Below are 57,671 nucleotides of genomic sequence, written 5' to 3'. Positions count from 1 at the left end.
CTTTTTTCAAATCTGTGAATGGAGTTTCTCTGGAATTAAGTAACCTCTCTTTTACTTATTCTGCCACATCTGAAATTTTATCCAGTGTATCATTTAAGCTGGAACCTGGTGAAACATTATTAGTTTCCGGTAAATCGGGCTGTGGTAAAAGTACTCTGGTAAAAATAATTCTTGGCCTGTTACCGCCATCCGGAGGACGTATTATCTGTAATAATATGAATATTACGAAACATACTATTCAATCTTTCAGAAAAATCACTGGTACAGTTTTACAGGGAGATACACTCCTTAGTGGTTCTCTGCTTTATAATATTGCCTTTGATAATACAGTTCCTCTTGATGATGTTGTTCACATTACAAAAGGGCTGGGAATACATGACGTAATAAATAGCTTACCTATGGGTTATTATTCCCAAGTAACTGATATTAATGCATTTTTGTCCGTTGGTCAGATTCAGCGTATATTACTTGCCAGGGCTATATACAGAAAACCAGCTTTGCTAATCCTTGATGAAGCAACGAGTAATCTTGACCGTGAATCTGAAATGCAAGTTATTGACTACATTGCTACCCTTCCATGCACAAAAATTATCATAAGCCATAAGGGCGAGGCACTATGCATTGCAGATAAGATTTTGTCACTCGATAGATCAGAGTCATATTGCAAGTACAATATGTACAAAAAAAATTGTTCATAACTATAGCTTAGCTATGTATGAGTATGTAGCAAGGAACAAAAGAATGGAGAACATGAACAATACGGCCGGAACTTCCATGAGGGGCCGGAAGTGACTGAACCGTCTGCTGCTCTGGTCACCCTGTCAGCGGGATGTCATCAAAAGCGTGGCAGTGGTGCTGATGGTACTGGACCACATCAATCTGATATTCCAGCTTAAGCAGGACTGGATATTTCTGGCCGGGCGGGGCGCGTTTCCGCTGTTTGCCCTCGTATGGAGGCTGAATCTGTCCCGCCATGAATATATCCGACAGTCCGCCGTTAACCGGTTGTGGGGCTGGGCGGTGATTGCCCAGTTCGCGTATTACGTGGCCGGTTTACCGTGGTATCAGAGCAATATCCTGTTTGCCTTTGCCGTGGCGGCCCAGGTGCTCAGGTGGTGTGAAACCCGCTCGCGCTTCGCTCCCTGGTAGCTGTGATACTGGTTGAGGCATGACAGCCCCTGTCTCAGACCAGTTATGGCATTCCGGGGCTGCTGCTACTGGCGGTCAGCTAACGGCTGTACCGGGCGGAGGACCTGACGGAGCCGATGGCGCTGTCGGGGCTGTTGGTCACGGGCGTGACGGTATGGCTGATTTCCCTGACGGCCAGAACCCTGCCCCGGTCATGGCCCGGGGATTTTTCCCGGTGTTTTACATTCTGCATCTGACAGTGCTGGGCATTCTGGCCCTGTAACGTGTGTGGTATCTTTGGCCGTAATAGATGGATTTGGCAGGGGCAGGGTACAGCATGACAGAGCAGAAACGACCGGTACTGACACTGAAACGGAAGGGGAAATACCCGCCCGCAGCCGTTAAACTATCATTAACGTCACCACGCCCCCAAAGTGGAAGGTGAAGAAACAGCAGCTGGATGACAGGGCAGCCTGGGAAGCGGAGCGGGCAGAAAAACGGGCCCGGGCCAGAAAGGAACTGCCCATCTACTTGCGGCTTCAGTCAGTGGAGGAGGCTGTCAGTACACTGAAACCCTATTGGCCGGAATTGTTTGAGGGCAATGTGTCACGGTTACTGGCCTGCTGTATCCGGGAAATGCTGTATGAGGATATGGAAGCGCGCGGAATACCGCTGTCGCACAAGAGATAATCCGGGCTCTGAAGGCCATCACGCGCTCAGAGGGTTACCTGAACGCCATGAAGGCTGGTGCCTGCCGGTACAGTCCTGACGGCTATGTGACGGCTCATATCACAGCGGAAGAAGAGGCATATGCCGTGAATAAACTGGAGAAAATTCACCAGCAGAACCGAAAGAAGGCGGAGCTGATGGCTGTGCTGGAAGGGAAGTAAAAAAAGGGCCTTCGGCATCACGGGAGAAGGCCATTAGCAAGAAGCGTTGCTGCAAACAATAAACGCTTTCCCAACCCGAGAGGGAAAGAAGTATTCTGCCACAGGATGTTTTTCAGGTGAAGGGAGGTTAGAGGAATGGACAGGGGGAGGGGATATTCCCGCCGGGGAACCGTACTACTGTACCAGCATGTCGGCAGTCTGGCGGTACGGACAGAGCTGAAAGGGGCATTTCAGGACGGTCGCTGCCGCGTGGCTACGGGTGGCAGTAATGGCGCCCTGTGCAAGATGGCGGCGGTTTGCGCAGAGGCGGGCACGGTACTACCGGCAGCGGGGCCGGCGAAAGGGGTAACGAAAAAAGACCTCCGCCAGAGCGGAGGCATGAGTATGACAATATTATACATTTTCATCGTAATCTCAGTAGGCTCAGGATACAGCGTGGCATAAACTGTGGAGATGATTGGGACTACAGTTATCTTAATCGGATGTTTTTTTAGTATAAATTAGCACTGTTGATTTTTATGTGATTGATATAATGCATAATTCTACACAGAATCTTTCTTTTTTTGCTTTCAAGGCAATAATTCTTGTCATTTTTTCTTCAGATCCGAAAACTTCAAAAAATATACATAACAGCGAGAAATGAACAATTATTATTGTTACTCAGGAGACACTCTAATCTGAAGTGCGGCATGATGATCACCAATGACATTAGTGCTTCTGACTATAGCCTTCGCGTTTATTTTAACTGTTGCGTCTGATGAATTAGTATGTTGCGCTGTTTCACCCGTTAAGTCGACTGGTTGAGAATCCGCCGAAATGCAAAAAACAAGGTCATTTTCTTTATCTGTACGCATACAATTTTTGCTATCAGTCAAGACTCTCTGTCCTTTATAGGATACGTTCACCTTGGCGTTATGGGTACAATAAATATGAGCACTGACTTCGGTGCTTTTTTCTTTTATATCTGCGTTTAAGCGAACGTCTGGGTATTGATGTTGTACCGGTGGAATCGATGATCGATCAGATGGGAAAAGCGCAGGGCGAGGCGTTTTTGCAGTATCTGCACCGTCCCGACGAGTCGCATCTGCAAAACGCCGCGCAGATTTTACTGATCTGGCAAATTGTCGTGGTGGACGGCAGTGAGGAAAATCTGAGCCGCTGGCATCGTTTGTTGCAGAAGGCCCGGCTGGCGACGCCGATTACCGACGCACAGGTGCGCCTGGCGATCGGCTACCTGCGAGAGATGGAGCCGGATATGCCGGAGATTAACGCTTTTCAGCTGCGCTACAACGCGCTGTTTCAGCCAGAAGGGTCCGTTCGCTGGCTGCACTGAACGGCGACTGCGCCTGAGCGCCGGATGGCGGCGAAACGCCTTATCCGGCCAGCCGGGTAAGTCCCGCATCGTTCATCGCTTCTGACGGATAATAGTTGCCAAAACGTTAAGTTAGTCACAAATAAAATGTTACACTGCGTGACTTTTCCACAAAAACACCACGCAGGTAGCAAATAATGAGTGAATGTATCGAAGAAAAAGCCCGCGCTGAGGGTGTTGCTCGTCCTAACTGGTCGGCGGTATTTGCCGTGGCGTTCTGTGTCGCTTGCCTGATTACCGTTGAGTTTTTGCCGGTTAGTCTGCTGACGCCAATGGCCCAGGATCTGGGTATTACCGAAGGTGTGGCCGGGCAGTCGGTAACCGTTACGGCGTTTGTCGCGATGTTCGCCAGCCTGTTCATCACCCAAATTATTCAGGCGACCGATCGCCGCTACGTGGTGATTCTGTTTTCTGTGCTTCTGACGCTTTCCTGCCTGCTGGTATCCTTTGCTAATTCGTTCACCCTGCTGCTGCTCGGGCGCGCCTGTCTCGGGCTGGCGCTCGGCGGGTTCTGGGCGATGTCGGCGTCGCTGACGATGCGTCTGGTGCCGCCGCGTACGGTGCCGAAAGCGCTGTCGGTCATTTTTGGCGCGGTTTCTGTCGCGCTGGTGATTGCCGCGCCGCTGGGCAGTTTTTTAGGCGGGCTCATCGGCTGGCGCAACGTCTTTAACGCCGCGGCGGTGATGGGCGTGCTGTGCACTATCTGGATTGTGAAATCGCTGCCGTCGCTGCCCGGCGAGTCATCGCGCCACAAGCAAAATATGTTCAGCCTGCTTAATCGCCCCGGCGTGATGGCGGGGATGATCGCTATCTTTATGTCTTTCGCCGGGCAGTTTGCCTTCTTCACCTATATCCGCCCGGTGTATATGAACCTGGCGGGATTTGATGTCGATGGTCTGACGCTGGTGCTGCTGAGCTTTGGTATTGCCAGCTTTGTCGGCACCTCGCTGTCGTCTTTTATCCTTAAACGTTCGGTTAAGCTCGCGCTCGCCGGAGCGCCGCTGGTGCTGGCGGTGAGTGCGCTGGTGCTGACGTTGTGGGGCGGTGATAAAGTCGTGGCGGCAGGCATTGCGATTGTCTGGGGACTGGCGTTTGCGCTGGTGCCGGTGGGCTGGTCGACGTGGATCACCCGCTCGCTTGCCGATCAGGCAGAAAAAGCGGGATCCGTGCAGGTCGCCGTGATCCAGCTTGCCAATACCTGCGGGGCAGCGGTGGGAGGTTATGCGCTCGATAACCTCGGCCTGCTGTCGCCCCTGATGCTCTCCGGCAGTCTGATGCTGCTGACGGCGCTTCTGGTGGCAGCGAAAGTTCGCATAAAGGGTATGCAGTAATCACAGTCCTTATTGCCCGATGGCGCTTCGCTTATCGGGCCTGGGGCTTGGGTAAAACGTTAACGCCGCCATCCGGCAACACGCACCTTTCTTCTGTCAGAACCACGCTTCCCACATTGCGCCGATATTGAAATCGTCCAGGGTTTCGTCATTCGTACCGTTGACGCGCGCGGTATGGTCGTTGTCGACTTTGCCGCCGGTGACGTAGAAGCGCAGCATTGGACGGAACTCCGGCCCCATCGCGATCGACATATTCTGCGACAGCGTCAGCTTCCAGCCTTTGTTATCGCCGCCGGTATCATAGTCGACGCGCTGATAGCCTGCTTCCAGCCAGGTGGAGTGGACGTCGTTCCAGAAGTACATTGGACGCACGATCGCGCCGTAGTTCTTGCGGTTCTCGCTCCGATCGACGCTGTTGTCGTAATCATGAAACGCCAGCAAATATTCCACCTGCGCCTGCTGGGTGAATTTATGGCTGCCTTCGAAGCTGGCGTATACCGTGGTCAGATCGTCGGTTTTGTTATAGACGCTGTTGTCTGAGTTATCGGAATAGCGGGCAATCACTTTATTTACGCCGCTGTCGTTGGTGTGGCTTACCACAAACGCCCCCTGCCAGGCTTTCAGGCGCTCGTCGCTGTCGACGGCTTTCGAGTCGAAACCGTAGTTGGCGTAAATTTCCAGATCCAGCGGACCGAGCTTCATGCCGTGAACTTTGGAGGTGATGGCGTAGTTGCCCTTATCGCCGGTTCCGGAGCCGCCGGTACAGGTGATGCGCGACGGGTTGGCTTCATCCTCCATCACTTCCGGGCTGCACGATTCCACCGCTGCCACGGCGGCCAGGTCAAACTGCACGCCGCCAATGTCAAAGTTCTTCACCCCGGCGCCCTGGCCGTCGTGGTTCATCCAGAAGTAGTCGTTGATACCCTGCTGCGGACGTTGATGGAAGTCGCGACCTGCCCAGATATAAGCGTTTGGATTGGAGGCCAGCACGTTAGTCACCCCGGCATAGGCCTTTTTGAGGTTCACCTCGTCGCCCCAGTGGTCGATCATGACGTTGATGTCCCAGATAGCGCCGTTATCGCTTTTGAAGGCTTTGGATAGCTGGAATTCACCGCCGTTACTTTCGTTGCCCAGACGACCAATCGCCGAAGCGCCGTTATAGGAGCCGTCAACGCCAACGTATTTCTGATCGCCGCTCTGGAAGTGTGCGCCGTAGCGCGCATAGCCGCTGAACTTCACGCCGAACGGGATCGCCATATCCGGCGACTGGGCGGCGCTTTGCGGTTCGTTAATGACATCGGTTTTTTTCGCCGCCGCCGCGTCCATTTTCGCCTGACGTTCCGCCAGCGCTTTATCGACGGCTTTGGCGACAATGGCGTCGATCTGTTCCTGAGTAAACTCCTGTGCGAGCACAGATATCGGGCAAAGCGCGGCCACGACCGCCAGCGTTACTGGAAGTTTTTTAATGTTCATGGTTATCTCATTTACACTTTATCCTTCAGTTTGCTTTATGCATTCCGAACAGATGTGTATTAATTTATTTTAAGATAATAACCATCCCGTCTCGGTTTATTTGCTATCACCAAAACAAGTTGATCTGTTATTTATAGGTCAAGGTACAGAAGGTATTTATTTATTCGTAATGGCGTCTCCGGTTTTAATTTTCTGAAATTAGCGTTGATACAGATGAATAATTTCTTCTGACAGCTCGCGGGCTAACAGCGAGGTCATTAAATGATCCTGCGCATGCACCATAATTAACGTCATCGGTTGCCGGGCTTCCCCGGCATCCTGTTCGATCAATTTGGTTTGCATGTGATGAGCCTGACGCGCATAGCCGTCAGCCTCACGAAGCAGGCTTTTTGCCTCGTCAAAATTGCCGGCGCGTGCGGCGTGCAGCGCCTCGAAGCACAGGCTACGGGACTGCCCGGCGTTGACGATGATTTCCATTACCGCTTCTTCTAATGCAATCATAATAGTCTCTTATTAATCGAATCCATTACTGGCGGCAGTTTTCGCAAACCACTCGCCGCTCTTTTTCACCGTTCGTTTTTGCGTGTCTAAATCTAACTGCACAAAACCGTAGCGGTTTTTATAGGCATTCAGCCATGACCAGTTATCAATAAATGTCCACATATGGTAGCCGAGGCAGTTGCAGCCTTCGCTAATTCCCTTATGCAGCCATTTAAGATGTTCACTGACAAATTCAATACGGTAGCTGTCGTTAATTTGCCCGTCCTGAATAAAGCGTTGCTCATTCTCCACCCCCATGCCGTTTTCAGAAATAAAGCAGCGTGGGTTACCGTAATTATCCCGCAGGTTAGTAATAATATCGTAAATACCCGGCTCATAAATTTCCCAGCCGCGATAGGGGTTCATTTTACGCCCCGGCATTTCGTAATAATCAAATAACCACTCCGGCATAAACGGCGCGTTAGGATTGACGGCGCTGTCACGGCACTTCACGCGGCGCGGCTGGTAGTAGTTGATCCCCAACAGATCGATTTTACCGTCGGCGATCAGCTGTGCATCGTCCGGCTGGCAGGCCGGAAGCTGATCGTACTCTTTCAGCAGCGCCACCAGATCCGCCGGGTATTCGCCTTTCAGCACCGGGTCGAGGAAGCTGCGGTTAAACAGCAGATCCGCATGGTGCGCGGCCTGCATATCCGCCGGGTTTTGCGAACGCGGGTAAGACGGCGTCAGATTGAGCACGATGCCGATCTCACCTGCATAATTTCCGGCGCGATACGCACGAACCGCGACCGAATGGGCCAGCACGGTGTGGTACGCCACGGTGGCGGCGCGTTTGAAGTCCACGATATTCGGATAATGGAAGTCATACAGATAGCCGCCTTCCACCGGAACAATCGGCTCGTTAAAGGTGAACCAGTGCTTCACCCGGTTGCCGAACAGCTCGAAACAGGTTTGCGCGTAGCGGCCAAACGCCTCCACCACTTCGCGGTTTTCCCAGCCGCCTTTTTCCTGCATTACCATCGGCATATCGAAGTGGAACAGGGTAATAAACGGCGTGATGTCCTGCGCCAGCAGTTCGTCGATAACGTTGTTATAAAAGGCCACCGCTTCAGGATTCACTTCGCCGGTGCTGTCCGGGATCAGACGCGTCCAGCTAATCGACGTGCGAAAACTGTTATGGTTTAACTGCTTAAGCAGCGCGATGTCCTGCTTCCAGTGCTGATAAAAGGTTGATGTCTTCGCCGGGCCAACCCCCTGATGGAAACGGCCTGGCTGGCGATCGAACCACACATCCCATGTGGTCTGGCTTTTGCCGCCGTTCAGGCTATCCCCTTCGGTTTGCAGCGCTGAGCAGGCGCTGCCCCACCAGAAGTTTTCAGGAAAACGGTATCTCATTGTTCTGACTCCTTGATTCATTATGAGTTGCTACGGGCTGTATTCGCCACGGAGACGGCATCCTGCGCTTTTTGCTCCTCTGTTTTCAGCAGCGAGCGTTCATAAGCGCGCAGGAACGGAAGGTAAATCAGCGCCGACATCACCATACAGATAAGACACATCACCACCGGACTGAAGGTCCAGTTCGCCGCCCACGATGCGCCAATCGGCGCGGGTGTGGTCCATGGCGTCAGCGACACCACCTGCGACAGCCAGCCCAGACGGGTGGCGGTATAAGCCAGTACGGCGTTGATCATCGGTACGAAAACGAACGGGATAAACAGCATTGGATTCATGATGATCGGCGCACCGAACAGGATAGGCTCATTAATATTAAAGAAACTAGGCACAATTCCCATTTTTCCGATTGTGCGCAGGTGCGTCACACGGCTGCGCAGCAGCAGGAAGGCCAGCGGCAGGGTGGAACCTACGCCGCCGATCAGCAGGTAGTGATCCCAGAATCCTTGTAAATAGACGTGCGGCAGCGCGGCGCCCGCCGCCAGCGCGGCCTGGTTGGCGGAGAGGTTAGCCATCCAGAACGGGTTCATGATGCCGGTGACAATCAGCGCGCCGTGGATTCCGGCAAACCAGAAAATCTGGCACAGCAGGACGGAAAGTAAAATAGCGGGCAGTGAATCTGACGCCGATACCAGCGGCTCCAGCAAATGCATAATCGCCTGCGGAATGATCATGCCAGTTTGCGCTTCGATAAACAGATTCAGCGGATGCAGGGTGGCGATAACCACCAGGACCGGAATCAGGATCTCAAACGAGCGGGCGACGCCGGTCGGCACCTCTTTCGGCAGGCGGATGGTCACGTTGTGCTGCTTCAGCCAGGCATAGACGCGGGTGGAATAAATCGCGGCGATCAGCGCGGTGAAAATTCCCTGGCCGGAGAGATACTGGGTGGAAATTTTACCGTCGGCATACGGGGCGGCGACCAGTAAAAAGGCCATAAACGCCAGCAGGCCGGACATTATCGGATCGAGATTAAACTGGCGGCCCAGACTGGCGCCGATGCCTGTGGAGATGAAGAACGTCATAACGCCCATGCTGAGGTTAAACGGCAGCATCAACTGTTCACGATACGTGGCGGAGAAATCGAGCCAGCCACGGGCAAAGCTGTTGGTGGTTTCGGCAGAAAACGGCGGGAAGATAAACACCAGCATAAAGGAACCGATGATCATAAACGGCAACGCCGCGGTAAACCCGTCACGAATCGCAATCACGTACTTCTGCTGGCCCAGTTTACCGGCAAGTGGTGTGATGGATTGTTCTATGACAGCAACCATTGACTGATATAACGAACTCATAATGACAACACCTTCTAGTGTGTCGCTTCAATCAGCGACAGGGCATAATCCAGCACTTTGTCACCGCGTTGCATTCCGTAATCCAGCATATCGATGGCTTGTACGGGGATGCCCTGGGTGGCAGCCTTCTCTGAGAGCGTATTAAGCATGTATCTTACTTGGGGACCGAGCAGCACCACCTGGTAATTTGGAAACTGAATGTCAAATTCGGAAACACCATATGCGTCAATCTGCACGGGCAACTCCCGCGCTTTCGCCGCCTCGACCATTTTGCCAACCAGCAGACTCGTGGACATCCCTGCGGAACAACACAACATAATCCTGAACATCTTTAACCATCCTTAAAGGTAAAAACGTAGTGTGCGGTTGATTTGATATCATACGGAAACCGGTTTCCATTTGGAGAAAACGGAACTGTGACGCTCATCAAGAACTTATTCTTATAAGACTAATTATTTGGATTTGGCTCACAATTTCTCCGGAAAAATGTCTTTTTGAGTGGAAACGGAAAATCGGTTTCCATGAAAAACGGAAACGGCTATACTGCGGGTGGCGATTATTTGAGCCAAAATTAATGATGGGATTGGAGGAGCCAGGCGGGCTCCGTCAGGGGAGAATGATGTCTACTATCAACGATGTATCGCGTTTGGCCGGCGTGTCGAAAGCCACGGTGTCGCGCGTGTTGAGCGGATCGCGTGGCGTGAAGGAAGCCAGTCGTCTTGCCGTTTTGAAAGCGGTGGATGAGCTTAACTATCGCCCCAATGTGATTGCCCAGTCGCTGTTAAGCCAGAGCACCGGCTGTATCGGCGTGATATGCGCCCAGGACAACATCAACCAGACCACGGGCTATCTGTATGCGCTGGAAAAACACCTGAGCCAGCATCAAAAGCACCTGCTGCTCCGCTTCGCCAATACCAGAGCGGAAGTGATGAACGCACTTGATGAGCTGAGCTGCGGCCTGTGTGACGATGTGCTGATCATCGGCGCGCGGTTTCCGCTGAGTATCCATCAGGAGAACGTCATTCTGGTCGATTGTCTGGAGGCTGGCGACGACGTAAACAGCATTCAGTTTGACCACGCCTTTGCCACTGAAACCGCCTGTAATTACCTGATCAGCCAGAATCGTCGCCAGATTGCGCTGATCCATCCTCATGGAATGGGCTTCTCCGAGCAGGTGCTGCTGGGCTATAAGCATGCGCTGGAAAAAAACTTTTTGCCGTTTAACCGCAACCTGGTGTTTATGGAGGCGACCTCTTCGTCGGTCGCGCTGCAGGAGCTGCTGAATAACGCATCGACGCTTAACTTTAACGCGCTGCTGGTGGCGGACGAACAGCAGGCGCAGCGGGTGATCCCGCAGTTGCAGGCCTTTAATAAGTCGGTGCCGGAAGACATTATGGTCTTCAGCCTGGCAGGCTCGCTGCATCTGCCGGGCATTCCCACCATTCCGGCAATCGAATATTCTATGGACGCTATGGCGGCGCGTATTGTCGGCTGGCTTAACGAAAAAACCCGCAATATGCTGGGATCGTATGTTTTACGCGGCGACTTAATTATTCCGGACGTTCGCCAGCGTTAATGACGATAAACGGGCGTGAAGCGAGGGCTTCACGCCTACATATCCGGGCACTCCACCTTGCCGAGCGCTTCCCAGTAGTTATTCTGATTATTCCTCTCTATCGCCACAATCGCTTCGTGGATATGCTGTTGATTGCCTTCTTTTGAGGTAATGATTCAGGTGCACGACTCATTCAGCTACCCGTGCTAATGTTTGAACGACATTAAGCCGGACGTTGTATTTTTTCAGGAGGATCAGATGCAGATATGGGTTACGGATACGGTTACCGAAAACGATCAGAACGTACTGCTCACCGGGTTACGCGCATACAATCTCCAGTTCCTGAAAACGACCCACTTTGGCGATCTGGCGGTTTACTGGCGTGATGAGCATGAGGCGATCAAAGGGGGGCTGATTGGCGAAATCAAAGGTGAGTGGCTGTGTATAAAATACCTGTGGATGGATGAATCGTTGCGCAGAGGCGGCTACGGCAGACAGCTGATGCAGGCAGCGGAACAGGCGGCGCAGGAGCGAGGCTGCCGTCACGCGCTGGTGGATACCATGAGTTTTCAGGCGCTGCCGTTTTATCAAAAAAACGGCTATCAGCTGCAAATGACCCTCGATAATTTCCCGCAAGAAGGCGCAGCCAGACATTATTTAACCAGGACATTTTGATGACCGGACGAGAAGGTCATGTCTGGTGAAGGTTGAACAGTTCCCTGCCGTTACGCCGCTCTGGCGCGGCGGCGGGAGTCCATTGAAATCAACACGACTGACGAGAGGATCAGCAGCGTACCCAGCCAGTCCGGCAGGGTAAAGGTGATGCCCAGCAGCAATAGCGACAGTAGCGCGCTACTCAGTGGTTCTGCGCAGCTCAAAATGCTCGCTTTCGGCCCGCCAATCAGCTGCGCGCCCTTCAGATACAGGCTGAACGTCAGCGACGTGCCAATCACCACCAGATAGAAAAACGCCAGTATCAGGCTGCCGTTCACCACAAAATTTGTTCCCTCGCCAGCATAAAACGGTAGCAGAAGCATCCCGCCGATTAACATGCTCCAGCCGACAATCGGCAGGGTACCGTAGCGGGCGATCAGCGTGGAAGGGTAAGTAGTATAAAACGCGGCGGCGAACGCCGAAGCGATTCCCCAGAACAGCGCAGCGGGAGAGATGGATAACGACGTTGGATCGCCGTGCGTGACCAGTAAAAACGTACCAAAAAGCGAGGTGAGAATCGCCGTCAGCACCAGCGCGCCAGGCCGCGATTTACGCATCACCGCAAACCACGCGACGATGATGGTCGGGGACAGAAATTGCAGCACCGTGGCGGTCGCGGCGTTTGATTTTTCGATGGTCAGCAGGAAAGTAAGCTGTACGGTCAGCGCGCCCACCACGGAGAACAGCAGCAGGCTGAGGGCGTCCTGACGATGTTTAACGATGGCAAAAATTTTGTCGCCATGTACGAAAGAGAGCGTCAGCAAAATCAGCCCGGCGAATATTAGACGCGTCATGGTCAGAAACGGCGACGACATCTGGCTCTGCTCCATAATATATTGCGCGCAGACGCCGGAACTTCCCCATAATACTGCGGCAACCAGGACGTTCAGCATTCCCTTTCTGGTAGAGCCCATGTTTTCCTCTGCATAACTTTTCGCACTGTTTTGCCGTCATGATAGCAGAGAAGCACCGGCGGTTTATCATTCACATAACGGATTGTTTAATCACCTGCGTTATATGTCTGCAAACCAGGAATCCAGGACATTGCACCTTTCTTTACCGCGTTCTATGGTGAAAACAGATCAACAGCAGGAAGGAACAGGTCATGGGTAAGCGTCGTGGTTTTACGGCTGTGCTGGCCACTCTGGTTTCTCTCTCCCTGTTTGCCGCGCCTGTCATGGCAAACCCGGGTAATGGAAATGGAAATGGAAACGGTAACGGCGGCGGCCATGGTAACAGTAGTGCAAATCATGGAAATAAAGGCAACCAGGGAAATAACGGACACAAAGGAAATGCCGGTGAGAAAAAGAACGCCTCTTCCGATCACCGTAAAAATTACGGTAAACCCGATCATGTAGAGGCCGATATCAGTTTTGCGACCGCACGCCACCTGGCGGTGAACTACGGCCTGACGGGCTATGATTCGTTACCGCCGGGCATTGCGAAGAACCTGGCGCGCGGTAAACCGCTTCCTCCGGGCATCGCGAAGAAAACCGTACCGGCTTCTATGCTGGGCGAACTGCCTTACTATCCGGGATATGAATGGAAAATGGTTGGCAACGATCTGGTGTTGATTGCGCTCAGTACTGCGGTGGTGACGGCGATTATTAACGGGGTGTTTGATTGATTTATCCAAAAGCCGGGGGATTTCCCCGGCTTGTGTTTATACCATCTTAATAATAGGTAAATGTCACCGGCAAGCTGGCGGTATAACTCCCGGCAGGAATCGTGCCTGTATGGGAAGAAACTCTGGCCAATAAGGTGCCATCAAACTGCTTTTGATTTACAAGAAAAGGCGCTTTACTCAGCTCGACCGGCGTCCCGAATTCAACTGCTCCTCCGCCTTTCTTCCATGACAAGGTAATATCAACCATATTATTTGACGTAGTGAGTTTCGAATTACTGCCCCCAGTCAGGGTAACTTCAAATTTGGTGATGTCACTGACACAGTCAATCACAATGGGAACTTCAACGTTGTTATCGCCTAATAGGGCACCTGAAGTTGTGATCAGAGGAAGTTGTACGGTTTCAGGCAGCCCAAGCCCGTTATTAACTTGGCATTGAGGATTAGTGACCTGCATCGTAATGGGAAGCGTTGCGCTTGCCTTTTGTGCGGCATAATTGTTAAAAGCCGTTGATGCGCTAATCAGTCCCATAAGCAACGGGAAAAAAAGACATGTCCTGTCAATCATAGGTCACCTCGACAGTCAGGCTTGTTGATATGTTCCCAGCCTGGATCGTTTCACTTGGAATTTTTTGAGGTAGCAGCTGAAACTGACCAAGCGTTTCACTATTATTATTTAATGCGGTTAATGTGGGTGTAAAAGACTTATTAAAATCTTGCGACGTAAAATCCGTGCTGGCTGAATTTTTCCAGGACAACGCAAGCCCAACGCCGGTTAAGCCCGTTTTCATCAGACTGGCGTTGCTCGCAGAAATGCCAGCAGCTGGTGCAAACTTTATTGAAATCCCCGTTGCTGGCCAACTGCAAGAGATATTCAAATCGACTGTCTGTGGCGTTGTCGCGTTATTTTCAAACTGATTTAAACTAATTTTTTGAAAGTTAAGATTTGCCGGAGAAAGTGATAATGTGCAAGTATTTAAGGCTAACTCAGCGTTTATAGCCACTCTCCTCTGCACTGATTTCGACGCGGATGCGTTATGCAATGAAAAAAATATTAAAAGAAATATTAACCATCTGTACATAAAGTCACCTAGCCTATCTGTATATTAGCGAAACATTCAGGAACGTTGAAATCTTCCCGGCAGGAAATGGCGTTGAAGGTTTAACGTTGATTCTGAATGTCGCAGTAGCATCAAGATCAATTTTAGTTGGCTCAAATATTCTATAATTCCTATTAAGAGGGATGGTGTGGTAATTCCCGTACAGTCTGGTAATTTGGAAGTTCAATTTCCTTCCATCACTATCAGTGGCACTAAATATGCCATTTGCCGCATCAACCACATTCTCTGGGTCAAAACGTACATATAATCCATTAATTAGTGCTTTATTTTTGCAAGAATAATAGACTGATAACTCTTTATATAAAGAATCACCATTGACATCACTTGGTGTTAGTTTTCCAAAATCTAAGTTTTCTGTAGAAAGCGACATTGAGCAGGTAGCATTATCTTTAAAAATAAAAGGTATCGATCCCCCTAAAATTGAAGCAACATTGACCGCTGGACTGTTTACTAGTGTATTTCCTACAGAAAGTGGCCGGATATTAACAGCATATTGCCCCGTTTGGGTGCTTTGTATCCAATATTGATCATTTACGACAAGTTTGGCTTTACCCAGGACAGTACCTGCGGGCCAGTCAATTCTACTATCCCATGGCCCAGCTTTAACGTTGTCGGAGATAATATGAGTACCATCACAATGCATACCCTCCAGTTGCCATTCAATGCCCGGATAGGGAGTCGTTATGGTGCTGCGGTTAGTACAAGTCCCTCCACTGGTTAGCCTCATAATCATATTACTTATCGTGGTAAAATCCTCTGTATAATCTGGATCGCAATTCATCCCATTTTGTACGGTCACTTGCATTATTAACAGTGGATCATTATTTGCTGATGTATAACCATCCAACCAGTAACCATGATCACTGGGATCAGTATCAAAAAGTATAGTTCCTCCACTACAATTAGCTGCCATGGCAGGTAATGAACAGAACGATAATAAAACGATGAAAAGAGCAAATATGAATTTACACATAATAAAAGCCTTACACGTGTCAGGATTTGTTTAATTTATACTCTTTGTCAACGCCATAATCATCAAAAACTACAATGCTAAGGTTGCTACCGGTAATTGATTTACCCAGAGAAATTTTTTCACCTGGCGCAAAAACAGATAATTTTTCTTTAATATCGTCACTAACTTTAACAAGCGTTCCGTTTTGTTTAACACTGATAATCGCAAAATAATAGGGTGTGTCGTTCCAGAGAACGGTATTACCCTCACTGCTTATCATTTTAATCTGCTGTTCGGCATTTTCCCTTTTCTCTTTCAGGGCGTCAGGGCGATAAAACATTTTAACTTGGGTATGCAGAGCAATTGATAATGTATTCGCACCTTCTTTTGGTGCTTTAGGGATCTCCTGGATATTGATCCAGAAAAGCGATTCTTTGTCTTTTGGTAACGCATCATTAATTTTCAGGATACGCAGGATTTGTTTGTGCTGATCGGCCACTTTAAAGAACGTGGGGCTGGTTACAAAATAGACGTTTTTGTCGTTTTGGTCCTGGTTTTCAATCCATATCTGTCCGCCATATTCCTGAGAGGACTGGTTATCAACCTGTACAGAGATATTCTGTCTTTTTTCATCAAATACATAACGCGTGCTGTTAAGGACAAACGCCGCATGACTTGTTGCCGTAAATAAAAACAGTGACGCAGAAATGAAAAGCTTTCTCAGTGAATTGTTCTTAGCCACACTTAATCTCCTGTACTTTACCCGTATCTTTCTGCAGCGATCGTGAATCGAATTTGCAATTACCTACAGAAATTATCCCTTCATCTTTATCTTCAAGATTCATTAACAGAATCCCGCCGTTGTTGACGTAGCCAATTTCATGATTTTCTGCATTTTTAGCGATACTCCCCATTGGAATAACAAAACCATTACTGCTGATGACTTTGACAATATAGGTATTAATTTTTCTGTATTTCACTTTTTTGTAGATAATAGCATTTTCTGTCGGCGTGACATTGATTGCGTTTTCTGTCAATTCGACGCTTTGTGGCAAGTTGTCGGCATTGACCGTAATGGTGTTATTGTTATAAGCCGTTAACGGTATGACGGCGCGACCTTTTTTATCGCCAGGCATGGAGCCATTAAATCTGACGCCAGGAACATCCTCCATTTGTACAATCGCAATTTCATCATTTTTCACAGGCGTAAAAAGAATGCCTGCATCTGGTAACCCGATAATACTTCCACCGACCTGGAGGGAAGAACTGGAAGTGCTCCCCATTTGCGAATAGCTTGCCGAGGTTTGAACTTCGTCAAACAGATAAGACGCTGAAATCGCGCTTCCTGTAGTATTGCGTGACTGACTGATGGACGCATTATAGCTCAAGCGAGAATTAACACTTCCCGCAACACCCGTATTGAAATTCGTGCCATTACGGCGATCATAATTTATGGCAGAGAAGCTGTAGTGCGATTTATCAAACACGCTGAAGGGTACGCTGAGGGATACCCCGGCGTTATAATCGCTTTCCATACCCTGTAGTCGGGAATATCCGGTATTTAGGGAGACTGAGATATTATTAAAACTCTTATTGAGATTTACGTTGGCACCTACCTCACTGGAACTGTCCCAGTAATCTTCCTTCCAGGCTGACATGTTGAAGAACATATTCATTTTTGGAAGTTGATAGGTGATAATCGATTCATATCGCTGCTTGGGTCTGATGTTTAACAGATTGTTATACCGATAGTTGAAGTCCGCGTAATCAATATAATTTTCAGAGTTAAAGCGATAACTGATTAACTGTAAATTCGCGTGTTCCCCTAAGACTCGGGCATATTTTACCGATGCGCTAAAGCCATTCATAGATTTGCCATTATGGTATTTTGTCTGCGACAGGTTGCCGCTCATAGCCACAGCTCCAAACCAGCCGAAAGAACGGATAAGACCCAGGCCAAAGTTGTTGTAGTTTTTATCTACCAACGCAGAAGTATTGAGTGTAAAGGGCTCAAAACCATAATCATAGGTCATCTGCGCGAATAAACTGTTATCATCACGCTTGTCACTGTATTGGTCAACTTTGCTACCCACCGCGATATTGTAATTGTAATTTCCAGGTTTCAATAAATTAGGCAGCACGGCAACCGGGAATCGCTGTTCTTTTACCGAACCATCCTCTTCATAAATTTTTAAAATAATGTCGCCTGAATACACGCCGGTCAGATCGTTAATCACAAAAGGACCTGGCGGAACCACGAACGATTTTAATGTGTATCCGCCTTGTTCTACAGTGACACGGGCATGTGTTCTGGCAATACCATTAATTATCGGAGCATACGACTGCAAGTCCCAAGGATACATATCCTGGTTGGACTTTAACTGCGCACCATAAAAGGTAAAACCATCGTTCAGGGTATTGTAGGACTGGGTTTTACCAATCAGGATATCTGATTTTATCGATTTTATCGCATGCGTTAACAGCAGGTTGTTGCTCTCAAATTTTTCTCCCTGATACGCATACCCCCTTCCTAGCAGAACCCATTCTCCTATATTGACTTGGCCCTCGATATTGCCGTATGTTGTCCGGTCTTGATCACTTGATTTTGACGTATTGACATCATAGGCGAGTTTGAAACCGGCACTGCCATAATCCCAGGTACCGCCTTCTTTTTTAGAATCGATAAAACCAGCCTGAGGGAGTTCAATTGTTAATTCTTGTAAAGAAGGATTAAAACTTATTTGACTGTTTTTTTCATTTTCGATGACAAAGCATTGGCGTGTGGAATCAAATTCGGATGAGTAAAAATCTTTATTGAGGTTTATTCCTATTTTTAATAACCAGTCGGCAGAAATACATAACTTTTCTGCTTCATTTTCATTAATATCCAGTTCTATAGTTGAAGCAATTTTTGAACCATTAAATATAATATCGGCAAAATATTTTCCTGGTACATTCTTTTTCTTATTGGTGAGAATTTGAGGGATTTCTTTGCTCCCCCCACGAATGAAGCTATAGTTGAATCCGTCAGCAAGTACATTTTTGCAACCTAGAGGAAAAATGATAATACACAAAGCCAGACTTTTTTTCATGTTATCCCTTGCCAACTAAGTATTTCTAGAAAGAAGGGATTTCTCCCTTCTTTTTTAGATATGTATTATTTATATGCCACAATATAGCTTGCAGCCGCACTGAAGGGGCCAGCAGTCATTGTACCGGTTGCCGGGCGTTTTAATTGGGCTGAAAAGTCAAAAGATTTAATACCATTTGCAACGTTATAATTGAAGGAGGTATTACCTTGCTTAATAGCCTTATCCGTCTCGGTTGCATTAGTTGCATTCAAAGCCATAGTTGCATTAGTACCGGTTGTTGTGGCGTTATTTAGACCGGTTGCACTTAATGTCGGAGACGTCCAGGTCATATTCGCGGCTGTTTTGGATAGACATGCTGCTTCCTGCGGGACCAATTTAAAAGTCACAGCTGTGCCATCGGCTGTAGCATTGCTGGCTAATGTTCCTAAGTCAACACTGGCGATATTCGCACCAGCGTTATCTGTTACTGATAGATTACAGGTCGCAGTTGAAACTGCCCCCATAAAATTAACAGTACCGCTGTTCGCTGCCATAGCATTAGATGCTACACCCAAGACTGCCACAATTGCCGAACCTAAAATCAGCTTTTTCATTTTATACTCCATTTAACTAATATAATAGGTTTAATTCTATAGTAAGCTCATAACAATATTAATGAGCGAGACAGAATATATTGTGATGGAAATGCGCTGACAAATCCTGAAATGGTGATCGTTACTTTTATATCTTTTTTTCATTTGTGATTCGTTTGCTTATGTCGTTTCAATTTTTGTAGCTATTTATTGCAGAGATATAATAAAAGTGACCGTAGATTCATTATTACAATGCTCTTTCAGGATATAAGAATAAAAACACGCTATTTTTATATTGACTAGTTCTGGTCTTTGTTTGATTTTAAGTTATTCAAGCTGATAGTTGCTGGGGGAAGCATGAATAAAATATATGCGATAAAAAAGAACAGAAAGGGCGAGGTGGTTGTTGTTTCAGACGTAAGTAAAGGTATAAGGAAGTGCATCACGTCACGTCTGTCACGATATGTTTTGTTAATCAGCATGATGGGGCTTTTCTATTCGTCCTCAGCATACGCCTCAGATGTAGGTAACATCCTTCCCTATCAAACCTATCGCGATTTCGCACAAAATAGGGGAGCCTTCCAGGCCGGTGCATCCAATATCACCTTATATGATAAAAGTGGTAAACCAGCGGGCGTATTGGATAAAGCCCCCATGGCTGATTTTAGTTCCGTAGACAAAACAGGCGTCGCCACCTTAGTCAACCCGCAGTATGTGGCGAGTGTTAAGCATAATGGCGGCTATAAGTCAGTCCGGTATGGCAACTACACGTATACGATCGTCGACAGAAATAATCATTGGGGACTGGACTTCCATGCGCCAAGGCTGAACAAGATCGTGACGGAGGTTATCCCGTCAGAAATGACCCATGCTGGTACTGTGAATAACATTTATAACGATAAAAAGCGTTTTCCTGTTTTTTATCGTGTAGGGTCTGGGACGCAGTACATCAAAACGCCATCCGGACAACTTCAGCATATCTGGGGAGCTTATAGCTATCTTACTGGCGGTACCGTAGGTTCGCTTCATTCTTATCAAAATGGTCAGATGATCTCGACCTCCTCCGGACAAATTTATAATGCCGCAAACGGACCGATGGCGACGTATGGTGAAGCTGGCGACAGTGGATCCCCTTTGTTTGGTTTTGATACAACCATTAATAAATGGACGTTGGTTGGCGTATTAACTGCGGGTAATGGTGCGGGTGGTAACGGAAATAACTGGGCTGTCACCCCCGTCGACTATGTTAAAAATGCTCTCGATCAGGATTCCGATCCTGCGGTCAACAATACATCTTCTGAGCAAATTCTCTGGAATTTTGATAGTCAAATCGGTACCGGGAATCTCACCCAGGGAAGCCAGCGCTGGGATATGCATGGCAGCGTAAATGGTTCAAATCTCAATAACGGCAAAAATCTGACCTTCCTCGGTTCTGATGGACAGATCATGCTGAACGACTCTGTAGATCAGGGGGCGGGTACGCTAACTTTTGATGCGAATTACACCGTCAGCGCCAGTGCCGATGAAACCTGGAAAGGTGGCGGGATCATTGTTAACGGCGATCATACCGTCGACTGGCAGGTGAAGGGTGTTCAGGGTGATAACCTGCACAAGCTCGGTACCGGGACACTGAAAGTCAATGGTACGGGTATCAACCCCGGTGGGCTGAATGTTGGCGAAGGAACGGTGATTCTGGCGCAGCGCCCGGACAGCGATGGCAACGTCCAGGCATTTAATATGGTTGATATTGTTAGCGGACGCCCAACGGTTGTACTGAATGATGATAAGCAGGTTAACCCTGACAATATCATGTGGGATTACCGTGGTGGTAAGCTCGACATCAACGGTAACAGCCTTACCTTCCATCAGCTTAACGGCGCGGACGACGGGGCGATCCTGACCAACCGCGGGAAGCAGGCTACCGTCAACCTGGATTTCAATAAAGCAGATGCCACAACGGCGGTTGCCAACATCTGGCACGGCCACTTCACCGGCAATGTTGATGTCAAAAATATCGTTACGCCCAGAGCGCAGAATGATTTTGTCATGGATGGCGGGATGAACACGCAGGGGAGCTTCACTCAGCAAAATGGCCGCCTGTTTGTCCAGGGGCATCCGGTTATCCATGCAGCCAGCAGCCAGGGCGTAGCGAATAAGCTGAAGGCGCTGGGCGACAACTCTGTTCTCACCCAACCGGTTTCCTTCACCCAGAGTGACTGGGAAACCCGCCAGTTCAGCCTGAAGCAGCTTGATCTGTACAACGCTGACTTCAGTCTGGCGAGGAATGCCAGCCTTAATACAAATATTAATGCCGACCATTCCACCGTAACGCTGGGCAGTGAAAACCTCTATATCGATCTCAATGACGGGAACGGAGTGAAAACCACGCCGTCATTCGGGCAGTCAAAAGCGACAAACGACGCCGATCAGAGCCGTTTCAGCGGAGGCGTACATCTGAAAAATGGTTCGACGCTTACCATTAATGAACACTTTACCGGCGGGATTGACAGCGCAGACAGTTCAGTGACGGTGTCGTCCACCGACGCCGTTCTCAGCCAGCACAGCCGCTTCAGCCACTCACCGCTGTCGCTGGCGGATGGCGCGCAACTGACGGCAACGTCGGGGCTGGTTTCTGACAAAGAAGTGGCTGTCGGTGCGGGATCAACGCTTTCACTGTTATCCGGGCAGTACGCAGCCGAGCGCTGGAGTCTTAACGGACAGGGCGCAACGCTGAACGTCGGAGCGGGCGCCACGGTGGCAGGACATATTCAGGCTGATAACGCTGCTGGCATTCATTTTGGCGAAACGGATAAAAAAGGCAACGAGAACCAATTCACGGGTTATCTGGGTAGTATCAATGCGCCGCTTGCCGGAGTAACAATGGCTAATACTGTCTGGCAGGCAGATGGCGGGACAACGGTGAAATCCCTGGATCTGAACGGTTCGCAGGTAAGCTTCGGCAAAACCGGCACACCGGGTTCTCTGACTGTGGACACCCTTACTACCAGTAACAGTCAGTTCATCCTGAATACCGACGGCAAAACGGCGGATACGGTCACGGTTAAACAGTCGCTGACAGGGAAAAATAATGCGCTGGTTGTTGTTCCGGCTGCGACTTCAGTCCGCAAGAAGACAACCTCTGTACCTTTAGTGACGGCACCGAAAACGACAGCCAGCGATGTGTTTACACTCACTCCGGTTGCACAACGCAGTGGCTTCCACACTTTCACACCGAATATAGCGCTGGTGGAAACGGGGAACAGCAAGCTGTGGCAGCTGGAAGGATTTGATGTGCAGCAGGATAAAACGGCGCTTCAGGCCAGCAAATCCTTTATGGATACGGGATATAAGAACTTCCTGACAGAGATGAACAACCTGAACTACCGCATGGGCGATCTGCGCAACACCCGTGGTGAAACCGGGGCCTGGGCGCGCATCTTTAGCGGTACCGGTTCAGCGGGCGCAGGCTACTCTGACAGCTGGACTCACCTGCAGACTGGCGCCGACAGGAAGCAAGCGTTTGAGGGCGGCGAGCTGTTTACCGGGGTAACGGCAACATTTACGAACAGTAATCGTCATGGCGATGGCTGGTCCGGACAGACGAAGTCAACCGGTGCCGGTATTTATGCGTCCGCGATGTTCGATTCCGGGTTGTATGTCGATCTCATTGGTAAATACGTGCGTCACGATAACCACTACCAGGCGCGTGATATGGGAATGCCGGAGCAGGATTACCGCTCGCACTCCTGGTATCTGGGTGCGGAAACGGGCTGGCGCTTCTCCTTACCTGGCGAAGCTTTTATTCAGCCGCAGACGGAGCTGGTTTACGGTAAGGTGTCTGGTAACCGATTTGCCTGGCAGTCTGAAGGGACTGACATCGCCGTGCAGCGTAAACAGATGAAGCCCCTGATTGGTCGTACCGGTGTTGAAACCGGTAAGAGCTTTAAGGGCAAGGACTGGGAAGTGACTGCTCTGGCGGGCGTACATTATCAGTATGATTTGTTTAAACCGGATGAGACGGTTGTCCATGATTTTGCGGGGGAAACTCATATTAAGAACGGTAAAGATAGCCGGATGAACTTTAGTATTGGAGTCAACACCAAAATCAGAGAAAACACCAGGATTAGTCTTAATATTGAGCGGTCAGCCTTCGGTCATTACGATATTGATAAGGCATTTAATGCTAATATCCGTTATTCATTCTGATTTTTTACTGTAGATACTTACAGCCTGAACGGATTGTTTAGGCTTTCTTATAAATTAACTGAGAGTGAGAATTATATTTATTCGGAATTTTTTTGAGCGATATAATTTTATCTTTTGGTGTTATTTTTTAGGGTGGTGTTTGTGCTTTTCATCCCTTATAGTCGATTTTAGTTAAGGTAGTTAATAGATTAAATAGCTAAGGAATTTTATGTCCATTGCTTTTTTAATAGCAAGTGAAAATGCATATTTTAATTATGGGGTGCGCTTGCTTACAGATCAGAGTATAAATATTAAATGTTATGATTTTAATGGCTTGGATTCTCTTTATGAAGTTTACAAAAAGTACAAGAGCACGTATTTAATTTGCGATAAAGAGAGTTATGCTACGTATAGTTTCCTCTTTGAAAAAAAACCGATAACCTGTATTTGTCTGGAGCAGCTAACTTTACACCACGGACGGATTAGTATCATTACTAATTGTATACCTTCACCAGTATCTGTTCTTAAAAAGCTTACTGACATTGAAACAGAAATAATTTATTTATATTTCTTTAAAGGATTCAGAATTAAGGCGATAGCGGCTATTTTACAATTAAGAGTAAGCCAGGTCTATTACAGGATAAAAGTAGTAAAGGATAAGCTGGGCGCAGATTCAACCAGGAAGCTCCCGGTGTTACTAAGATCTTTGTTTCATCCGGCAAAACCTTAAGATCTAAATTAGCGCATTATTTTCTTCTGAAAATATTCAAAAAAGAAGTGTTTTATACAGAGGTAAGGGATAACTCATTGTATTTATTTGTAATGTATTGTTGAGAATAGAATAATTAAAAATTCTTTCTTTTGAGGGCTATAAGTTTTTTTCGAGTTTACATAGCTGATAACCCATGAAATTATATTCATACAAAGCATGGGGGTGACTGTATGAATCGTCAAAGTGCTTTAAGTAATCTAAGTATACCGGCTAAAAACAGTCTTGCACATAACAATATGTTAGTACTAAAAAAAATCCGGTTTTATAATTGCGCTATTATTCATCTGCGGGATGCTCAACTTCTTATCAGAACCAAAGATGGACAAACGCTTAATATACCACCAGAGTCATTATGTTATGTTGAAAAAAACACCGTAATGGACGTAGCGTTAAAAGTGTTAGGCTCCGGAGTTCCTTATGAGGTTTACCACGTTGATAGCGACGTTTTAAGGTGTATCTGTAAGGTTATGGAGCCGCTGCTGTTAGATCCGCAAAGAGTCAATCACACGCGGCGTAAAATCTTTACCTGCGCCGTAGATGAAACAGATACCAGAATTTTCAAGCGATTAACAGGGAGCAACGTTCCGCAGCACAGACTTGTCTATAAGATAACTTATCTTTTGTCTAAAGTTAATGATATTGAATCTCTGGTCTACTCGTTATCGGTATCCACAGATACAACTTTTACCGAAAAATTAAAGGTAATCATCGAGGCCGACCTTTCCAGATCATGGCGGCTTGTAGACTTGGCGAATATTTTACATATGTCAGAGGTCTCGATTCGTAAAAAACTGGAGAAGGAAAGTAACAATTTCAATGCATTAGTTCTTGATATACGGATGTATCATGCCGCAAAGTTAATCACAACAAGCGACAAACATATCAATAGTATTGCGAACGAGGTAGGGTATACCAGTACGTCTTATTTCATTCGTAACTTTAAAGAATTTTTTGGTATTACACCGAAACAGTTTTCTTTAAAAGTGAAGAAACAGCCGTGAACGATCCGGGTAGTTAGCAGTTCTTCAGGTTATGTTCTGATACGTTTAGCAGAAAAATAATGAAAAAATAGCGGCAAGCCGGGGAATTCCCGGCTTATCACTCTGCGTGCCAAATCTTTTATTGCCCTTAACAATCTGCATTCAAAACCGGAGGATTAAATAGCGTTGCCTTTTGCCTGTTTTCCGGACTTCTTTGCTGCGTAACGTTCAGACCGCCACCGTGATAAGTGTTCATATACTGGTCCCATAAACGATACCATGCAGCATACTCGGTAAAAAAAATCGCGACATTTTTGATCCTGAGCTTACGTAGCGCGTTTAACTTATGGGTACTGACTGTTTTCTCGCTGATGTGTAATTTTGTCGCAATATGCTTCTGGCTAATGCCTAAACAAATCATACGTATTATCAGCGCTTCACTGGTTGTCAGTATCGTTGGATGACGTCGTTTCGAGCAACCGAAGCGCCATCCGCTTAACAGCTTACTAAAGATGTTTGTACCTGCCGCCCGATGCATTAATGAGCGACGACAAAGAATAAAAGCGGAAACAGGATCGGAATAAACAAGATGTCTAATCTCATCTCTATCAAGTACATAAATATAGTCCTGTCCGGTATCAAGAAAAATGAGCCCCTCAGGTTCAGGAATATCGAGAATGATTAGTAATTTCTTAATACCCAGTACAAAAAACGTGTCTCCAGAAAAGATCTGCATTGTCTCTCCATGAAAAAAAGATGACTTCCATTAGATGTTCTGCTCCGGTAGTAATTATCGTCGGTGCCAGAATATGGCATGCCGGGACAGAGGGTTAGCTGGCGCTAAAAGTGATATTTGAGGCCAATCAGGACGGTGGCACTCTCCTGCCTGAACGCCAATATTTCCCCGGATGTTCAGCCGTGGGGGAACGACCCGTCCTGATGTCATCGGGATTTTGCGCGTCAATCTGAGCCGCATAGCGAGTACGCTGCGTTCTCAGTGCTCCGCTATCGTCACGGCAGGCATTGTGGACACCGGGCTGACGCAGCCACAAACAGGTCGCTTCCGGTTGTGCCGATAAGGCATCAATAAATCCCGGCTCGCTCGGTTGGTCATGCTGGTTCATCGTAAACAGCGTGTTGGTCGCCGCGAAGTTGGCGATGTAGCTTCCAGCTTCCCGACAAACCGCCTCAGGTTTTCTTGTTGAATTAATCTGCGGTACAGAAGCTGTTATCAGATCCAACCCGGCTTCTGACGCAGGTTGCGGCGTGACGGGCGTCTCCTGGTTGGTCAGATACCCGTTTTCGCCCTTTTGCACGCCGTTCATCTCCAGCGCTCCGCCAATACCGGCATAATCTTCCGTCACCGTCAGGGTGTTGAAAGCGCTAGGGGCGGAGAATGCGTCGCCGCCCCTGGCGTAGGTAGTGGTTAGAAACAGTTGGCTGGTGTTAAATTCCGCGCTGTTTTTTGCCTGGATTAGAAAAGCGCCGCTTACGTTGTTAATCAGAGACAAATTTCCGGCGTTGAGTTTGCCGCTATCGACAACAATAGTGTCACTATTTGCAGCGCATGCGTAACTGTTAAAAATAAGACAGAACGGTAGCGCGCAGAATAAATCATGCCACCCACTCCGATTGATGCGATAATTATCCATAATTAAGCCTTATAACTATTGAATTTATAAACACAAGGTGTTTCTTTCATTACGTCCACATCGGGCGACAAACGAAGCGTAACGATAAAACTCAGCCTGATTGGAAGCGCCCATCTTGCGGCTGGCGTTACGATAATGAGTACAGATTGTCTTTCGTGAGCGGTTAAGCATTCGTGAGATATCACCGCTATTGTATCCCTTGCCAATTAAGAGCATGACATCATTTTCCGCGTTAGAAAGTTGGGCGTATTTCTTTAGGCCAAAGCTCCAGTAGGCTTCTTTCTTATTGAGGTGAACATGATAGTCCGCATTAGCGATTGCCAGTATTTTACCAATCTTCATCGAAATATCGTTGAGCGTTTGATGTCTGGCCAGAAAGGGAACATGCAGCGTTATCCTTTCCTGCGTCCGGTTATCTTTATGCCAGTTATCGCCGCTACTGCGGATTTTCTTTTTATTCAATACGTTTATCGTCACGAAATCATCGTAGAAGATGATGTTCGCATTTTCCTTTTTCATTTCGTCTGTTGATAACGCAAAGCGCGCCTCAATCAGACGTTCATTTGTCAATTGACTCAAAATTAAGGATTTTACCCCTAATCCACGATAATAGTTAGAATCCATCAACAATATATTCAACATATTCCACACCCACGTGTTGCATTCCCTGTTAAAGCAAATTATCCCCTGAAACAGCAAGATAAACATTTTACGCAAAAGCATGCATTCGCTAGCGGGAATGCCTCTACAGAACTTTACGAATAAGAAACTGCTCGCCTCGATATTATTCAAAAACTTCTCATTTGGTAATGGCTAAGAATTATTTTAGGATAATGCAATAAGAAAAAGGCCCAGGAAAAGGTCTTAAATTCAGTTTTAAAATGGGTTAATTAACCTGACGGATCTTTATTAAAATGGCTTAATCTTCACTCCTTCTGTCTTCATTTCGTAACGGTCTTTCATACGAAACTTAACGGGGCGAAGTTGCTGGCTATTAGCCTCCGTATCTCAAACAAAATAATGGCATTTGCGCCATATATTCCTTATCCGGTAACGAAAATATCAACAATTTTTCAGGGATAAAACGTGGTTCATAGTGAATGACATCCTTACGAATAGCCTGAACAACAACCTGGCGACAATATGCCGCACGTCAGAAAAATGTTCACTCCGGCCGCGACGCTCATGGCGCTCTTTGCTGAGCGCGCACATGACATTAATGAGCGGCTGACGTGCATACGGGACAACTTGCCGGGCTGTAGCGAAGCTGACCAGAACAGAATGGAGGGAAACGTCTTGCCGCCCGCAAAACCCTGTTTCCACCCAATACCTCAAGTATACATATCGCAGGCACCAGATAGAGCCAGTAGCAACTTCTTTGAGATAATTTCTGAGGGTTAATGATCAATTGACATATAAACACTGCTTAGCCAACCGTTCCAGATAATGTTCCGATTTAAAGTCCTGAACGGTAAATCTGAAATTCTTAACACGGGAAAAGTCACTGCTGCTTAAACAAATTAATTGTAGATAATTCTTATTCTGAATGAAAATAGCTTCAAATACGATGCTGCGATCGTCAAGCGGAAGATAGTTAAGTAATGCTTTTTTTAATTTATCAATAAGTAAATATTCACTTTTACTTTCACGAATAATAACAAAGTTAAAGTTTTGATTTACTATTTCGATGTGTGTATCAAGAACGGATTCCGCAGCTTTATGAAAACCGTACTGGGAATCGACTAAAAAATTTAAGATAAAATAGAGAATCAATAAAAAATTAGCGGTAAAAAAAAAGTTTTTTCCAAAGGGCAACCAGAGAAGAAAAGAGTCAGTTAATCTTTTCGCCGGGCTTACCAGTTTGAGATGTTTGCGATTAACATGTTTAATATCTGAACGTGAAACAAGAGAATAGCTGTTTTCTGATACAGCGCTGATTGTTTGCAAATAATAATTGATATCTTCATAAAAAGGACTGGCGTTCTGAATGCTGTAACCTATTCTTGCCTTGTTTATAATTATCCGATGCGGTTTTGAGTTATCACCAAGTAAATTACGTAAAGACAAAATAGCCTGTCTTAAAGTACTACTGGTAATATTTTTGCCATTTATACCATAACTTTGTAATCTGGCGTTACTTACGACTATCCCGGGTTCTGACAACAACATTAATAATATATATGACTCTACCTCTTTCAGATAACGCCTTTTATGAAGGTGATAAGTACCATTTTTAATATCCGCCGCATATATCAGAATTTCATCACTTTGTGATTCGGTAAAAATTGCTATGTGTCCGTTATAAAGTTGTACGGCATACTTTTTGTTATTAGTATCAATAGTCATAGTCGACATTCTAAAATCCTGAACTTGTAATAATAGTAAAGCAAACTATTTACCATAATAATGCACGCTTTGACAAACTATTTCCGACAAGCTCTCAACAATATGCCCTGGTATGGATATTAAATTTTTTAATACAGAGCGGCTGGATTATTAAAAAATCAGGTGCAAATGAAGGCATGAAAAATGAATTTAGTCAGTAAACAATTTATTATCCGTTGTTGTGTTTTTGTAAGCTTATGTTTTTAAAGGGTATTTGATTAAAACAATTTTGCTTTGTTTATTAATAGTTGAATTCATGAGTTCTAATGGTAAACGAAAGGAATTATGTGCTTCTAATCATAGGATAATACTGCTTATGATATGTAATGTTCAGATTAGGACATTATATTGAAATGTCCAGGTAAGGTTGGACAGGTGAGAAGTAGAAATAACACAAGGAAAGGAAAAGGAGATTAATGATGTTTAGCTATGGTATAACGATGAAAGAAAAAGTAGGCCAGTTCATCAGAGATGATGAGGGGGTAACGGCAATTGAGTATGCAGTAGTGGTTGCCGGAGTGGCTGCTGTGGTGATGTTTATTTTTGGTAATAGCGGTCCTGTAAAGAGTATGTTAAATACTACATTTACTAATTTGAGCGATAAAATGACGGCGAATATCGCATCTATTGGTGACAGTGGTACTGGTACTGGTACTGGTACTGGTACTGGTACCACTGAGTAACCCTCGATCGGATTAATCCAGATAAGTAATAAGCTTTAATAAAAAGTATTAACCATAAAAGACGCTAAGCCGTTTTGGATTAGCGTCTGTCTGTCACTTCGGGTCAACAGTGCTCGTGCGGTAGCTATGCATAAAACTAATAACTATTTCAGCATGTAAGGGCGTCTGAAACAGGGATATATTCGATGAGAAAAAAATCATTAGTAGTTTATATTTACATCGTTATGATATTTGTTGGCCTCGCCGGATTATTTTTGATAATGAATAGCCCGCAATCTGCAGAATCTGTTACCGACAAAGCACCAGCGCCTGCCATTAAAAAAGAGGAGCAGGAGAAGATCAGCGTTGCCGTTGCAGAAAGAGATTTACCTGCGAAAGCCGTTCTGACGGCAGAGGATTTTCGCATAAAAATGGTGGAAATCACCCGGGGTGGCCATGAGAAAGCATCATTCGCTCTCGGCAATAAATCGATAAAAGATTACGCGCTTAACGTCCCGGTAGCCAAAGGAACCTTTATTCCCGGATCGGCGCTTGTAAAGCCAGGGACAACTGAATATATATCACTCTTCCTCCGGCCAGGTCATGTGTTGTATACCTTCCGACTCTCCGAAGCGGATAACTATCTTTTCGATAACATCCGTGCCGGACAATTCATTGATATTTTTATGGTATATGGCAAGAAAAAAGAGAATGGCAAGGAGATGCTGGTTTCACCCAGTACGACCATCGAAAGCACCCGACTAAAACCATTGATGAAAAACAGAAGGGTGCTGGCGCTTCGTCCCACGAAGATTGTTACCGATAAGAATGGCATATCTACCAGGGAGGGCGGCAGTCAGCTGGTCGCTGAACTCAACGAACAGGATATTAAGGTGTTAAAAGGGCTGGAAGGGAAAGCGAAGATAGTGATACTTCCTGCCACCCACAAGGAATATCAGCTGACGGGTAAGGATAACCTGCCTGATGTGGAAGCAATGTGGCCCGTTTCCGAAGATGTGATATTCGATGACGAAACTGATGCGTTACCGCAAAAGTCAATTAATCAGCTACGTGGTTAATAAAATAATAGCGACCAGGGATTTTAGCTAAGAGCTTAACTGAAGGACATATATTATGTTTACAGCTACTAACAATAGCAGGCACGTATTAACCATGTTATCTCATTTATTGCTGACAGCTGTTCTTCTTTCTTTCAGTTTGCCAGCCGCCGCTGGCGCCTTGTATATGAAGCATGGTCAGTCACGAAATTTTCACTTCACTGGCGATCTGGATACTATTTTTATCTCTGATCCACGGGTTGCTGACTATAAGGTTGTAAATAATAAAAATATTATAGTTTATGCCAAAAATACTGGCACAACGGATCTTATCGTCTATGGCAGAAACAATACGGTATTGCTTAAGCATAGTATCAGTGTCGATCCCTTCCTCAGTGATATCAATCAAAGGGTCGCCAGACTCTTCCCCGGTAATAGTATTGAGGTCACGCGTTTTATGGGCGGGGCTACGGCGGCGGATAAGGTGGTTTATATCATTAATGGTTCAGTTACCGATGAAGAGAGTATGGATGCTATCTATCAGCTTGTCGGCTCGATTGTTAATAGTAGTGGCGGTGAAGAGAAAGATAATAAATCTGCTAACAAGAGGGTGGTTGATTCTAAAATTAATACCGATCTGATTGAAAAGAAAAAATATGCCAATGTAATAAATAAGATGCAGCTTGTGGCTTCCAATCAGGTCAACGTCCATTTAACGGTTGTTGAAGTCAGCAAAACGTTTACGGATGCGCTCGGTATTGACTGGAGCAGCCTGACATTAAGCAGTATTGTCAACGGTGGCGCAAGCATTAACAATCCCGGAACCTTTAACCTGCTGGGGTTTAAAGGAGGGTTTGATGCAAAAAATATCAGTACGGTCATCAATGCTATTCAGAATGACTCCGTGGCCAGAATCATGGCACAACCTAACCTGACGGTGTTATCTGGCGAAACCGCAGATTTTCTGGTGGGTGGTGAAATCCCCATCCTGAGCAAAAACAGCGATAACGAAGGCACAACCGTGACTTATAAAGAGTACGGTATCAAACTGAGCATTGCCGCCAAGGTTGAGAAAAAGAGTAAAATAAAGCTGTCATTATCTAATGAAATCAGCAGTATTTCTGGCGCCTACTCTTTTAACGCATACAGTATCCCGACGCTGACCACCCGTCGCTCAAGCTCAACGATCGAACTCGCAGATGGCGACAGTTTTGCGATCGGCGGGTTGTTGACGGAAAAAGATTACGAGACTCTCGGCAAGGTTCCATTCATTGGCGATATCCCAATTCTTGGCGCCCTGGCGCGTAACTCCAACACGCAACGGGAAAAGACGGAATTAGTTATATTTGCCACGGTTAATCTGGTGAAACCTGTAGCCTCAAACAGAGATATTGTTTTACCCGAATATAACAAGACCAGTAATAATAAATTGTTTTTCAATGTTGGTGTCGATAAAGGAACCCGGGAAAATAGATTGTCAAAGGATACCGATAAATTTCTTAGTTATGGCGGCTTTTCACAATAACGGTATCGTCAAAGGATCTGCAAATGAAGCTTTTTAGTAATAAAATCGACTTAAGCGAAGAAGCCAGAGATAGCTCTGAAGCAGGATATAATATTGTTATCATTTCACCACGGACAATGGTACTGGAAGAGATCAATAGTATCCTGACGATGAATAATATTGACAACAACGTTGATAATATTGTCGAAAGTATTCTGGATAGTGAGAGCATTGCCATTATGCAGCACCCTGACGTGATCATTGCAGATATTGCTGATTGCGTTGATGTCATGCAACTTAAGCAGACCGTTGATGCTGTCGCCCCTGTTAACACGCGTTGCATACTTGTTGGCGATAACGACTCGATTATGTTTTCTCATGAAATCAGCAAACAGGGAATGCATTATTTACATCTGGCGAGTCAGTTAGCAGAATTACCAGCCCGCATATTCGAACCAACTGGCAACACGTTTTCGCGTGGTTCAATGATCTATAGCGTGCTGGGATGTAAAGGAGGAAGCGGTGCTTCTTCGTTCAGCTATGATCTGCTACAGGCCGTGGGGGCGCAATGTTCGATACCCCTGCTGATGGTGCAGGGAGCCGCGGGAAGCCTGGACCTTGACCTGCTACTGGGAAAAGCGATACCGAGGGACGGTTCGATATTGCCGTTAGATAAAAACATCAGCGTCAGGATGGAAACCAGGGAGAACGCATGGAATTTTGACGATGATGAATTTAATCAATTCAATATAATTTTTATCGATAATCCAGTCTACAGCTGTAGTCAGGAGCGCCTCGATTATGTGCTTAGCCGCACCCATACCTTTATACTGGTGATTACTCATGAGCTATCGACGTTACGTGTCGCCAGGGAGCTTATTGAAAATATTCGCCGACGCGCTTTAGCAGGCAACGATGCCGTATACTCGCGGCTGTTTATTTGTCTGAATGAATTTCCGATGGCATCTAAAAATAAATTAACGCCAGAAGATATTGAAGAGTATCTTGGACAAAAAGTGGATGTTATATATACCGCTCAGCCAACTAAAAAAGGAATGGTTGACAAACAGTTATCATCATTTGCCGCCAGACTGTTGGGAAAGAAAACTATTGCCATTGCGCCGAAAGGAGCAAAAGTGAATGGTTTTGCATCTCTTTTAAAAAAATTAAAAAAATAGTGCGTCAACACCGGGGATAAACGGGCTTTCTGGATAATAGAAAAGTGGTAATTATGGACAGAGACAAATCATCATCAATGCTTTTAATTCGTGAGCAAGTATTAAAAAACCTTGATATCGAAAAATTAAACGACTTAAGAAACGATCGTGATTTACTCATTAAAGAGATCTCTGACAACATCCAGAAAGTCGTCAACAGTTCAAAATGGTATCTCTCGAACAGCGCCTCAGCGCAGCTAACCGAAAGCATTGTTGATGAAATCACTGGCTATGGTCCGTTACGGGAGTTAATGGATGATGACTCAATTAGCGATATTTTAGTCAATGGCCCTGACCATATCTTTGTTGAGCGAGGAGGGCGACTGGAGCGCGTTAATAAAAAATTTATCAATAATGAACAATTAACGGAAATTGCCAGGCGTCTCGTCTCAAAGGTAGGCCGGCGTGTTGATGATTCGCAACCGCTTGTCGACGCCCGAATGCCAGACGGAAGTCGTTTAAATGTCGTTATCTCGCCGATAGCCCTTGACGGTACGTCAATTTCCATTCGTAAATTTGGCAAAGGGAAAAAAACGCTAAACGACCTAATCGAATATGGCAGTATCAATGAAGCTATGGCCAATTTCCTGGTGATTGCTGCACGTAGCCGGGTCAATATTATTGTTTCAGGCGGAACGGGGTCGGGTAAAACAACGCTGCTGAACGCGTTATCACAATACATCTCTGATGATGAGCGGGTATTAACTTTAGAAGATGCCGCCGAGTTACGTCTGCTTCAGCCGCATATTGTACGCCTTGAGACGAGGATGGCCGGTTCGGAGAACCGCGGCGTTGTGTCCATGCGTAACCTGGTTGTCAACGCATTACGTATGCGCCCTGACCGGATTATCGTTGGTGAATGTCGTGGTGAAGAAGCGTTTGAAATGCTCCAGGCGATGAACACCGGTCACGATGGCTCAATGTCAACGCTGCACGCCAACTCACCGCGCGACGCGCTGGCTCGTCTGGAGAGTATGGTGATGATGTCCAGCGTTGGTCTGCCGCTGATTGCGATTCGCCGTAACATCGCCTCTGCGGTAAACCTTATCCTCCAGGTAACACGCCTGCCCGATGGCTCAAGAAAGGTCATCAATATTACGGAAGTCATGGGTATGGAAGGCGAGAATATTATCCTCCAGGACATATTTACCTTTACCGCCGTCGCGGAGCGTGATGAAAACGATCGGATTAAAGGGAATTTCAATTCCTTTGGATTATTACAACGCTCAGCGGTCTATCGTAATGCCGTATTTCATGGCCTGATTGAGCCACTCAAGCAATTATTTGGGAAATCATAATGATTGTACTCTTTTATCTGTCATTGGCGATTGTTGGATTCATCCATACCATAATTTTTTACCAAAGAGGTAAAAGAATAACTAATCTTGATCTTCTCACCGCTGAAGAGCATACCCGGATTAGCGACAAACTCACAGGCTATACCTATGGCCGGGCGCTTGCCGATCTCTGGAAAGAGTTCTATCGGCATCTGAAGGGGAAAGACCAGGCAACCACCATCAGGCATCTGATTATCGTCTTAATTGCCCTGGTGGCGGGAGCCTTTGTGAATCAGCAATTCTTCCAGTTTCCTTATATGGTTGTATTACCGGCTATATTATTTATTACAGTCTATACCATCTATCTTCAGAGTAAGAAGCTGGCAAGACAGGCTTTCGAAACGGGATTTGCTGAGGCGTTAAATATTATTGGCGGCGCGGTGGGCGCTGGCAACTCATTGCTCCATGGGATCGAGCAGAGCGGCCAGAAAGTGAGTGGCATTGTCGGCGAGGAGTTCACCATAATTTCGCAACGCCTGGAAATCGGGGAGGATGTTGAAAGTGTTTTTATGGATTCTTACGAACGCCTGTTCTATCGTGAATATTTCTTCTTTGTCATTGCCGTATTAATCAATATGCGTGGCGGTGGCGAAGTCAAAGAGATTGTAAGTCATCTGGCAAAACTTATTTCTAATGCCCGATTAATGGATCGGCAAAAATTGGCGAAAACGGCAGAGCCTCGGGCGTCAATAAAAATACTGATGGTAATACCTGTTGGTTTCTTTTTCTTTCTGAAATTTTTAAGTCCGGAAAACTTTGATGTTCTTCTGCATGATCCCACCGGGCAAATGCTCCTTTATTATTGTATCGCAAGCGAATTACTAGGGTTGTTCTGGGTCTGGACAATGATAAATAAAATATAGGTAATGCGATGAGTTATTATATGTTACTACTCCTGTTCACAGGAACCGCAGGTATTAGCAGTTTCCTTTATCAGAGAAAAAGAATAAAAGCATTTAGAGAAAGGATTAATATCGCCGAACAGCCTGTACCGGAAACCGAAGATATCATTGCCGGAGAAACATCAACTGAAAAATTACTGCGCAGAAACGGTAAAGGGATCGTGATTGCCTCAATGCTCGATAAGAATATTGCATTGAAAGCTGCTGTGGTTATCTTTATCGCTATTGTACTTCAGTTGCTCGAAAAGTTTGATATTTTAACACTCTCCGCCACCGTTATGGCATGTGTGTTACTGGTTTCACTCTTACTGGTTATTTTACTGCCCGGAAAAATTAAAAAAATGATCATAGATTCCCGCGTAAGGAGAATTTGTAACGATCTGCCTTATATCATCGATATAATGGCGATCTGCGTTCAGTCTGGTATGACAATTGAAAATACAATTCGCTATCTTGCCGAAAATACAGAAACAATTAATCCCGATATCTCTGTCCTGCTGGCGCGAACAATTATGAAAATGGAGGTCAGCGGTATGTCTGAAGCTCTCGACCTCTTGTATAACGAAGTTCCGAGCCAGGAGATACGTATGCTGGCATCGACCTTACAGCAGAGCATTAAGTTTGGTTCTTCCATCTATCTTTTGCTGCTGGATTTATCCAGGGAAATTCGCGAGATGCAGCTTTTGGCGATTGATGAAAAGATTTCCAGTCTTGCTGCAAAAATGTCGCTGCCGATGATTATATGTATTATGTTTCCCATTTTAGTGCTTGTCGCCGGTCCCGGCGTGATAAGGATTGTCGCATTATGGTCAGGCCAATAATCTTTTTAACTATTACTATTATTACTTCCATTATTAGCGGCTGTGCAGCACATTCCTATAGTGGTAAAGAGATAGATGAACAGCAGCAAGAATATATATTCACTAAGGTAAATAATTACCAGGGACTGTTAAAGCTTTATCGCGAGAAATTGAGCCGAAAAGAAGATCCGGTAGTCAGATTTAAACTGGCAGAATATTATAATCTGGTGAATGATTTTGACTCTTCGTTACACTATCTTGCGCCGCTGCTGGAAAAAAGCCCGGATGATAAAGTCTATCTTCTGCAAGGCAAAAATTTAATGGCGATGGGCAAAGATACTCTCGCGAGAAAGGCGTTACTGTCAGCCCTCTCTTTAAATGCAAAAAATGGCGAGGCTTATAATATTCTTGGCATCCTTCAGGCACGAAATGGCGAACTTGATGCGGCTTATCAATCATTTAGTCATGCGCGTGAGCTCTTTGTTCCGGAAGAGCAGGTTATGAATAACTTGGCGATGTTGATGATTTTACAAGAAAATTATGAACAGGCTTATAACTATCTGATGCCGCTGTATACCCGGGGTCATACAACAAAGTCTATTTTACATAACCTGGCCTTTGTGCTGGTGAAAATGAAAAAATATGAAGAAGCCAGTAATGTTATCCTGACAAACGGTCTGGACGATCATCCTGAAGTTTTAATTACAGAGCTAATGACGACCATAGCTAATGTTAAACCGATCGCTGTTACCGATATTCAGAATGAGAAACAGATAAAAGGTCCGGATACGGATAAAAAAATCAGCGCACTCACGCCGATGAAACCGCAACCAACAAAGGCATCGGCCTCTGAAGAGAAGCCCCAGGTTGCCAACAGTCAATATGTCGATAATAAAAAAGCGTCAGCTTTGCTTGTACAGGATAATAAACAACCTGTGCTGACAGCAAGTGAACATAAGGCCGGAACACTGAATAAAGTCGACAGCGTACGTTTTGGTACTCATGCCGGATATTCACGTTTAACGCTGGTATCACGCGAAAAAATTGATTACTGGCCAATGAAAGAGAATACAAGTTCAACTTTCCAGGTTGTTCTGACTAATATTGCATTCGATGATGAATTTAAGAACAAAATTTCATCTATTTACAAGCACATCGGCATACGGCATCGGGATATTAAAAGTATCAATATTGAAAAAAGTGAACTGAATTCTCTTATTATGACTATTGCATTTAACAGGAGTATTAAAGTCAAAATATTCAGACTACCCGACAGTGTACATGAACGTCTTGTCTTTGATTTTCTATAATCACTCTTAATGTAGGTTAGTATATGATAATTTACGAATACAGAGGCGTTTTAGTTAAGGCACCGGAAGAAACCCAGTTTATCGCAGTAGGCGCAGATGGCATGATTAAAGCGTATTCCTCTAAGCCTGAGATAAATTTTGATGGTTCGCTTGATGAAACACTCGCTCTACCTGTTACGGTTCTCAACGCGAACAAATCGCTCATTGACGCTTCGTTACTTAAAGTTTTCGCTCCCATCGTGTTGACAGAGACCGTCAGTCCTGGGACCAAACCTTTTAAAATTGGCGATAAGTATATTATTCAATCTTCTGTTGATGAGGAGGCCTGCCTAAATTCTGAAGTCCATGTGATAGTGAATTGCTATACACCAGGGACAGCCCCATGGACACAGGTTCTCCATGTGCATGTCAGCGGCCTGTCTATTGATAACCAACTACTTTCCAGTGTTGTTGATGTATTACATGAGCTACACGTCTCATAGTAATAATTAACGATTTTTTATGTTTATAACGAGGAGTTCCAGATGGCAAATTTAGATGACAAAATTGCAGAGCTTTTAGATATTGAGGGCGCTTTATGTGCCGCAGTGGTAGACAGTAAAAATGGCATGGTTATGGCCAATGCCGGGGCGGGAATTGATATTGAGATCGCCGCAGCCGGAAATACTGATGTTGTGCGTGCAAAGATGAAAACCATCGATCTGTTAAAACTTAACGATAAGATTGATGACATCTTAATTACGCTGGGTAAACAATATCATATTATCAGACCCCTGCAGTCTGTTGACGGGGCATTTATCTATTTAGTTCTGGATACCAAAAATGCCAACCTTGCCCTTGCAAGACGTAAAGTCAATGATTTCGATGCAACGATAGAATCGCTCTGAAAATTTTATATTTTTCTTAACAACACAACATAAGGAGTAATAAATAACATGGCTAATTTAAGCGAAGAAATTCAAACGTTACTGGATGTGGATGGATCCCTGTGTGCCGCCGTCGTCGATAGTAATAATGGAATGATTTTAGCCTCCTGTGGTTCAGGTGTGGACATTGAAATCGCTGCTGCGGGCAATACCGATGTTCTGCGTGCCAAAATGAAAACAATGAAGTTACTGGCTCTCAACGATCGTATTGACGACATACTGATTACCTTAGGTAAGCAGTATCACATTATTCGTCCGGTACAAGCGGTTGAGGGGGCTTTTATTTATCTGGTGCTTGATTCTAAACGCGCTAACCTGGCTTTAGCGCGCCGTAAAGCACATGATTTCGAAACGACTATCAACAGTATATGAACGCTTACGGAATCTGAGACCGGAGGCAGCCCTGACAGGCTGCCTCAGTTCACAGCCTCAGTGGCGCAGGAAGAGATACCGGACGTGGCGTTGTATCCAGAGCCGCCCGCCATATCAGTGCCTGACGCTTATGATCATGCTTTAAGCGTATCGTCTGAGAGACCTTTATATGACGATGCTGCAGGAGATATCTCGTTGCGTGAGCATACCAATGCAGTATCTGTTAATTCAAAGGGGAAGAGAAAGCCTGGTATTTTCTCTTCGCTATTCAGACAATTATATAAAGGATCTACCCGAAAATGAGAGACTTTAAAGTTATGTTTGTCGGATGTAGTGGCTCAGGAAAGACGACGGCCATTACCAGCGTTAGTGAGATCAGCACGGTTACCACTGATGTAACTAACTCTGATCGGGCTAACTATAACAAAGAAGTCACAACGGTAGGGTTAGATTATGGAGAAGTCACGCTTCTTGGTCAGGACAATATATTACGTCTCTATGGCACCCCTGGTCAGGAGCGTTTCTCCTTTATGTGGGATATTTTAGGTAAAGGCACTGTCGGGATAATCTTTTTAGCGGATAATAGTCGCCCCGACCCGTTGGGTGAAATCAGAAGCTATCTGAATACATTTCAACCTCTGTTTGACAAAGGAAATTCAGTCGCCATAGTAGGAATTGTCAAAACAGACATAGCCCCTTACCCGGATAAAAATAGTTATGAACAACTATTACGGGATATGGGTCTCTCGCTCTCTGTCATCACTGTTGATGCACGTAATCCGACAAGTGTACTGCTGTTGCTGCGAATAATGTCGCGTCAACTTGAGAGGTCTATTATTAATCATCAAGGGGCAATATGATTATGGCATCATCTGAAGCATGGATAATCAATAATCTTTCCGGGCTCACAGCTGAACAGGCTGTTGAAATACAGCGCGTTCTTGAAAAATTCGCGAAAGAACATCCAGGATTAACGAATATGCTGTTGGCAACTGTAGACGGTTTTGAGGTTGCTGCAGTACTGGAAGAGCAGGATCGGGCAAGTATGCGACGTCTTGCTGCGATGACCAGCTCACTTCTATCCATTGGCGTTGCCATGTTTAAAGAAATCCGCTCTGGTGCGCAACGTTTGCTTACCCTAGAAGGCGAAAAAAGCAATATTCTTATCTTTGTCGTCCAGAATATTAAAGCTGAACTGGTCCTTACCTTAGTCACTTCGGCTGAGGAACCTTTAGGTCAACAATTCTGGCTAATACGTCAACTATCATCTGAGATATCTGAAATTTGTAATGCGACTGCTATAAATAAGTAAAGGTATAACTTATGGACTTAATTTTAAAAGAAAGACTTGTAGTAAACTTATGTGCTGCCGATATCAATTGTGGCTATATTTCCGCAACACCTGTTTTAGATAACCGGGATGAACTTATTGCACAACAATGTTCTTACTATCGTGACTTATTAGCCGAATTAGAAATACTGCTCACTCCTGAATCTGTCGGTACAGGTCTTAAACCACAGGACGAACAGTGGCGTAGCGCCATTGAACTGGTCACTGCCGATATCCTTTGCGGATCTATTTCCCTGAACCCCATACTTTACGATCGAGCAGAAAAAATACGTGAAAGGATCATCTTCTATTTTAGCAATTTGAATAAATTTTTTGCTATTGAACAGCAAGAAAGCGTTAAGACAACCGTTACGCAGGAAGTGGCTATAAACACGTCAGAGGATCCACAAGGACAGGCTATGACTCCTGCGTTAACAGAAGTAAAAATGACGGAAGTCAATACTCCCGCTATGCCGCCTGCAAAAAGTGGGAAAGGGACCTCAAAGCCCGTGCGCAAGAAAAATAAAAGAAAAAAGAAATAATATTCTCTGCTTATATATTGAGGACTACATTATAATCACTTATTTCATCTGCTACGTCTTGTTGCTCCGCGTTTGTTATACTGATTTATTTTACAGGAAAATAAAAAACAAGACTGTGGTACTTATACTCATTGTGTCATTAGTTTCCGGGATTATTCAATATGGCATACCATCAATTATTTTTCCGTGTGTAATCTTACTGGTCGGTTTTTTATTGAGTTCATTTTCCCTTGTTGGCGCAGGGGATGTGAAATTACTTGTTGCGCTGTCATTTTCCTTATCCAGTGAGGATATTTTAAGATTCATTACAACCACAGCGCTATGTGGCCTGCTGGTCGTTATACCTGTTATATATATTTGTATAGTAAAAAGGAAGAAAACGACGGTGCCTTATGGCATAGCGATTTCTATGGGGTATTTTATCGTAACCGCTCCGGTGATACTTAATTTTATATAAAGCATGCCGGGCTTAGCGTTAAAAGTTGATGAGTTTATCCTATGTGCCATTATTCATGCGTGATAACGGTTTTCCGGCGAAAGCTATTCGCTGGAGCCGGTGATGAGCGGGGGGCGGTTGCAGTGGAACTGGCCCTGGTTTTTTTTCCTCTTATGTTTATGATTTTCCTGTTATTCGAATTATGTCGGGTCACCTATATCTCATCTGCGCTTAACCTTGCCACTGCTGAGGCCAGTCGCTATGCGGCGGTTGCGAAAATTAGTGATAAGGATTATGAAAGAATTTTCCGCGAAAAATTGCAAAATGATGTCCCTTTATGGCCATCGTTAACTAAAGATACTAACCTCACTATCAGTGTTAAATATTGCGATACGCTTAATGATATTATTACAGATAATTGCGACAGCCAAAGTTATGAGCAAAAACCACTCGCTGTGTATCATGTTGGTTATGCATATTCCTCTATCGTCCCATTTGTTCCAGATTTAATAACAGAGTCATATCTACAGCGGACTACAATTTATGTACAGGAATATCAAAGGAATAAAACCTGAGTTTAATAATTTAAACTTTGTTGCTAATAAGAATGAGGATGGTTCCGTATCCATTGAGTTTTCATTTGTCATGCTTATTTTTATTCTTATTATGTATTTAGTAACGGATTTCGGTATGGCAATCGTTAAACAGGGCCGTCTGGAAAGAACCAGCCACACGCTGGCCTCTCTGGTCAGAGAAAGAAGAGCGCTTTATCAGGCCAATGAAACGCTTACTCAGGAAGAGGTTGATGAGCTATTGGAAATAGGGAAAAACTTGCAAAAGGAAGCGGATATCAATCTTACTATAGATGCGCTTTATCTGACGCCGACACAGGAAGGTCAGAGCGCCAGCGTTACCGCCAGTACGCTTACTTTCAATGCCGGAAACGGCAAATGTCAGCCGAACAATGTGGCTGCGAATGATGTGCAGTGGCAAAAATTATCCCCTTATGCTGCCAGTACCGAAAGGTGGGTGCCGATTTATCGCGTTCGTGTTTGTATTCCGGATACTAGTAGCTTATTCATGACATTAATGAACGGCCGTAGCCAAAAATTACCCAGCGTTTTTGCCACCGACGTAGCAATATCTCGTAATTAACAACTCTCCGGCTATGGAGCAACTTTTTCTGCTAAGTGATAATTTTATGATAAAATTACCTTCCACATTATCTTCAGAAAATGGCGCTATCACGATTGTCTACGCGATTATTTTTCCTGCGCTTCTGGCAATGGTTGCGCTTGCCTTAGACGGCGCACTGATGATTAACAGAAAGGCTCGTCTTGCCGATGCATCCAGTGAAGCTATATTAGCCATATCGGCAGTGGATAACAGACTTGTGGATAGTGTTGCTATTGATAATAATAAACAGATTGCAAAAGATTTCGTCAATTATTATCTGCCGAATAATCAGGCTGAGCAGCTAAAGGTGGTTGTAACCTCTTTCGATCGCACTATTGAAAAAGGTTATATTGATTATAAGATCGCCATCTCCGCAACCCTGCCAACGCTATTACCTTTAGGTCATTTAGGTTTCTCTGCGTTTGATCGTAGCGTAACCGTAGGTAACTTTGACAATAACAGTGGTAACGCCAGAAAATTTGTTACCGTAATTTCAGATCCTGCTGATTATGTTTTTGTTGTCGATTTTTCAGACAGCATGAATTCGTCTTATATCGATCAGGGAAGGGTAACAACACGTCTCGCCATGCTTAAGCAGGTCGTACGCGAGGTCATTTCTGGCAATAAAAATCCAGACTCGCAGTTCGCTATTGTTCCTTTTGATATTGGCGTTCCGTTCAGGATAAAAGATTCCGTTAATACAACCTCATCTTATGCAAATAAGGAAAATGAAGGCGGTGGTGAGCTGGTAGGCTGTTCGGCACTGTATGTGCCGAAACCGCAATATGCTCCAGATAAAATAGATTATAATTTCTGGGCTAATAAGAATATCAGCCAGAAACAATATCCATTATTTAATAATAGTAAAAACTCTATTTTTTATAATTTAGACCGGGGCCGCTATTTTTATTATCGATTCATTGTGGGTAAGGCATTGAATGAAGATATGGGGGATTTAGAAGATCGCGGCTGGTGTACTCTGAACTCCAGTGCCGCAGCTCCTATGGGGCTTTATACGCATAGTTGCGAAGCACAGTCTGCGGAAAGTATTTTTACCCCCGCCAATAAATTAAAAATCGAGGAGCAGTACGATAATGTGACGGCGCTACTGGATACCATGCGTGCTGCGCCGACGGAGGAGCGTTCTTCTATTGCCAATAGCTTAACCATTGATTACGCCAGCACTCTGAAGTATGACAATCTTTTCGGCACTGAGGCCATTCAGGAGTTTATTCAGCCGTGGGCGCCGAATATGTATGAATATCGGGCATTTACCGGTATGTGCCAGTCAGCCACCCCTTTGCGTACAGTAAGCCCCAGGCTCTCGCAAAGCCAGGCGGAAGAACAGATGGCTGCGACTTTCACCAGTGCCCGGGCGCAGGCGTTTCTTATTCCACTAACTACCTCCAGCGAAGAGAAAACCAGACTGATCTCTGATTTTGCAGGTATGTCCGCCGGTGGCGGCACCGACAGTACGATAGGCCTCTTGCGATCGGTCCCCGTTGTTGCTGCCGGCACCAACCCGAAAAAAGTGATTATCGTGATTTCTGATGGTGAAGATGAGATCGACCCGGCCATTGTCGCCGACCAGTTTCACTCTCGCGGAATGTGTGACGTTATAAAAGCGGGGTTAAAGGATGAAGGACTTTTCGCATCTGGAAAAACAGGCGTGGTTGCCAACACGGTGGAAATTCATTACGTTTCCATTAACGATAATAATAATGAATCACGAATGGCGTTCTGGGGTAAATATTGCGCCAGAGGTGATGATACTACCGATCAGAAGCAATATACCCATACCGCAACTAACTATTCATCGCTTATTGAAACCCTGGTTTCGATTATTGGCGTTGAAACGGGATTTTATATTCAGGACAGTCAAAATGGCGTGGATTTTCCGGTTACTGAAAGCGAGGAAAACGTACCGCTTAGCTGATATCATTTACAGGTGAGATATGAGATTAAAAAAACATTTAATAACGCACAGCTGTCGTTTAATTGCCATGACCAGCATTGTTTTTACCTCCGCGTTATATGCCGGTGATTCCATTATGCCGGGTTCTATAACCGGAGAGACAAAACTGGAGTCAAAATCTGCGGGTAATTTCTTGCCCACCGGTTCGGTGGTCGATACGGGCCTGGCGATACATAATGGTGAAGTTTGGGTCTGGGGGTTTCGCGGCTCAGGTCAGCAGGGTAATGGGGTCATGGTCGTTAATCAGCGCTCTGCGCCAGCAAAAGTAAAAATCTTCAGTGATAACAATATTAAAATTATTGCGCTGGCCTCGGGCATCTATCACATCATTGCTCTGGATGAAAACGGCGATGTCTGGGGATGGGGGCAAAGCGGCTATGGTGAAACCGGGTGTGGCATTGTATATATCTCGACGCCCTGTAAGGTTATTGAAGGCAAAAAAATTATCAAAATTTCCGCCGGTGAATATTTCTCTGCGGCGCTAAGCGCCGATGGCGATGTCTATACCTGGGGCGATGGTCTCTATGGTCAGCGTGGCGATGGTACGCTCCATCGCTATTCAGCTTTTTATACGAAACCGCAGGTAGTGCATAAGGTTGATCTCGCAGGGGAAAAGGCCCGTCTGCTCACTGCCCACTATGAAAGCGCTTTTGTTGTGACCGAATCAGGGAAATTTATGGGCTGGGGTGATAATGAAACCTGTGAACTGGGGCCGATGGTTACGCTGTACAACCCAACACGCTGTGATGGCCGTCATGAGTACATCAGCAAGCCCCGCGAATTCGCACCTGGAATTAATGCGCATGATGTTATCGATATTACGGGCGGCAACCGCTGGAGTGAAGTGCTTCTTAAAGATGGATCGGTATGGGGCTGGGGCCTTGGAGCATCAATTGGCCTGACGGATAACGGTTCAACGGACAGTAAATATAACAGCGCTGTCGCACGTAAAATTCTGGATAATGTCGCCATCCTTTATGGCCGTTACGTCGGGTCTGCGGCGTTAACTAAATCCGGGGATTTTTACACCTGGGGGTTAACAAACGGATCGGCATTTCCCGATATCTATGGTCACCGGCCAACATTGCGAACGCCAACCCATGGCGTTATAGAGGGATTTGGCGGCGGTAAGGAGCATCTTTATTACTGGACGTTCGATGGCAAGCTATACGGCTATGGTTATGGTGCAGCTTATAAACTTGATCCCAATAGCGCTGCCAATATTCCATGGCCCGGTAAAGAGATGACATTTATCCTCGCAGATGATTAAGTAAGCTAAATCTCTGTCCCAAAATCCCTTCCGGGATTAATGATTCTATAAGATATACAGACAGGGTGTTGGTATATGCTTGATGTTCTTCTTTTGGCTTCACAGTGCGCCCCCAATTTTCCACCGGAGATTCTGTTAACGATTTCTAAAGTTGAGTCCGGCCATAATCCTTATGCCATTGGGGTAGTAGATGGCTATCTGGCAAGGCAGCCCGGTAATAAAGACGAGGCTCTTGCTACCGCCAATATGCTCCACAAAGAGGGCTGGAATTTCTCAATGGGTATTGCGCAGATAAATTTGCACAATCTGGCAAAATATAATCTGACATTCGATTCAGTTTTCGACCCCTGCGATAATTTACGTATCGCTGCCGCTATTTATAACGACTGTTTCCAGCGCGCATCGTTGCAATATCGCTCTGAGCGGGATGCTCAGCTTGCCTCCTACTCTTGCTACTATAGTGGAAACTTTACCCGGGGGTTCAAAGCGGAAGGAAAGGACGGTCTGAGCTATGTTGATAAAATTATTGCCGCAATGCCTGCATCCACTGCCGATAAATCTCTTGCTGCGCAACCCATTCCGGTGATCGCAAGCAGAAAAAAGAAAGCGGTTACTCAGGAAACCCAGACACAGGATGCCAGACTATCCAGAAAACAGAAAACGGGCGTAAAGGAGCTCAGGGGCAATTAGTTTGATAAACCAGATGTTAGTATTTTAGCTTTGCCGCTTTAGCGGCGCTGCAATCCTGCTTATGTTATGCCCGCGGAATGTACTTTATTTTGACAGATATAAGCTGGCCTCAGGAGAATATAACTGATGGCGATGGCAGGTAATATATGGAGTTTTTTGGCTATGATGAAATTGAGAAGAAGCTAATTGGCGGAAGATCACAGGAGTCGAACCTGCCCGGGACCGCTGGCGGCCCCAACTGGATTTGAAGTCCAGCCGCCTCACCGGAGACGACGATCTTCCGCGCCTGCATTGCTACATGGAGGCGGGGCGCATTATAGCTACTTTCTCAAGGTTTCCACATCCCCCCGTTGACTTTTTTAAGTTCCCTTTCCGCTTACCCCAGTCAGTTTCCTTTAAATCCTCACAAAATCCGTCGGTTACACTTTCTCACACCTTTTGGCGCAACCACGATCACAGAAATCAAGAATCGTAATTTGATAACAAGATATCGCAATACCCGCCTCTGACGGGATAGTTTACAAAAACTGTAACCGGTATCAGCGCGCGGATGAGCGCCAGAGGATGTGAAATGGAAAATCATGTTTTGTCCGTTAAAGAGAAGATTGGCTACGGCATGGGCGATGCCGCCAGCCATATCATTTTCGATAACGTCATGTTGTATATGATGTTTTTTTATACCGACATTTTTGGTATCCCTGCGGGGTTTGTCGGCACGATGTTCTTACTGGCGCGTGTGCTGGATGCTATCTCGGACCCCTGTATGGGGCTTCTGGCCGACCGCACCCGTTCCCGCTGGGGAAAATTTCGTCCCTGGGTACTGTTTGGCGCGCTGCCGTTTGGTCTGGTCTGCGTACTGGCCTACAGCACGCCGGATCTCAGCCTCAACGGTAAAATGATTTATGCCGCAATCACCTACACCTTGCTGACCCTGCTCTATACCGTGGTGAATATCCCTTATTGCGCGCTGGGCGGCGTGATCACCAACGACCCGGCGCAGCGTATTTCCCTGCAATCCTGGCGCTTTGTGCTGGCCACCGCCGGGGGAATGCTCTCCACCGTGCTGATGATGCCGCTGGTCAACTTTATTGGCGGTGAAGATAAGGCGCTGGGTTTCCAGGGCGGGATTGCAGTGCTGTCCGTTGTTGCGTTCCTGATGCTGGCATTCTGCTTTTTTACCACCAAAGAACGTGTCGAGGCGCCGCCGTCCACGACCTCAATGCGTGAAGATCTGCGCGATATCTGGCACAACGACCAGTGGCGGATCGTCGGTTTTCTGACCATTCTCAACATCCTCGCCGTCTGTGTGCGCGGCGGCGCGATGATGTATTACGTTACCTGGATTATGGGAACGCCGGAAGTCTTTGTCGCTTTCCTCACGACTTACTGCGTCGGCAACCTGATTGGCTCCGCGCTGGCGAAACCGCTTACCGACTGGAAATGCAAAGTCAGCGTCTTCTGGTGGACTAACGCCGCGCTGGCGGTTATCAGCCTGGCGATGTTCTTCGTACCTATGCATGCCAGCATTACCATGTTTAGCTTCATCTTTGTGATTGGCGTTCTGCACCAGCTGGTAACGCCAATCCAGTGGGTGATGATGTCCGATACCGTCGATTACGGCGAATGGTGTAACGGAAAGCGGCTGACCGGCATCAGCTTCGCGGGAACGCTGTTCGTCCTCAAACTGGGTCTGGCGTTCGGCGGGGCGCTCATCGGCTGGATGCTGGCAGGCGGCGGTTACGATGCCGCGGCGAAAGCTCAGAACAGCGCGACCATCAGTATCATCATCGCCTTATTCACCCTTGTCCCGGCTCTCTGCTACCTGCTGAGCGCGGTGATTGCCAAACGGTATTACACCCTGAAAACGCCTTACCTGAGAAAGATCCTCGACCAGCTGGCACAGGGGGCGCGTCGCAATCAGCAACAATTCACGCATAACGAATTTCAGAACGAAAGGAACTGACCATGAAAATTAGCGACGGTAACTGGCTGATCCAGCCAGGCCTCAATGTGATTTATCCCGTCCAGGTATTTGACGTGGAACAGCATGACAAGGAGCTGGTGGTATACGTCGCGCCGCGTGACGTTCGTGAGCGTACCTGGCAACTGGATACGCCGCTGTTTACTCTGCGCCTCTTCTCGCCGCAGGAAGGCGTTATTGGCGTGCGCATGGAACACTTCCAGGGGGCGCTGGATAAAGGGCCTCATTATCCGCTTAACGTTTTGCAGGACGTGAAGGTAGAGATACAAAACAACGAGGCGTTTGCCGAGCTGAGAAGCGGCGATTTAAGCGTACGGGTAACCAAAGGTGAATTCTGGTCGCTGGATTTTTTGCGTAACGGCGTGCGTATTACCGGTAGCCAGCTGAAGAATAATGGCTATGTGCAGGATACCCGTACTCAGCGTAACTATATGTTTGAGCGTCTGGATCTCGGCGTCGGCGAGACGGTTTACGGCCTCGGCGAGCGCTTTACCGCGCTGGTGCGCAACGGCCAGACGGTCGATACCTGGAACCGTGACGGCGGTACCAGCACCGAGCAGTCCTACAAAAATATTCCCTTCTACCTGACCAATCGCGGCTACGGCGTGCTGGTCAATCATCCACAGTGCGTATCGTTTGAAGTTGGCTCGGAGAAAGTCTCGAAAGTTCAGTTCAGCGTGGAAAGCGAGTATCTGGAGTACTTCGTTATCGATGGCCCGACGCCGAAAGAGGTGCTGAACCGCTATACGCAGCTGACCGGACGCCCGGCGCTGCCGCCAGCATGGTCGTTTGGCCTGTGGCTGACCACTTCGTTCACCACCAACTACGACGAGGCTACGGTCAACAGCTTTATCGACGGCATGGCGGAGCGCAATCTGCCGCTGCACGTTTTCCACTTCGACTGTTTCTGGATGAAGGCTTTCCAGTGGTGCGATTTTGAATGGGACCCGGTGACCTTCCCGGATCCGGAAGGGATGATACGCCGCCTGAAAGAAAAAGGACTGAAAGTCTGCGTGTGGATTAACCCGTATATCGGTCAGAAGTCGCCCATCTTTAACCAGCTGAAAGAGAAAGGTTACCTGCTAAAGCGCCCGGACGGTTCGCTGTGGCAATGGGATAAATGGCAGCCGGGCCTCGCGATTTATGATTTCACCAATCCGGAAGCCTGCGCATGGTACGCCAGCAAACTAAAAGCGCTGGTGGACATTGGCGTAGACTGCTTTAAAACCGACTTCGGCGAGCGTATCCCGACCGATGTGCAATGGTTCGACGGTTCCGATCCGCAGAAAATGCACAACCATTACGCTTACGTCTACAACGAACTGGTGTGGAACGTGCTTAAAGAGACGGTGGGCGAAGAGGAGGCGGTGCTGTTCGCCCGCTCGGCCTCTGTCGGCGCGCAGCAGTTTCCGGTGCACTGGGGCGGCGACTGCTACGCCAACTACGAATCAATGGCGGAAAGCCTGCGCGGCGGCTTATCCATCGGCCTGTCCGGTTTTGGTTTCTGGAGCCACGATATCGGCGGGTTTGAAAATACCGCGCCGGCGCACGTTTATAAACGCTGGTGCGCGTTTGGTTTGCTCTCCAGCCACAGCCGTCTGCACGGCAGCAAATCCTACCGGGTGCCGTGGGCCTATGATGATGAATCCTGCGATGTGGTGCGCTATTTCACTGAGCAGAAGTGCCGCCTGATGCCCTATTTATATCGCCAGGCTGCCCTGGCGAATGAGCGGGGCACGCCAATGATGCGCGCAATGATGCTGGAATTCCCGGCCGATCCGGCCTGCGATTATCTGGATCGCCAGTATATGCTCGGCGATTCGCTGATGGTGGCGCCGGTGTTCAGTGAGGCGGGCGACGTTCAGTTCTATCTGCCGGAAGGCCGCTGGACCCACCTGTGGCGCAACGATGAAGCGCAGGGTAGCCGCTGGCATAAACAGCAGCATGATTTCATGAGCCTGCCGGTCTACGTGCGTGATAACACGCTGCTGGCGCTGGGCGCCAATAACCAGCAGCCAGACTACGCGTGGCACGAAGGTACGGCCTTCCAGCTATTCCACCTTGAGGATGGTCGCGAAGCGACCTGCGAAGTGCCCGCGGCGGACGGTTCGGTAATCTTCACGCTTAACGCGAAGCGCGTCGGCAACAGGATTACGGTGACCGGAAGCGGAGAAGCGCGCAACTGGACGCTGTGCCTGCGCAATATAATGCAGCTGAGCGATATTCATTGCGGTACGCATGAAGGGAGCGAGCTGGGCGTCGTCGTGAAACCGCAGGGCAGCGAGATCGTGATAACGCTTTGATTTAAAATGCCGGATGGCGCTACTTAACTGCGCTTATCCGGCTACAGATGCGCAATAACCTCAGGCCCGGTAAGCGTCAGCGCTTCCGGGCGATCCCGGTTACTGTGCCGGTTCCGTTGACTTCACCTCTCCACCTGAAACCACGCCAGCCTGCATGGTTTGCGTCACCTGCTGTTGATCGGCATTTACCGCGTGCAGTCGCCCGTTTACCGTAGGCTTTAACGGCGTATCGGCCTGAATGCTGCCGCTGGCGGTTAGCTGCAGATTGCCGTCACCGGAGATCGGCAGCGCAGGCCATCCCCACTGCTGCAGTATGTTTACCGGCACGCCGCGACCGTTCAGGCTGACCTGCGTCTGGCGCTGCGGTAACTGCGACACGCTGGCGGTGGCTTCCAGTAGCCCTTTCCCGGTAAAGGCGCTCAGTTCGCTGATGTTCACCGTGCTGGCGTTTGCCGACAGCGACAGTGAAGGGCGGCGCACATCGACGCGGTTAAACGTCGCCGCCGCAGCGTTCAGGGTCGCGTTGCCGCTCCAGATCCCCCACTTATAATCCTGCGCCAGCCCGAGGTTAGCGCCATAGGCATCCAGCGCGGTCAGCTGCCAGGGGAACGCCGGGTCAATGTCGATTATCAGATTGCGGCTGGCGCTGAATTTTTTCAGCGTCACGCTGCTAAGCCAGGCTGGCAGCGGTTTCATCCACTGCTGTTTCCAGTTTTCCGGCAGGGTGTACTCCACGCCAGCCAGGGCCGCGTCATCCAGAATCAGGGCCTTGCCGTCGCGTGTCCAGTTGCCGGAGGTCCTGAACATGCCGCCTTCCCAGCGGGTGGTGAACTGGCGTAACGCAATGCCCTGAGGCGCGAACTCCGCATTGAGAATGGGATCGTATAAATGCAGCGAACCGTAGATAAATTCGCTGGCGTTCATTGACAGTTTTCCTTCCTGGCTCTGCCAGTCGTCCTTACTGAAGGTCAGGTCGCGCAGGCTGAGATCGAGGTCGGTCACCGACCAGTCCGGCCCCTGCAGGCGCGCGTCGGTCACTTCAAGGCGATCAATTTGCAAAGAGGGAACGGTAGTCAGCGGCGCGAAAAACGCAGTGAGAGATTTGTCGCTTTGCAGCCGGATATCGTTCAGGCGCAGATTTTCCACCTTCCAGCTGCCGTCAGTATTGCGTTTTGCCACGCCGGTTAAGGCGCCGCGCGCAATGTCCGCGCCAATAGTGCTTAACGTTACCTGTTCGTTGTCGATACTGCCTTCAATTAAAACGTTGGCGGCAGGAACGTCATTCAGCGTCAGTGAACCGGCGCTCAGTTGAATGTGCGCTTTTTTTCCAAGCACATGGCCTTCCTGCGGAAGCCAGGGGGTAACGCCGCCGTTTACCCGCTGAGCGCTCAGATCCCACTCGCTGCCCGGACTGTTAAACGCCATATCCTGAAGCTGCAAACGGTCGGCCTGGAAAGGGAACGGAGCGGTCTGAAGGGAGATGTTCAGCGTACCGTCCCGCAGCAGGATAGTATCGACATGAAAGGGATCGGTAAGCTGACGGCTGCTGAGGCCAATATCCACGCTTTTCACCTCCAGCGTCGCGGGCTGGCCGCGGCGGCCAAAGGTGACGTTTTCCAGAAGAACATGTGATGGTGATGAAAAACGATGATCCATCGCATCAAAGGCCAGACGATAACTGCTGTTCTCAGAGATCCAGCTACTGACGCGTTCCGCTCCCCAGCGGGTTTGCAGCAGAAAATAGAGGCCCAGGATCACCACCAGCAGGGCGATCAGCAGGTAGAGAATCAGCTTTCCAATAAATTTCATGGTCTTCCATCCCGCGAATACACATAGGTGAGTTATGCACGATTTACGCACAATCCTCAAGGCAGGAATCGTGAAAGAGTATGATTGCGACGGTAAAGGAATATTACCGTCGCAGGCGCGTTATTGCTTTTCAGGCGGGAAAATCAGGTTCAGTAAGATAGCGGTAATACCGCCCGCGGCAATGCCGGAAGAGAGCAGGTTTTTCACCCAGTCCGGCGCGAACTGCAGGATCAACGGCTGTTGAGAAACGCCGAGGCCCACCGCCAGTGAAAGCGCGATAATCAGGATGGCGCGGCGGTTCAGCGGTTCGCGGGACACAATGCGCACGCCGGAAGCGGCGATAGTGCCAAACATTACCAGCGTGGCGCCGCCGAGCACCGGTTCCGGAATGTGCTGTACAAAACCGCTTACCGCCGGGAACAGACCGAGCAGGATCAGCATCAGCGCCACGACAAATCCTACGTAGCGGCTGGCTACGCCGGTCAACTGAATGACGCCGTTGTTTTGCCCAAAGCAGGAGTTAGGAAAGGTGTTAAACACGGCGGAGACAAAAGAGTTCAGGCCGTTAGCCAGCACGCCGCCCTTCAGGCGTTTCATGTACAGCGGGCCGGAAACCGGTTGTTCAGAAACGTCAGAGGTTGCGGTGATATCGCCGATGGTTTCCAGCGAGGTGATCATAAACACCAGCATCAGCGGCAGCAGCAGATTCCAGTCGATGCCCAGACCGTAGTACAGCGGCGTCGGCACCATAATCAGCGCCTGGGAAGCGGGCGCGCTGTTCTCCGGTAGCATGCCCATAAACCACGCCAGCGCATAGCCGGCGGCCATGGCGATAACCAGCGAGGCGACGCGCAGGTACGGGTTACGTTGACGGTTAAGCAGAATGATCAGCACCAGCACCACGCCCGCCAGCAGGAGGTTTTTTGGCGCGCCGAAGGTGTTATTGCTCATGGCGGCATAACCGCCGCCAATAGACGTCAGGCCGACCTGAATCAGCGACAGGCCGATAATCATCACCACCACGCCCGAGACCAGCGGCGTGATAATGCGGCGCGCCAGATGCAGCACACGGGAGATCACCATCTCGGTGCAGCTTGCCAGCATCAGGGTGCCGAACAGCGCCGCCATCATGGTAGGAACGTCAGCGCCGCCGGTTTTCAGCGCGGTGCCGCCCATAATCAACGGCGCCACGAAGTTAAAGCTGGTTCCCTGAATCGACAGCAGCCCTGAACCGACCGGCCCCCATGCTTTAATCTGAATAATGGAGGCCACGCCGGACGCGAACAGCGACATGCTGATGATATGTTGCGTATCCTGAGCCGGTAATCCCAGCGCCTGACAGATAAGCAGCGCCGGGGTGATCACCGCAACGAACATCGCCAGCAGGTGCTGGCAGGCGGCAAACAGGGTTTGCGGTAGCGGCGGGCGATCTTCAAGACGATAAATCAGTTCACTGTTTTGAGTATGCGCAACCGGTTGCGCATTTTCTGATTCGAGGGCATTAACAGACATCAGAGGTAATCCCGTGGTGGAAAAGCGGGCATTTTAGCTGACCAGAGGGTAAAAGCAAACGTTTGCCAGGCAGGAATCTTAATATTTAAAACAACTAAACTCACCTTTTTATATAACTTTTACCTGGTTTCTGCTTAAAATCCATTCCGACAACTCATAAAGAGCAGAAAAATCAGGATAACCGTGCGTGAACGAATCATGCACACAACAGGAGCTTGTTTATGTTTCATCTCGATACCTTATCGACACTTGTTGCCGCAACGCTGACGTTGCTGCTGGGACGCAAGCTGGTTCAGTCAGTCTCCTTTCTCAAGAAATATACAATTCCTGAACCCGTGGCGGGCGGATTGCTGGTGGCGCTTGCCCTGCTGGTGCTGAAAAAAAGCATGGGCTGGGAAGTCGATTTTGATATGTCCCTGCGTGACCCGTTAATGCTGGCCTTTTTCGCCACCATCGGTCTTAACGCTAATATTGCCAGTCTGAGAAAGGGCGGCCGCGTTGTTGGCATCTTTCTGATTGTGGTCGTTGGGCTGCTGCTGATGCAAAACGCCATTGGTATTGGCATGGCGAGCCTGCTGGGACTGGACCCGTTAATGGGGCTGATTGCCGGTTCGATTACCCTGTCCGGCGGTCACGGCACCGGGGCGGCGTGGAGTAAGCTGTTTATCGAGCGCTACGGTTTTGCCAACGCGACGGAAGTGGCGATGGCCTGCGCCACCTTCGGTCTGGTGCTCGGCGGTCTGATTGGCGGGCCGGTTGCCCGTTATCTCGTTAAACACTCAACCACGCCAGACGGTATTCCTGACGACCAGGAAGTGCCGACGGCGTTTGAAAAACCGGACGTAGGGCGGATGATCACCTCGCTGGTGCTGATTGAAACAATCGCGCTTATCGCCATCTGTCTTACCGTCGGAAAGATCGTTGCGCAATTATTAGCGGGGACGGTGTTAGAACTGCCCACCTTTGTCTGCGTTCTGTTTGTCGGCGTGATCGTCAGTAACGGCCTGGCGCTGCTCGGCTTTTACCGCGTGTTTGAACGCGCGGTTTCCGTGCTGGGGAACGTCAGCCTGTCGCTGTTTCTGGCAATGGCGCTGATGAGCCTGAAGCTGTGGGAACTGGCGTCGCTGGCGCTGCCGATGCTGGCGATCCTGGTCGTGCAAACTGTCGCTATGGCGCTGTATGCCGTTTTCGTCACCTGGCGGATGATGGGGAAAAACTACGATGCCGCCGTGCTGGCTGCCGGTCACTGCGGGTTTGGGCTGGGGGCCACCCCAACGGCGATCGCCAACATGCAGGCGATTACCGACCGCTTCGGTCCGTCGCATATGGCGTTTCTGGTGGTGCCGATGGTGGGGGCGTTCTTTATCGATATCGTCAACGCGCTGGTGATTAAACTGTATCTGCTGTTGCCGATTTTTGCCCAGTAAAACTGACGTGGCGGCATCACTGCCGCCGCTTTTCCGGTGAGTATCAGGCGTTGGAATAACGCTCTGTTTCCGGCATCCAGCGTTCGATCAGCGCTTTTGCCTGTTGCGGATAGCGTTCATGGATATGGCGCGCAATGCGTTGAACTTCCGGGATAATGGCCTGATCGCGCAGTAAATCCGCTACTTTAAACTCGGCATTTCCGGTCTGACGCGTGCCCAGCAGTTCCCCCGGACCGCGAATTTCCAGATCTTTTTGCGCAATCACAAAGCCGTCGTTACTGTCGCGCAGCACCTGCAGACGCTTCTGCGCCGTTTTCGACAGCGGAGACTTGTAGAGCAGTACGCAGTGGGAGGCCACCGCGCCGCGGCCTACGCGACCACGAAGCTGATGTAATTGCGCCAGGCCCAGACGTTCCGGGTTTTCGATAATCATCAGGCTGGCGTTAGGCACATCCACTCCCACCTCTATCACCGTGGTTGCGACCAGCAGATGCAGTTCGCCCTGCTTAAATGCCGCCATTACCGCCTGTTTTTCCGCAGGCTTCATCCGGCCATGCACCAGCCCGACGTTCAGCTCCGGCAGGGCCAGCTTCAGCTCTTCCCATGTTGCCTCTGCGGCCTGCGCTTCTAACAGATCCGACTCTTCAATCAGCGTACATACCCAGTAGGCCTGGCGTCCTTCCTGAATGCAGGCGTTGCGTACCCGGTCAATAATATCGCTGCGCCGGGTATCCGGAATTGCGACCGTAGTAACGGGCGTGCGGCCAGGCGGCAGTTCGTCGATAACGGACGTATCGAGATCCGCGTAGGCGGTCATTGCCAGGGTTCGCGGGATCGGGGTGGCGGTCATGATTAACTGATGCGGATGGAAACCCTGCTGTTCACCCTTTTCCCATAGCGCCAGCCGCTGATGTACGCCAAAGCGGTGCTGTTCGTCGATAATCACCAGCGCAAGGCCGTTAAACTGCACCTGTTCCTGAAAGATGGCGTGCGTGCCGACGATCATCTGCACCTGACCGCTGGCAATTGCTTCCTGCTGCGCCTGTCTCGCTTTGCCTTTCTGTTTGCCGGCCAGCCAGCCGACTTCAACGCCCAGCGGCGCAAACCACTGGCGGAAGTTGTTGGCATGTTGTTCCGCCAGCAGTTCAGTCGGCGCCATCAGCGCCACCTGCCTGCCGTGCGCAATCGCCCGCAGCGCGGCGAGCGCCGCCACCAGCGTCTTACCGGAGCCGACATCGCCCTGTACCAGACGCATCATCGGCACATCGAGCGCCATATCGCGTTCGATTTCCGCCACCACGCGCGCCTGCGCGCCCGTCGGTTTAAAGGGTAAGGATGCTAACAGCTTATTTTTTAACGTATCGTTGGCGCTGAGCGGCTGCGCGTGGAAACGCTGCGCCCCGGCGCGAAGCGCCAGCATACTCAGGTTGTGCGCCAGCAGCTCTTCGAGGATCAACCGTCGCTGTGCCGGATGCTGCCCGGTTTCCAGATCGCTCAGTTTTAGGGTGGGCGGTGGACGATGCAGGGTGCGCAATGCTTCCGGCAGGCTCATCATCCCCTGTGACAGTTCCGGCGGCAGCAGTTCGGCAATAGCGCAGGTATCCATCAGGTCTAATGCCTGATCGGTCAGCTTGCGCAACGTCGCCTGTTTGATGCCTTCCGTTGTCGGATAGACGGGGGTAAGCGTCTCCTGCAACGCTGGCGTGCTGAGATCGCCCTGGATACGGTACTCCGGATGGATCATCTCCGCGCCGTACTTGCCGCGCTTCGCTTCGCCGTAGGCCAGCACGCGACGACCGGCAGCGAGACTGTTTTTCATCGCCGCGCTGAAGTTGAAAAAGCGCATGGTAAGGATGCCGGAGCCGTCACCGATCTGGCAGGTCATCATCCGGCGACCGCCAAAAGTGACATTGCAGTTCAGCACCTCGCCTTCCACCGTGGCGTAAATGCCCGGCAGCAGTTCGCCGATAGGGTAAAGATGGGTGCGATCTTCATAGCGCAGGGGGAGGTGCAACAGGAGGTCCTGCACGGTATGCAGACCGATTTTCGCAAGCTTGCTGCTTTGCGCCGCGCCAATGCCGGTTAA

The 57,671-nt window shown here is 47.9% G+C and carries 50 protein-coding genes, 1 tRNA gene and 4 pseudogenes (2 of these 55 only partly in view); 34 read left to right on the top strand and 21 right to left on the bottom strand.

The features are described 5' to 3' along the window. From K7R23_RS05940 to nepI, 5 genes and pseudogenes are all read left to right on the top strand, one after another. Positions 1 to 698, top strand: partial view of a peptidase domain-containing ABC transporter gene (locus K7R23_RS05940; RefSeq protein ID WP_012908057.1) — the end only. It extends 1,456 nt beyond the left edge of the window; 698 of the gene's 2,154 nt are visible here — the last part of the coding sequence; its start codon lies off the left edge, out of view; it ends in the stop codon at positions 696 to 698. 94 nt (positions 699 to 792) lie between these two features. Beyond that, positions 793 to 1,411 (top strand): annotated as a pseudogene (gene traX / locus K7R23_RS05935) (type-F conjugative transfer system pilin acetylase TraX). Between the two features lie 54 nt (positions 1,412 to 1,465). Further along, positions 1,466 to 2,018 (top strand): annotated as a pseudogene (locus K7R23_RS05930) (fertility inhibition protein FinO). Positions 2,019 to 2,985: 967 nt separating this feature from the next. After that, positions 2,986 to 3,351, top strand: a pseudogene (locus tag K7R23_RS05925) (DUF1198 family protein); the annotation flags it as partial. Between the two features lie 176 nt (positions 3,352 to 3,527). Continuing rightward, complete coding sequence (gene nepI / locus K7R23_RS05920; protein ID WP_012908061.1) at positions 3,528 to 4,721, top strand: purine ribonucleoside efflux pump NepI; 1,194 nt, start codon at positions 3,528 to 3,530, stop codon at positions 4,719 to 4,721. Between the two features lie 96 nt (positions 4,722 to 4,817). On the opposite strand, the gene K7R23_RS05915 is transcribed toward nepI, so the two are convergent. The 5 genes from K7R23_RS05915 to K7R23_RS05895 all read right to left on the bottom strand — a co-directional run bounded on the left by K7R23_RS05915 (position 4,818) and on the right by K7R23_RS05895 (position 9,771). Further along, on the bottom strand, positions 4,818 to 6,194 hold the full coding sequence (locus K7R23_RS05915) for a carbohydrate porin (protein ID WP_012908062.1): 1,377 nt from the start codon (positions 6,192 to 6,194) through the stop codon (positions 4,818 to 4,820). A gap of 198 nt (positions 6,195 to 6,392) precedes the next feature. Further along, on the bottom strand, positions 6,393 to 6,695 hold the full coding sequence (locus K7R23_RS05910; protein WP_012908063.1) for a PTS lactose/cellobiose transporter subunit IIA: 303 nt from the start codon (positions 6,693 to 6,695) through the stop codon (positions 6,393 to 6,395). A gap of 12 nt (positions 6,696 to 6,707) precedes the next feature. Then, positions 6,708 to 8,090: a glycoside hydrolase family 1 protein gene (locus K7R23_RS05905; protein WP_012908064.1), complete on the bottom strand. Its 1,383-nt coding sequence runs from the start codon at positions 8,088 to 8,090 to the stop codon at positions 6,708 to 6,710. 20 nt (positions 8,091 to 8,110) lie between these two features. Then, positions 8,111 to 9,442, bottom strand: a complete 1,332-nt coding sequence (locus tag K7R23_RS05900; RefSeq protein ID WP_012908065.1) for a PTS cellobiose transporter subunit IIC — start codon at positions 9,440 to 9,442, stop codon at positions 8,111 to 8,113. A gap of 14 nt (positions 9,443 to 9,456) precedes the next feature. Continuing rightward, the gene (locus tag K7R23_RS05895) at positions 9,457 to 9,771 is read right to left on the bottom strand and encodes a PTS sugar transporter subunit IIB (protein WP_012908066.1); all 315 of its coding nucleotides are present in this window, start codon (positions 9,769 to 9,771) and stop codon (positions 9,457 to 9,459) included. Between the two features lie 290 nt (positions 9,772 to 10,061). Here K7R23_RS05895 and K7R23_RS05890 point away from each other — a divergent pair, with 290 nt between their 5' ends. Next, on the top strand, positions 10,062 to 11,018 hold the full coding sequence (locus tag K7R23_RS05890; protein ID WP_012908067.1) for a LacI family DNA-binding transcriptional regulator: 957 nt from the start codon (positions 10,062 to 10,064) through the stop codon (positions 11,016 to 11,018). Positions 11,019 to 11,053: 35 nt separating this feature from the next. Here K7R23_RS05890 and K7R23_RS05885 read toward each other — a convergent pair. Further along, positions 11,054 to 11,164 (bottom strand): annotated as a pseudogene (locus tag K7R23_RS05885) (YicS family protein); the annotation flags it as partial. A gap of 91 nt (positions 11,165 to 11,255) precedes the next feature. Between K7R23_RS05885 and K7R23_RS05880 the strand changes: the two are divergent. Next, positions 11,256 to 11,672 carry a GNAT family N-acetyltransferase gene (locus tag K7R23_RS05880; RefSeq protein ID WP_012908068.1) on the top strand — a complete coding sequence of 139 codons (417 nt, stop codon included), beginning with the start codon at positions 11,256 to 11,258 and terminating at the stop codon, positions 11,670 to 11,672. A 50-nt stretch (positions 11,673 to 11,722) separates the two neighbouring features. Here the strand turns inward: K7R23_RS05880 and K7R23_RS05875 are convergent, their stop codons facing one another. Beyond that, entirely contained in the window at positions 11,723 to 12,625 is a 903-nt protein-coding gene (locus K7R23_RS05875) for a carboxylate/amino acid/amine transporter (RefSeq protein WP_012908069.1), read from the bottom strand. 191 nt (positions 12,626 to 12,816) lie between these two features. Between K7R23_RS05875 and K7R23_RS05870 the strand changes: the two genes are divergently transcribed. Further along, the gene (locus K7R23_RS05870; RefSeq protein ID WP_012908070.1) at positions 12,817 to 13,338 is read left to right on the top strand and encodes an anti-virulence regulator CigR family protein; all 522 of its coding nucleotides are present in this window, start codon (positions 12,817 to 12,819) and stop codon (positions 13,336 to 13,338) included. 46 nt (positions 13,339 to 13,384) lie between these two features. On the opposite strand, the gene K7R23_RS05865 is transcribed toward K7R23_RS05870, so the two are convergent. The 6 genes from K7R23_RS05865 to K7R23_RS05840 all read right to left on the bottom strand — a co-directional run bounded on the left by K7R23_RS05865 (position 13,385) and on the right by K7R23_RS05840 (position 19,093). Beyond that, positions 13,385 to 13,903 carry a fimbrial protein gene (locus K7R23_RS05865; RefSeq protein ID WP_012908071.1) on the bottom strand — a complete coding sequence of 173 codons (519 nt, stop codon included), beginning with the start codon at positions 13,901 to 13,903 and terminating at the stop codon, positions 13,385 to 13,387. After that, the gene (locus tag K7R23_RS05860; protein WP_231851583.1) at positions 13,896 to 14,339 is read right to left on the bottom strand and encodes a fimbrial protein; all 444 of its coding nucleotides are present in this window, start codon (positions 14,337 to 14,339) and stop codon (positions 13,896 to 13,898) included. Before K7R23_RS05860 ends, K7R23_RS05865 begins: the two co-directional genes overlap by 8 nt. 91 nt (positions 14,340 to 14,430) lie before the next feature. After that, positions 14,431 to 15,429 carry a fimbrial protein gene (locus K7R23_RS05855; RefSeq protein WP_012908073.1) on the bottom strand — a complete coding sequence of 333 codons (999 nt, stop codon included), beginning with the start codon at positions 15,427 to 15,429 and terminating at the stop codon, positions 14,431 to 14,433. Between the two features lie 19 nt (positions 15,430 to 15,448). After that, positions 15,449 to 16,150 (bottom strand): fimbrial chaperone, encoded by a 702-nt coding sequence (locus K7R23_RS05850; RefSeq protein ID WP_012908074.1) that lies wholly within the window; start codon positions 16,148 to 16,150, stop codon positions 15,449 to 15,451. Then, the gene (pefC, locus tag K7R23_RS05845; RefSeq protein WP_012908075.1) at positions 16,143 to 18,500 is read right to left on the bottom strand and encodes a PefC/AfrB family outer membrane usher protein; all 2,358 of its coding nucleotides are present in this window, start codon (positions 18,498 to 18,500) and stop codon (positions 16,143 to 16,145) included. The genes K7R23_RS05850 and pefC overlap by 8 nt, the downstream gene beginning before the upstream one ends. A gap of 65 nt (positions 18,501 to 18,565) precedes the next feature. After that, a complete protein-coding gene (locus K7R23_RS05840) occupies positions 18,566 to 19,093 on the bottom strand; it encodes a fimbrial protein (RefSeq protein WP_012908076.1) in 528 nt (175 codons plus the stop codon). A 336-nt stretch (positions 19,094 to 19,429) separates the two neighbouring features. Here K7R23_RS05840 and K7R23_RS05835 point away from each other — a divergent pair, with 336 nt between their 5' ends. The 3 genes from K7R23_RS05835 to K7R23_RS05825 all read left to right on the top strand — a co-directional run bounded on the left by K7R23_RS05835 (position 19,430) and on the right by K7R23_RS05825 (position 25,030). Beyond that, positions 19,430 to 23,278, top strand: a complete 3,849-nt coding sequence (locus K7R23_RS05835; protein WP_012908077.1) for a S6 family peptidase — start codon at positions 19,430 to 19,432, stop codon at positions 23,276 to 23,278. Between the two features lie 208 nt (positions 23,279 to 23,486). Continuing rightward, positions 23,487 to 23,987 (top strand): helix-turn-helix transcriptional regulator, encoded by a 501-nt coding sequence (locus tag K7R23_RS05830; RefSeq protein ID WP_012908078.1) that lies wholly within the window; start codon positions 23,487 to 23,489, stop codon positions 23,985 to 23,987. Between the two features lie 212 nt (positions 23,988 to 24,199). Continuing rightward, positions 24,200 to 25,030 (top strand): AraC family transcriptional regulator, encoded by an 831-nt coding sequence (locus K7R23_RS05825; protein ID WP_012908079.1) that lies wholly within the window; start codon positions 24,200 to 24,202, stop codon positions 25,028 to 25,030. Between the two features lie 127 nt (positions 25,031 to 25,157). On the opposite strand, the gene K7R23_RS05820 is transcribed toward K7R23_RS05825, so the two are convergent. The 4 genes from K7R23_RS05820 to K7R23_RS05805 form a co-directional block, all read right to left on the bottom strand. Beyond that, complete coding sequence (locus tag K7R23_RS05820) at positions 25,158 to 25,745, bottom strand: helix-turn-helix transcriptional regulator (protein WP_012908080.1); 588 nt, start codon at positions 25,743 to 25,745, stop codon at positions 25,158 to 25,160. 127 nt (positions 25,746 to 25,872) lie between these two features. Continuing rightward, positions 25,873 to 26,661 (bottom strand): autotransporter outer membrane beta-barrel domain-containing protein, encoded by a 789-nt coding sequence (locus K7R23_RS05815; protein ID WP_012908081.1) that lies wholly within the window; start codon positions 26,659 to 26,661, stop codon positions 25,873 to 25,875. A gap of 24 nt (positions 26,662 to 26,685) precedes the next feature. Further along, the gene (locus K7R23_RS05810) at positions 26,686 to 27,285 is read right to left on the bottom strand and encodes a helix-turn-helix domain-containing protein (protein ID WP_231851584.1); all 600 of its coding nucleotides are present in this window, start codon (positions 27,283 to 27,285) and stop codon (positions 26,686 to 26,688) included. Between the two features lie 780 nt (positions 27,286 to 28,065). After that, positions 28,066 to 29,016, bottom strand: coding sequence for a winged helix-turn-helix domain-containing protein (locus K7R23_RS05805; protein WP_012908084.1), 951 nt, complete (start codon positions 29,014 to 29,016; stop codon positions 28,066 to 28,068). A gap of 446 nt (positions 29,017 to 29,462) precedes the next feature. Between K7R23_RS05805 and K7R23_RS05800 the strand changes: the two genes are divergently transcribed. The 20 genes from K7R23_RS05800 to K7R23_RS05705 all read left to right on the top strand — a co-directional run bounded on the left by K7R23_RS05800 (position 29,463) and on the right by K7R23_RS05705 (position 46,553). Continuing rightward, positions 29,463 to 29,729, top strand: coding sequence for a Flp family type IVb pilin (locus K7R23_RS05800; RefSeq protein WP_081442339.1), 267 nt, complete (start codon positions 29,463 to 29,465; stop codon positions 29,727 to 29,729). A 185-nt stretch (positions 29,730 to 29,914) separates the two neighbouring features. After that, on the top strand, positions 29,915 to 30,787 hold the full coding sequence (locus tag K7R23_RS05795) for a CpaB family protein (protein ID WP_012908086.1): 873 nt from the start codon (positions 29,915 to 29,917) through the stop codon (positions 30,785 to 30,787). 55 nt (positions 30,788 to 30,842) lie between these two features. After that, positions 30,843 to 32,291 (top strand): type II and III secretion system protein family protein, encoded by a 1,449-nt coding sequence (locus K7R23_RS05790; RefSeq protein ID WP_012908087.1) that lies wholly within the window; start codon positions 30,843 to 30,845, stop codon positions 32,289 to 32,291. Positions 32,292 to 32,314: 23 nt separating this feature from the next. Continuing rightward, positions 32,315 to 33,448 (top strand): CpaE/TadZ family protein, encoded by a 1,134-nt coding sequence (locus tag K7R23_RS05785; protein ID WP_012908088.1) that lies wholly within the window; start codon positions 32,315 to 32,317, stop codon positions 33,446 to 33,448. Between the two features lie 53 nt (positions 33,449 to 33,501). Further along, complete coding sequence (locus tag K7R23_RS05780) at positions 33,502 to 34,785, top strand: TadA family conjugal transfer-associated ATPase (protein WP_012908089.1); 1,284 nt, start codon at positions 33,502 to 33,504, stop codon at positions 34,783 to 34,785. Continuing rightward, positions 34,785 to 35,687 carry a type II secretion system F family protein gene (locus tag K7R23_RS05775; RefSeq protein WP_012908090.1) on the top strand — a complete coding sequence of 301 codons (903 nt, stop codon included), beginning with the start codon at positions 34,785 to 34,787 and terminating at the stop codon, positions 35,685 to 35,687. The genes K7R23_RS05780 and K7R23_RS05775 overlap by 1 nt, the downstream gene beginning before the upstream one ends. Before the next feature lie 20 nt (positions 35,688 to 35,707). After that, positions 35,708 to 36,547 carry a type II secretion system F family protein gene (locus K7R23_RS05770; protein ID WP_158304846.1) on the top strand — a complete coding sequence of 280 codons (840 nt, stop codon included), beginning with the start codon at positions 35,708 to 35,710 and terminating at the stop codon, positions 36,545 to 36,547. Beyond that, on the top strand, positions 36,532 to 37,836 hold the full coding sequence (locus K7R23_RS05765; protein WP_012908092.1) for a tetratricopeptide repeat protein: 1,305 nt from the start codon (positions 36,532 to 36,534) through the stop codon (positions 37,834 to 37,836). The genes K7R23_RS05770 and K7R23_RS05765 overlap by 16 nt, the downstream gene beginning before the upstream one ends. 23 nt (positions 37,837 to 37,859) lie before the next feature. Continuing rightward, on the top strand, positions 37,860 to 38,318 hold the full coding sequence (locus K7R23_RS05760; protein WP_012908093.1) for a hypothetical protein: 459 nt from the start codon (positions 37,860 to 37,862) through the stop codon (positions 38,316 to 38,318). Positions 38,319 to 38,360: 42 nt separating this feature from the next. Beyond that, positions 38,361 to 38,723, top strand: coding sequence for a hypothetical protein (locus tag K7R23_RS05755; protein ID WP_012908094.1), 363 nt, complete (start codon positions 38,361 to 38,363; stop codon positions 38,721 to 38,723). A 48-nt stretch (positions 38,724 to 38,771) separates the two neighbouring features. Next, positions 38,772 to 39,134, top strand: coding sequence for a hypothetical protein (locus K7R23_RS05750; protein WP_012908095.1), 363 nt, complete (start codon positions 38,772 to 38,774; stop codon positions 39,132 to 39,134). A gap of 299 nt (positions 39,135 to 39,433) precedes the next feature. Then, positions 39,434 to 39,994, top strand: a complete 561-nt coding sequence (locus K7R23_RS05745) for a GTP-binding protein (RefSeq protein ID WP_012908097.1) — start codon at positions 39,434 to 39,436, stop codon at positions 39,992 to 39,994. Positions 39,995 to 39,996: 2 nt separating this feature from the next. Further along, positions 39,997 to 40,446: a roadblock/LC7 domain-containing protein gene (locus tag K7R23_RS05740; RefSeq protein WP_158304847.1), complete on the top strand. Its 450-nt coding sequence runs from the start codon at positions 39,997 to 39,999 to the stop codon at positions 40,444 to 40,446. A gap of 11 nt (positions 40,447 to 40,457) precedes the next feature. Then, positions 40,458 to 41,006 carry a hypothetical protein gene (locus K7R23_RS05735; protein ID WP_012908099.1) on the top strand — a complete coding sequence of 183 codons (549 nt, stop codon included), beginning with the start codon at positions 40,458 to 40,460 and terminating at the stop codon, positions 41,004 to 41,006. Next, on the top strand, positions 40,951 to 41,463 hold the full coding sequence (locus K7R23_RS05730) for an A24 family peptidase (RefSeq protein WP_071820625.1): 513 nt from the start codon (positions 40,951 to 40,953) through the stop codon (positions 41,461 to 41,463). Before K7R23_RS05735 ends, K7R23_RS05730 begins: the two co-directional genes overlap by 56 nt. 59 nt (positions 41,464 to 41,522) lie before the next feature. Next, on the top strand, positions 41,523 to 42,017 hold the full coding sequence (locus K7R23_RS05725) for a TadE/TadG family type IV pilus assembly protein (RefSeq protein WP_232796111.1): 495 nt from the start codon (positions 41,523 to 41,525) through the stop codon (positions 42,015 to 42,017). Further along, complete coding sequence (gene tadF, locus K7R23_RS05720; protein ID WP_012908102.1) at positions 41,986 to 42,597, top strand: tight adherence pilus pseudopilin TadF; 612 nt, start codon at positions 41,986 to 41,988, stop codon at positions 42,595 to 42,597. The genes K7R23_RS05725 and tadF overlap by 32 nt, the downstream gene beginning before the upstream one ends. Before the next feature lie 13 nt (positions 42,598 to 42,610). Beyond that, positions 42,611 to 44,554: a vWA domain-containing protein gene (locus K7R23_RS05715; protein WP_012908103.1), complete on the top strand. Its 1,944-nt coding sequence runs from the start codon at positions 42,611 to 42,613 to the stop codon at positions 44,552 to 44,554. 19 nt (positions 44,555 to 44,573) lie between these two features. Then, entirely contained in the window at positions 44,574 to 45,863 is a 1,290-nt protein-coding gene (locus K7R23_RS05710; RefSeq protein WP_012908104.1) for an RCC1 domain-containing protein, read from the top strand. Between the two features lie 75 nt (positions 45,864 to 45,938). Continuing rightward, positions 45,939 to 46,553, top strand: a complete 615-nt coding sequence (locus K7R23_RS05705) for a lytic transglycosylase domain-containing protein (RefSeq protein ID WP_024133007.1) — start codon at positions 45,939 to 45,941, stop codon at positions 46,551 to 46,553. 187 nt (positions 46,554 to 46,740) lie between these two features. Here K7R23_RS05705 and K7R23_RS05700 read toward each other — a convergent pair. Further along, positions 46,741 to 46,835: transfer RNA gene (locus tag K7R23_RS05700), tRNA-Sec, on the bottom strand. 289 nt (positions 46,836 to 47,124) lie between these two features. Between K7R23_RS05700 and K7R23_RS05695 the strand changes: the two genes are divergently transcribed. Then, positions 47,125 to 48,516 carry a glycoside-pentoside-hexuronide family transporter gene (locus K7R23_RS05695; RefSeq protein WP_012908105.1) on the top strand — a complete coding sequence of 464 codons (1,392 nt, stop codon included), beginning with the start codon at positions 47,125 to 47,127 and terminating at the stop codon, positions 48,514 to 48,516. A gap of 2 nt (positions 48,517 to 48,518) precedes the next feature. Next, a complete protein-coding gene (gene yicI, locus K7R23_RS05690) occupies positions 48,519 to 50,837 on the top strand; it encodes an alpha-xylosidase (RefSeq protein WP_012908106.1) in 2,319 nt (772 codons plus the stop codon). A gap of 99 nt (positions 50,838 to 50,936) precedes the next feature. Here the strand turns inward: yicI and K7R23_RS05685 are convergent, their stop codons facing one another. Beyond that, positions 50,937 to 52,646, bottom strand: coding sequence for an AsmA family protein (locus K7R23_RS05685; RefSeq protein ID WP_012908107.1), 1,710 nt, complete (start codon positions 52,644 to 52,646; stop codon positions 50,937 to 50,939). Positions 52,647 to 52,766: 120 nt separating this feature from the next. After that, complete coding sequence (xanP, locus tag K7R23_RS05680) at positions 52,767 to 54,158, bottom strand: xanthine/proton symporter XanP (protein WP_012908108.1); 1,392 nt, start codon at positions 54,156 to 54,158, stop codon at positions 52,767 to 52,769. A gap of 221 nt (positions 54,159 to 54,379) precedes the next feature. Here xanP and gltS point away from each other — a divergent pair, with 221 nt between their 5' ends. Beyond that, positions 54,380 to 55,585 carry a sodium/glutamate symporter gene (gene gltS / locus K7R23_RS05675; protein ID WP_012908109.1) on the top strand — a complete coding sequence of 402 codons (1,206 nt, stop codon included), beginning with the start codon at positions 54,380 to 54,382 and terminating at the stop codon, positions 55,583 to 55,585. 43 nt (positions 55,586 to 55,628) lie between these two features. On the opposite strand, the gene recG is transcribed toward gltS, so the two are convergent. After that, a protein-coding gene (recG, locus tag K7R23_RS05670) for an ATP-dependent DNA helicase RecG (protein WP_012908110.1) crosses the window boundary here: on the bottom strand, positions 55,629 to 57,671 show its 3' portion. 39 nt of this gene lie beyond the right edge of the window; the window shows 2,043 of its 2,082 coding nt (coding positions 40-2,082); the start codon falls outside the window, past its right edge; the stop codon is at positions 55,629 to 55,631.

It is taken from the genome of Citrobacter rodentium NBRC 105723 = DSM 16636, assembly GCF_021278985.1.
Lineage (GTDB): Bacteria > Pseudomonadota > Gammaproteobacteria > Enterobacterales > Enterobacteriaceae > Citrobacter_A > Citrobacter_A rodentium.
Note: the sequence above shows the minus strand (reverse complement) of the source record. Positions and strands in the feature narration are given on the sequence as shown.

What these genes read in the sequence shown, in the direction of transcription:
- nepI (WP_012908061.1), top strand. Translation starts at nt 3,528, where the DNA reads ATGAGTGAATGTATCGAAGAAAAAGCCCGCGCTGAGGGTGTTGCTCGT.
- K7R23_RS05915 (WP_012908062.1), bottom strand. Translation starts at nt 6,194, where the DNA reads ATGAACATTAAAAAACTTCCAGTAACGCTGGCGGTCGTGGCCGCGCTT.
- K7R23_RS05910 (WP_012908063.1), bottom strand. Translation starts at nt 6,695, where the DNA reads ATGATTGCATTAGAAGAAGCGGTAATGGAAATCATCGTCAACGCCGGG.
- K7R23_RS05905 (WP_012908064.1), bottom strand. Translation starts at nt 8,090, where the DNA reads ATGAGATACCGTTTTCCTGAAAACTTCTGGTGGGGCAGCGCCTGCTCA.
- K7R23_RS05900 (WP_012908065.1), bottom strand. Translation starts at nt 9,442, where the DNA reads ATGAGTTCGTTATATCAGTCAATGGTTGCTGTCATAGAACAATCCATC.
- K7R23_RS05895 (WP_012908066.1), bottom strand. Translation starts at nt 9,771, where the DNA reads ATGTTCAGGATTATGTTGTGTTGTTCCGCAGGGATGTCCACGAGTCTG.
- K7R23_RS05890 (WP_012908067.1), top strand. Translation starts at nt 10,062, where the DNA reads ATGTCTACTATCAACGATGTATCGCGTTTGGCCGGCGTGTCGAAAGCC.
- K7R23_RS05880 (WP_012908068.1), top strand. Translation starts at nt 11,256, where the DNA reads ATGCAGATATGGGTTACGGATACGGTTACCGAAAACGATCAGAACGTA.
- K7R23_RS05875 (WP_012908069.1), bottom strand. Translation starts at nt 12,625, where the DNA reads ATGGGCTCTACCAGAAAGGGAATGCTGAACGTCCTGGTTGCCGCAGTA.
- K7R23_RS05870 (WP_012908070.1), top strand. Translation starts at nt 12,817, where the DNA reads ATGGGTAAGCGTCGTGGTTTTACGGCTGTGCTGGCCACTCTGGTTTCT.
- K7R23_RS05865 (WP_012908071.1), bottom strand. Translation starts at nt 13,903, where the DNA reads ATGATTGACAGGACATGTCTTTTTTTCCCGTTGCTTATGGGACTGATT.
- K7R23_RS05855 (WP_012908073.1), bottom strand. Translation starts at nt 15,429, where the DNA reads ATGTGTAAATTCATATTTGCTCTTTTCATCGTTTTATTATCGTTCTGT.
- pefC (WP_012908075.1), bottom strand. Translation starts at nt 18,500, where the DNA reads ATGAAAAAAAGTCTGGCTTTGTGTATTATCATTTTTCCTCTAGGTTGC.
- K7R23_RS05840 (WP_012908076.1), bottom strand. Translation starts at nt 19,093, where the DNA reads ATGAAAAAGCTGATTTTAGGTTCGGCAATTGTGGCAGTCTTGGGTGTA.
- K7R23_RS05835 (WP_012908077.1), top strand. Translation starts at nt 19,430, where the DNA reads ATGAATAAAATATATGCGATAAAAAAGAACAGAAAGGGCGAGGTGGTT.
- K7R23_RS05830 (WP_012908078.1), top strand. Translation starts at nt 23,487, where the DNA reads ATGTCCATTGCTTTTTTAATAGCAAGTGAAAATGCATATTTTAATTAT.
- K7R23_RS05825 (WP_012908079.1), top strand. Translation starts at nt 24,200, where the DNA reads ATGAATCGTCAAAGTGCTTTAAGTAATCTAAGTATACCGGCTAAAAAC.
- K7R23_RS05820 (WP_012908080.1), bottom strand. Translation starts at nt 25,745, where the DNA reads ATGCAGATCTTTTCTGGAGACACGTTTTTTGTACTGGGTATTAAGAAA.
- K7R23_RS05815 (WP_012908081.1), bottom strand. Translation starts at nt 26,661, where the DNA reads ATGGATAATTATCGCATCAATCGGAGTGGGTGGCATGATTTATTCTGC.
- K7R23_RS05810 (WP_231851584.1), bottom strand. Translation starts at nt 27,285, where the DNA reads ATGGATTCTAACTATTATCGTGGATTAGGGGTAAAATCCTTAATTTTG.
- K7R23_RS05805 (WP_012908084.1), bottom strand. Translation starts at nt 29,016, where the DNA reads ATGTCGACTATGACTATTGATACTAATAACAAAAAGTATGCCGTACAA.
- K7R23_RS05800 (WP_081442339.1), top strand. Translation starts at nt 29,463, where the DNA reads ATGATGTTTAGCTATGGTATAACGATGAAAGAAAAAGTAGGCCAGTTC.
- K7R23_RS05795 (WP_012908086.1), top strand. Translation starts at nt 29,915, where the DNA reads ATGAGAAAAAAATCATTAGTAGTTTATATTTACATCGTTATGATATTT.
- K7R23_RS05790 (WP_012908087.1), top strand. Translation starts at nt 30,843, where the DNA reads ATGTTTACAGCTACTAACAATAGCAGGCACGTATTAACCATGTTATCT.
- K7R23_RS05785 (WP_012908088.1), top strand. Translation starts at nt 32,315, where the DNA reads ATGAAGCTTTTTAGTAATAAAATCGACTTAAGCGAAGAAGCCAGAGAT.
- K7R23_RS05780 (WP_012908089.1), top strand. Translation starts at nt 33,502, where the DNA reads ATGGACAGAGACAAATCATCATCAATGCTTTTAATTCGTGAGCAAGTA.
- K7R23_RS05775 (WP_012908090.1), top strand. Translation starts at nt 34,785, where the DNA reads ATGATTGTACTCTTTTATCTGTCATTGGCGATTGTTGGATTCATCCAT.
- K7R23_RS05770 (WP_158304846.1), top strand. Translation starts at nt 35,708, where the DNA reads ATGTTACTACTCCTGTTCACAGGAACCGCAGGTATTAGCAGTTTCCTT.
- K7R23_RS05765 (WP_012908092.1), top strand. Translation starts at nt 36,532, where the DNA reads ATGGTCAGGCCAATAATCTTTTTAACTATTACTATTATTACTTCCATT.
- K7R23_RS05760 (WP_012908093.1), top strand. Translation starts at nt 37,860, where the DNA reads ATGATAATTTACGAATACAGAGGCGTTTTAGTTAAGGCACCGGAAGAA.
- K7R23_RS05755 (WP_012908094.1), top strand. Translation starts at nt 38,361, where the DNA reads ATGGCAAATTTAGATGACAAAATTGCAGAGCTTTTAGATATTGAGGGC.
- K7R23_RS05750 (WP_012908095.1), top strand. Translation starts at nt 38,772, where the DNA reads ATGGCTAATTTAAGCGAAGAAATTCAAACGTTACTGGATGTGGATGGA.
- K7R23_RS05745 (WP_012908097.1), top strand. Translation starts at nt 39,434, where the DNA reads ATGAGAGACTTTAAAGTTATGTTTGTCGGATGTAGTGGCTCAGGAAAG.
- K7R23_RS05740 (WP_158304847.1), top strand. Translation starts at nt 39,997, where the DNA reads ATGGCATCATCTGAAGCATGGATAATCAATAATCTTTCCGGGCTCACA.
- K7R23_RS05735 (WP_012908099.1), top strand. Translation starts at nt 40,458, where the DNA reads ATGGACTTAATTTTAAAAGAAAGACTTGTAGTAAACTTATGTGCTGCC.
- tadF (WP_012908102.1), top strand. Translation starts at nt 41,986, where the DNA reads ATGTACAGGAATATCAAAGGAATAAAACCTGAGTTTAATAATTTAAAC.
- K7R23_RS05715 (WP_012908103.1), top strand. Translation starts at nt 42,611, where the DNA reads ATGGAGCAACTTTTTCTGCTAAGTGATAATTTTATGATAAAATTACCT.
- K7R23_RS05710 (WP_012908104.1), top strand. Translation starts at nt 44,574, where the DNA reads ATGAGATTAAAAAAACATTTAATAACGCACAGCTGTCGTTTAATTGCC.
- K7R23_RS05705 (WP_024133007.1), top strand. Translation starts at nt 45,939, where the DNA reads ATGCTTGATGTTCTTCTTTTGGCTTCACAGTGCGCCCCCAATTTTCCA.
- K7R23_RS05695 (WP_012908105.1), top strand. Translation starts at nt 47,125, where the DNA reads ATGGAAAATCATGTTTTGTCCGTTAAAGAGAAGATTGGCTACGGCATG.
- yicI (WP_012908106.1), top strand. Translation starts at nt 48,519, where the DNA reads ATGAAAATTAGCGACGGTAACTGGCTGATCCAGCCAGGCCTCAATGTG.
- K7R23_RS05685 (WP_012908107.1), bottom strand. Translation starts at nt 52,646, where the DNA reads ATGAAATTTATTGGAAAGCTGATTCTCTACCTGCTGATCGCCCTGCTG.
- xanP (WP_012908108.1), bottom strand. Translation starts at nt 54,158, where the DNA reads ATGTCTGTTAATGCCCTCGAATCAGAAAATGCGCAACCGGTTGCGCAT.
- gltS (WP_012908109.1), top strand. Translation starts at nt 54,380, where the DNA reads ATGTTTCATCTCGATACCTTATCGACACTTGTTGCCGCAACGCTGACG.